Origin of the sequence: Streptomyces sp. NRRL F-5122 (assembly GCF_001507435.1) — a bacterium.
Classification (GTDB): domain Bacteria; phylum Actinomycetota; class Actinomycetes; order Streptomycetales; family Streptomycetaceae; genus Streptomyces; species Streptomyces lannensis.
This window is the reverse complement of sequence record NZ_LMWH01000059.1, coordinates 111,601-169,090: the sequence shown is the minus strand read 5'-3', so window position 1 is coordinate 169,090 and position 57,490 is coordinate 111,601. Positions and strand designations below refer to the sequence as shown.

The window sequence follows — 57,490 nt, the reverse complement described above, 5'->3', positions numbered from 1 at the left end:
GTGCGGCGGGGGGATTCGCCCGTCCGGGCGAGGGCCGGCCGGCGCCGGGGTACGGCGTCAGGCCGGCGCCGGGTCGCAGGTGGCTCCGGGCGGGCAGAACCAGTTCAGGGCGGTGGTGAGCAACTGCAGTTCGTCGTCCCGGCCGTCCGCGTCGGGGCCGTACACGGCGATGGCGTATATGTTGCCGTCCGCCGCTACGAAGCGCTCGTCGTAGACGTGCCAGGTGCCCACGGCGGGTTCGCCCTTGATGGTGTCGGCCAGGTACTCCAGCCGCGAGCCGGTGAACTCGCCGTCGTCGAGGTTCTGCAGGGAGATCTCCTTGAATCCGGTCGGCTTCGCGATCCCGGCGGACAGGTACAGCTCGAACGACGCGTCCGGCGACGACTCCGCCACCTGGTACACCTGAAGCCGGTGGGAGCGGTCCTCGCTGCGGTAGTTGACCACGCGTATGCCGTACGTGGACTTCACCGTCGAGCGTGTCCAGCCCTCGGGGACGGCGATCCGGAAGCCCTCGCCGTCGTCCCGCGACGCGTAGCCCGTCGGGAGTGCGCTCGGCGAGATGGAGGGCGACGCCGGGTCGTCGGTGGGCGAGGGTGCCTCGGAGCTCTCCGTCGCCCCGGTGGGCCCCGGTGTCGTGGAGGCGCTCGCGGCGGACCGCTCGTCCCCCTTGTCGTCCGCGGGGCCGATCACCAGGCTCAGCACGAGGCTCGCGGCGACCCCGACCACCGCCGCCCCGACCACCACGGACCACAGGACCCGGCGGTTGAGCCCACCGGGAGCGGCGGGCGCGGGCGGCTGCGGCGGCCAGTCCGGGTACGGCCGGTTCGCGTCGGCCGGCCACTCGGGGAAGGGCTGCGCCCCACTCCCGTCGGTCGCGTCCGGCGCCACCGGCTCGACGACCCCGCCGTCACCGGCCTGTGTCCGCGTCTGCCACCAGGCGACATCCGCCTCGGAAGGACCTGTCTGTGAAGGACCCGTCCCGCGGCCCTCGTCCGAGGCCGCCGCATCGGGCGCGACCGGTCCCGGCGTCGCCGTATCCGGGGCGTGCTGCGGGCGCGCCGGTGGCGGCGGCGTCGCCGGGGCCGGGTTCCGGACCGCGTCACCGTCCTCCCAGCGCTGGGTGTCCTCGTTCCAGTACCGCCGGCCCCCGCTCATCGTCTCCCTCTCACATTCCCAGCAGCCCGGCCACGGCCCCCGCGGACGCGAGCACGTTCAGCAGTGCCTGCGAGTCGCCGAGCACCTCCCGCAGCCGCTCGCGGCGCGAGGGGGCTGCCTGGCCCGTACGGGTGATCTCGTCCTCCGTCTGGGCGAGCGCCGAGTCGAGAGCGGCCGTCCGCTCGTCGCCGCGCACCCGGGTCAGGTCGGCGCGCAGCTCGCGCACCGCCTTCAGCAGTTCCTCGGTGGCTTCGTCACGCTGTCCGGCCGTCCCGTGGTGGCTGACGGCCTGTGCGTGGCTGCCGACAGCGAAGGTGCTGTGCGACACGTCTCCGATGCTGACGTTCGGCTCATCCGTGGCCATCGGTCTCGGGTCCCTTCTGCGGCGCGGGGCCGCCGGTCGTGGCGGAGGCGCTGGCGTGCTCACCGACCGCGAAGGTGCTGCCGTCCACCCGGCCGATGTGAACGCCGCCGTTGCTGATGTTCACGATGCGCTGCACGAACTCGCCGGTTCGGTAACCGGAATCGGCCAGTGCCGCCCGAACTCCGTGGGCGACACGGTCCTGGACACTCTTGAGATAGCGGTCGACGTCCATGTCCTGGAAGAGCGACCGGTCGGGCGTCGAGCCCAGCTCGCGTACCGACAGGGCCGGACCGTCGGGCAGTGCGTTCGCGTAGCCGCCGGTCAGCAGCCGCCATCCGTACACCACGGTCCTGCCGAGCGTGATCAGGGCGCGCGCCGGGGAGCCCGGCACTCGGGCGAGCGCCCAGGCGGCCCGCCCGAGCGGGTTGTTGTGACGGAAGCGGTGGGCCGTTCGGTCGGCGTCCTTGAAGTCCTCGCGCACGGGGCCGAGCACATGCGGGGCGATCTCCAGCATGAGCATGCGGCCCTGGGTGTGGACGCGCACGAACACGGTGACGACCAGCTCCTCCTCCCATCCGCCGACCCGGATGCGCAGGAAGTGCCGCCGTTTCTCGCCTCCCTCCTCGACCGCGCGCGCCCGGTGCTCCTCGAACGCCTGCGGGTGGTAGGGGGCGTCCTCGCGGCGGAGCAGTCCCTCGGCGGGCAGGAACACGCACTCGTCGATCTCCAGCTGGCGCAGCCGGTCGCGGACGCCGGGCCCGGCGTACTCGGCGGGCACACGCAACTGGGCGAGCAACGGGCGGACCTTCTCCAGCACGGCCCGGTTGCTGAGCGGCTGCTGCTTCTTCAACGGGTCGGGCACGAGCTCGACGGCGAGGACCCAGGTGTCGAAGGCCGTGCCCGCGCCGCAGAACGGCCGGGCCTCGTGATACATGACCAGCGGCGCGTGCTGTTCGAGCCGGATGCGCTGCCGCACCCGCTGCAGGCGCGCCCCCTGCTCCTGCTCCGCGGGGTCGCCCGCGGCGTCCGGAAAGCGCTGCGAGGACAGCTCGGCGGCCATGACGCGGGCGAACTGACGGCGTTGCCCGGCGATGCACAGGGCGACGAGCGCGAGAACGCCGAGGGCGAACCACGCCTGCCAGGGCTTGACGCTCTCGCTCGGCAGCACCAGGTCGGAGAGGCTCGGCATGCCGGAGGAGCCGCCGTAAGGGTCGTAGGACGACTCGTACGACGAGCCGTCGTCCGAGCCGGCGAACGCGGCCAGGACCGTGATGACGAGGTACCCGGCGAAGGTGAGGCGACCCCACCAGCGCAGGAAGAAGGCCGGCACCCGCCGGTACAGCGGAGGGTCCCCCGCCCGGCCCCTGATCCAGGACGCGATCGCCAGCATCAGGCTGGGCACGAGGAAGCCGAGCAGCAGACCGCCGGAGAGCGCGGAACCCACCAGCCACAGGCCGATGACCGCCCCCGCCCACGCGAGTTCCAGGCGCCGGGCCCGCAGGGCGTGGGCGAGCACCCGCGCCGCGTCGAAGCCGAGCGAGGGCGCCACGATCCGCTGTTCGTTGAGGTGCAGTTCCTCGATGACCCGGTCCCGGTAGACGGAATCCAGGTGGACACCCGCGCACAGCAGTCGCGTGGCCTCACTGGCGTGCGGTGGGCTCGGCGGCTGTGCCGGTGGTGCACCGAACTGCGTCGGCTGTGGTTGCTGCGGCACGTAGGCGGTGCTCACGCCACTCCCCCGATGACGGACCCCGACCCTCAAGAGACGTGGGTCACATGCAAGTTGATGAACCATCAGCATAGGGGGGCATCCGTGTCCGGGAAAGCGGAAGGTTCACGCCCGTGACGGGTGACGACTGCGGCGGGTGACCGGCCACGTCCATGGACGCCCGCAGTTCCTTTGACTAAGGTCAAAGGAACATGGAGCCAGTGTCCACCGAGCATGTGACGGCCTTCCGCCGGTTCAACCGCTACCTCACCCGTCGGATCGGCGTTCTCGACGACCACTACCTGGGGCAGGACCGGCCGCTGGGCCAGGCCCGGCTGCTGTACGAGATCGGGGACGGCGCCTCACTGCGCGAGCTGCGCGTGCGGCTCGGTCTTGACGCCGGGTATCTCAGCCGGATGACACGGGCGCTGGAGGCCCAGGGGCTGGTGCGGACGAGCGTCCATCACGAGGACAGCCGGCTGCGGCTCGCGGAACTGACGCCCGCCGGACGCGACGAGGTCGGGGAGCAGAACCGCCGCGCCGACGCCCTGGCCGAGCGCCTGCTGCGCGATCTCAGCGAGGACCAGCGCGGCGAACTGACCGCCGCGCTCGGCACCGCACGGCGCCTGCTGCGTCTCGCCGGCATCGTGATCGAACGTGTCCACGGCGCCTCCGCGGACGCGCGGGCCTGCCTCGACGCCTACGCCGCCGACATCGACGCCCGCTTTCCCGAGGGTTTCGACCCCACCGCCCTGGTCCGTCCGGAAGAGGTGTCCGGGGACGCCGGCGCCTTCCTGGTCGCCTACGAGGAGAACCGGCCCGTCGGGTGCGGGGCGCTGCGGACCCTGGAGCCCGGCGTCGGCGAGATCCGCCATGTGTGGGTCCACCCGGAGGCCCGCCGCCTGGGCCTCGCGCGCCGTCTGCTCGACGGCCTGGAGCGACAGGCGGTCGAACACGGCCTCGGCCTGGTGCGCCTGGACACGCATGCCGTCCTGACGGAGGCTCAGGCCATGTACCGGGCCTGCGGGTACACACAGATCCCGCGCTACGACGACAACGTGTACGCGGCCCACTGGTTCGAGAAGCGGCTGACGGACGGGGCCGTTCGCTGACCGCGGCACCCGGGGACGGTTCGCAGCGGTGTCCGCACAGCCGCAGCCGCAGGCCCCGTTCCGGACGCGACCGGAACGGGGCCTGTGCGGACCGAAGGCCCGGGGATCAGATGAGGCCGAGCGCGCGGACCGCCTCGCGCTCCTCCTCCAGCTCCTTGACGGAGGCGCCGATGCGGGCGCGGGAGAACTCGTTGACGTCCAGGCCCTGCACGATCTCGTACGCGCCGTCCTTCGTCGTGACCGGGAAGGAGGAGATCAGGCCCTCCGGGACGCCGTAGGAGCCGTCCGACGGGATGGCCATGGAGGTCCAGTTGCCCTGGGCGGTGCCGTTGACCCAGGTGTGGACGTGGTCGATGGCGGCGTTGGCGGCGGAGGCGGCCGAGGAGGCGCCGCGGGCCTCGATGATCGCCGCACCGCGCTTGGCGACGGTCGGGATGAAGTCCTCGGCGAGCCACTTCTCGTCCGACACGACCTCGGCGGCGTTCTTGCCGGCGACCGTGGCGTGGAAGATGTCCGGGTACTGGGTGGCGGAGTGGTTGCCCCAGATCGTCAGGCGCTTGATCTCGGAGACCGGGACGCCCGTCTTCTTCGACAGCTGGGTCAGCGCGCGGTTGTGGTCGAGGCGGGTCATCGCGGTGAAGCGCTCGGCCGGCACGTCCGGGGCGGCGGCCTGGGCGATCAGCGCGTTGGTGTTGGCCGGGTTGCCGACCACGAGGATCTTGACGTCGTCCGCGGCGTGGTCGTTGATGGCCTTGCCCTGCGGCTTGAAGATGCCGCCATTGGCCTCAAGGAGGTCACCGCGCTCCATGCCCTTGGTGCGCGGGCGGGCACCCACGAGGAGGGCGACGTTGGTGCCGTCGAAGGCGACGTTCGGGTCGTCGCTGATGTCGATGCCCTGCAGGAGCGGGAACGCGCAGTCGTCGAGCTCCATGGCCGTGCCCTCGGCGGCCTTGAGCGCCGGGGTGATCTCCAGCAGGCGCAGCTTGACCGGCACGTCCGCGCCGAGCAGCTGGCCGGAGGCGATGCGGAAGAGCAGTGCGTAGCCGATCTGGCCGGCCGCGCCGGTGACGGTGACGTTCACGGGAGTGCGGGTCATGGCGTTCTCCGTTTGACAGCTGGCGGTAGGGCTTCGTCGCCCGGGGTGCGGGATCCCGCCGCCGGCTCGTGACCGGCGCCCCGCCGCGATGATCGATCACGGGTACAGACGATCGATATCTTGGCGTCAAGAGAGATCCAGCCGTCAGGCTATCGCGCATCCGGGATCCCGTACGCCCGGGCCCCTGTGGCCCGCCCCACAGACGCGGCGGCCGCCGCGTGCCGGGAGAGGGGGACGCGAGGCGGCCGCCGTGCGGGGCGTCAGCCGGAAGGGGTATGGGGGCCTCCCGGACTGCCGGACTCCCGTGGGGGTACGTTCCGCCTGCCCCGCGACGCGGGGGTCATGCATGCCGTACGGCGATTGTTTTTCGGTGCGGGGCGCGCGGCAGGATCCCGCGCGCCCCGCACCTGGTGGCCACCCCCGCGGGCAGCGCCCTACTTCGTGCACCCCTCCTGCCCCGACGTGAGCGTCACGCACGCCTTGGCCGCGACCCCGTCCGCCACCGACACCATCGGGGTGTAGGCGTCCGTGTCCCCGGCGGCGGCCACCGAGCCGGTCTGCCGGGCGGCCCCGGCCGCCGACACCGTGACCGTGTCGCCCTGCGCCGCCCGGGTGACACGGGCCCAAGCGGCCCCGCAGGTCTTGCTGTAGCGGACCTCGACGAGGGTCGTGCCGACGGTGACGCTGGTGGAGGTCTTCGCCAGCGTGCCGCCGCAGCCCATGTTCTCCGGGTCCTTGCCGGTGCAGCCCGCACCGGCGCACTTGACACCGGCCGGCAGGTCGGGCGCGGGACTCGGCGCCGTGGCGGACGGCCTGGGCGCGCCCGCCGCCTTCGTGCCGTCGCCGCCGGTCAGGAAGAACGCCACCGCGATCACGGCGAGCGCCCCGACCACACCCGCGAGGAACATCAGCAACGGCCGCCTGCGGCGCGCCCCGTCGGACGTGTCACGGCCCGACGGCCGGCCCTCGTCCGGCGGGCCGCCGGCCGTCGCCTGCCGTTGAGCCGCGGATGCCCCCGCGGATCCCTCCGCGGACGTCACCGGTGGCTCGGGCGCGCGGGCGGCCCGCCCGTTCTGCGACCGCTCCCGGGAGCCCTCGCCGGAGGACCCGCCCCGCGGCGCTCCCACGGCGCCGTCGGCGTCCGGTGCCGTGGCGGACGTCGGCTGCGACGGCACCACCGGCGCCACACCGGCGGGTCCCGCGACACCCGATGTCGCCGTGGCACCGCGGCCCCCGGTGCCGGGAGGCGGCCCGAACTCCCCGAGCGCGGCACGCGCCTGGGAGATCCGGATGGCCTCCATGGTCATGTCGTGGCGCATCTCCGAGCGGCTCCAGGCGCGTTCGGCCAGCTCCCACACGGTGGTCAGATGCACGGGATTGGTGCCGGTCACCTCGGCCAGGGCGATGACCGCGCCCTTGGGTGCGAGCAATCTGCCGTTGAGGTAACGGTCCCAGGACGTCTTGCTGTAGCCCGTGCGGTCGGCCACGGCGGAAACGCTCAGCCCGCTGCGGTCCACGAGCCGCCGCAGCTGTCCCGCGAACTCACCGACCTGCGGGTCGAGTTCATCGGGCAGGGCCTTCCAACGAGGCATTGCTTCCCCCTCTTTCCCCCGGTACCTGCTGACGTTCCCCTTGCGTGCCGTGCGCTGTCGAGTCCCCCCTCCCCGCTGCCCATGGGGAGGCTCCCGGCCGTGATCCCGCCACCCGAAGTGGGGGCGCACGGGAGCATCCGGTCGCAGGCATGCACCGTCGCACACCCGTCGGTCCGCGGCCCAGTGTCCCACCGCCCGTTCGAACGGACCCCCGGTTCACCGCGCGGGACGCCCCGGACCGTCCCGGTTGGACACGTTAGCCACGGTCCGTCTGTGATTCGTCCGCCATCCCCGAACTTGTCAACACATCGACACAACGGGCACACAGCGGTGACCTCATCAGGCGCAGGGGGACCACGGTTCCCCCGAGCGTGACGGCGCCTGGCGGTGAGCGGCGCCGGCGGGGTGCGGGGCGCGGCAGTCGGGGCACGGTGTCCCACGGCGTGTGGCTCGGGCGCCCGGTCCGGCCGGGCGGCGAGCGGTCCGAGCCCGTCCGGTCCTTCAGGAGCCGCAGTGCTCGACGAACTGCCGCACCCCAAGCCGCAGATCGTCCGGCAGGGGACTGCCGGGCACCCGTCGCACGCCCCTCCGCATCGCCCCGCCCGCGAGCCTGTTCGGTCCGACGCACGGCGTCGGGGCCGCATCGGATCCGTTGCGACGGGCGGACACCGTAGCGGAATGGTCACTTCCGTGCCACGGCGGACTGTCGGGTGTTGAACACCCCGAGCGAGTACATGAGGGTGTTTCCCGGGCGGCCCGCCGCCCCGCGCGCCCGGCCTCCCACGGGGGAGAGGCCGGGCGCGCCCCTGCTTTCCGGCCGGACGGCCGAGGGCGCCCACGACGGCGGCGGGCGGACCCTCCGGTGAGGGTCCGCCCGCCGCCGTCGTGTCGCGTCCCCGGACGCCGTCAGGTGCGGACCGTGAAGTGCAGGGTGTCGTCGAGGAACGGTATCTCCAGCCACGGCCTCGGCTGCGCCATCAGCGCGAGCAGCACGATCGCCAGACCGAGGACGCCGTACGTGACCATGTCCGTGAAGCGGGAGCGCACCGCGAGCATGCCCACGTCGGGCAGCGCCCAGCGCATCGCGGCGCCGCCGAGCAGCGCCACGCCGATCAGGATCGTGCCGAGACGGAACACGTCCAGCGCGGTCAGCAGAAGCCCGAGTCCGACGGCGGACAGCACGACCAGGATCGGCCACTGCCGGGCGGGCGCGGGTGCGTCGCCGGGCGCGGCCCTGCCGCCGCCCTCGGGCCGCGCGGTGTCCCGGGTGACCCGGGGGAACCGCCTGGTCGCGCGCCGCGGCCTGCCCTCGGCGTCGGGCGCGCTGACGGCGTCCGTCACGACGGGCTCGGTGTCGTCCGGCCGCTGCTCCTGCACGGCGTCCTTCGCGACGGGCTCCCTCTCACCGGTCCGCCGCTCTCCCGTGGGGCCCTCGGGCCTGTTCTCAGCCGACACTGCGCTCCGCCGCCTCGACCACGTTGACGAGCAGCTGGGCGCGGGTCATCGGACCCACACCGCCGGGGTTCGGGGAGATCCACCCGGCCACCTCGGCCACCTCCGGGTGGACATCGCCGACGATCTTTCCTTCGGCGCTGCGCGAGACGCCGACGTCGAGGACGGCCGCTCCCGGCTTCACGTCCTCGGCCCGGATCAGGTGCGCGGAGCCCGCCGCCGCGACGATGATGTCGGCCCGCCTCAGATGGGCCGAGAGGTCGCGCGTGCCGGTGTGACACTGGGTGACCGTGGCGTTCTCGCTGCGCCGCGTCAGCAGCAGCGGCATCGGGCGGCCGATGGTCACGCCCCGGCCGACCACCACCACCTCGGCGCCCTTGATCTCCACGCCGTAGCGGCGCAGGAGGGTCAGCACGCCGTTCGGGGTGCAGGGCAGCGGCGCCGGCTCGTTCAGGACGAGGCGCCCGAGGTTCATCGGGTGGAGCCCGTCCGCGTCCTTCTCCGGGTCCATCAGCTCCAGGATCCGGTTCTCGTCGATGCCCTTGGGCAGCGGCAGCTGCACGATGTAGCCGGTGCAGGCCGGGTCCTCGTTCAGCTCGCGGACGACCGTCTCGATCTCCTCCTGGGAGGCCGTCGCGGGCAGTTCGCGCTGGATGGAGGCGATACCGACCTCCGCACAGTCGCGGTGCTTGCCGGCGACGTACTTGCGGCTGCCGGGATCGTCCCCGACCAGGACGGTGCCGAGGCCGGGCGTGACGCCCTTCTCCTTCAGCGCCGCCACGCGGGCGGTCAGCTCGGACTTGATCTCGGCTGCGGTGGCCTTGCCATCGAGAATCTGGGCGGTCATGGCTCCCATCCTCCCGGATGAACCGCCCGTGGTTCCAATCCGGACGGCTTCCCGCCCGACCCGTCCGACCTGTCCCAAGATCGGTGATGTTGCACTTGGACAACACCTGCGTAATGCCGCTGGACAAGGACTCCTCTCCCCCACGACGATGACTGGCGCAGTATCGCGGCCGTGTTGGGGGGCAAACCGCTCATCTGTTGACGATCCTCCGCGCCATTCCGCGTCGTCCCCGATCGTGCTACGGAGGAATCAGGCCATGAGTTTCGGCTCGCCCAACAACCCTTACGGTCAGCCGCAGAACCCGCAGAACCCGCAGTCCGGCTACGGGCAGCCCCAGCCGGGCTACGGTCAGCCCCAGCAGGGCCAGCCGGGCTACGGCTACCCCCAGCAGGGCCACCCGGGCATCCCCCCGCAGGGCTACCCGCAGCAGCCCGGCGGCTACCCGGGCTACCCACAGCAGCCGGGCTACGGCGCCCAGCCGCCGTACGCGAACTGGGGCCAGCGGTTCCTCGGCACCCTCGTCGACGGCCTGGTGTTCCTGGTGCCCTACCTGCTGGTGATCCTCGGCCGGGACACCCCGGCCCTCGCGGTGATCGGCGGCCTCGCCATCTTCGCCGTCGCCATCTGGCAGCTGATCATGGAGGGCCGCACCGGGCAGACGCTCGGCAAGAAGGCGCTCGGCATACGACTGGTGCGGGAGAGCGACGGTCAGCCGCTCGGCATCGGCATGGCGTTCGTCCGCCGCCTGGCCCACTTCCTCGACAGCCTGGCCTGCTACCTCGGCTGGCTGTGGCCTCTGTGGGACGCCAAGAAGCAGACGTTCGCCGACAAGGTGTGCTCCTCGATCGTGATCCGCTCGCAGTGAGCGGTGGTTGAACCGAAAAGGCCTGCGGCCCCTCGTCGAGGGGCCGCAGGCCTTTTCGGGCTCCGGCTCAGTGGAAGAAGTGGCGCGTCCCCGTGAAGTACATGGTCACGCCCGCCTTCTGGGCGGCCTCCACGACCTGTTCGTCGCGGATCGAACCACCCGGCTGGACAATGGCCTTGACGCCCGCGGCGATCAGGATCTCCGGCCCGTCGGGGAACGGGAAGAAGGCGTCCGAAGCGGCGTAGGAACCCTGGGCCCGCTCCTCCCCCGCCCGCTCGACGGCGAGCTTGCAGGAGTCCACCCGGTTGACCTGGCCCATGCCGACGCCGACCGAGGCCCCGTCCTTGGCCAGCAGGATGGCGTTGGACTTGACCGCGCGGCAGGCCTTCCAGGCGAAGGCGAGTTCGCGCAGCTCGTCGGGACCGAGCGCGTCACCCGAGGCGAGGGTCCAGTGAGCGGGGTCGTCGCCCTCGGCCTGCAGACGGTCGGTGACCTGCAGGAGCGCACCGCCGTCGATCTGCTTGATCTCGGCCGGGTTCTCCGGGCCGTCGGGCGCCCGCAGGACCCGGATGTTCTTCTTCTTGGTGAGGACCTCGAGCGCGCCCTCCTCGTAGTCCGGCGCGACGATGACCTCGGTGAAGATCTCGGCGACCTGCTCGGCCATCTCCTTGCTCACCGGACGGTTGACGGCGATGACGCCGCCGAACGCGGACAGCGGGTCGCAGGCGTGCGCCTTGCGGTGCGCCTCGGCGACGTCCGCACCGATCGCGATCCCGCACGGGTTGGCGTGCTTGATGATGGCGACGCAGGGCTCGGCGTGGTCGTACGCGGCACGGCGCGCGGCGTCCGTGTCCGTGTAGTTGTTGTACGACATCTCCTTGCCGTGCAGCTGCTCCGCCTCCGCGAGGCCGCCGCCGCTGCCGTCCACGTAGAGCGCCGCGGGCTGGTGCGGGTTCTCGCCGTAGCGCAGGGTGCTCTTGCGCTCGTAGGTGGCGCCCAGGAAGTCCGGGAAGGCCGAGTCGTCGACAGGCGCATAGGAGGACGCGAACCAGGAGGCGACGGCGACGTCGTAGGCCGCGGTGTGCTGGAAGGCCTCCGCGGCGAGCCGCTTGCGGGCCGTGAGGTCGAAGCCGCCGTCGCGGACGGCTGCGAGCACGTCGCCGTAGCGCTCCGGGCTGGTGACCACGGCCACGGACGGGTGATTCTTGGCGGCGGCGCGGACCATGGAGGGGCCGCCGATGTCGATCTGCTCCACGCACTCGTCGGGTGAGGCACCGGACGCGACGGTCTCGCGGAAGGGGTAGAGGTTGACCACGACGAGGTCGAAGGGCTCGACGCCCAGTTCGTCGAGCTGCGCGCGGTGGCTGTCGAGACGCAGGTCGGCGAGGATGCCCGCGTGAACCTTGGGGTGCAGGGTCTTGACCCGGCCGTCCAGGCACTCGGGGAAGCCGGTCAGCTCCTCGACCTTGGTGACGGGCAGGCCGGCGGCGGCGATCCTCGCAGCGGTGGACCCGGTGGAGACGAGCTCGACGCCTGCCTCGTGCAGCCCGCGGGCGAGGTCCTCGAGCCCGGTCTTGTCATAGACGCTGACGAGCGCGCGCCGGATGGGCCGCTTGGTGCTCTCGGCGGTCACTGGATAACTACCTTTCGTCCCTCGATGCGATAGCCGTTGCGGGCGAGCCGCCCCACGACCTCGACGAGCAGCCTTCGCTCGACTTCCTTGATGCGCTCGTGCAGAGCGCCCTCGTCGTCCTCGTCCCGGACCTCCACCACTCCCTGAGCGATGATCGGCCCGGTGTCGACGCCGTCGTCGACGAAGTGGACGGTGCACCCGGTGACCTTGGCGCCGTACGCGAGCGCGTCACGCACACCGTGGGCCCCGGGAAAACTGGGGAGCAGGGCGGGATGGGTGTTGACGAACCGTCCGCCGAACCGTGCGAGGAACTCCTTGCCCACGATCTTCATGAAGCCGGCGGAGACGACGAGGTCGGGCTCGTACTCGGCGACTGCCTCGGTGAGGGCGCTGTCCCACGCCTCCCGGCTGTCGTGGTCCTTGACCCGGCACACGAAGGTGGGCAGCCCGGCGCGCTCGGCGCGGGCCAGGCCCTCGATGCCGTCGCGGTCGGCGCCGACGGCCACCACCTCGGCGCCGTACACACGGACTCCGGTCTCGGCGATGGCGTCGAGGAGTGCCTGGAGGTTGGTGCCGGACCCGGAGACCAGGACGACCAGACGCTTGGCCGCGGACTCGGTGACGGTCTCGGCCACGGACTCGGCCACGACGGGGCCCTTTCTCGGGGAAGCAGTTGTGCGGTCGCTCGGCAGAGCGCTTGCATGTCGGCAGAGCGTTTGTATGGTCGTACGAATGCTTTGCGCCCCCGGATACGGGGAAGTCTACGAAGCGGACGACCGCCAGCAACGATACCGGCACTCCGGACGGCCCCCGCGGGACGGGGGCGTGGCCGGGAGGTAGCGTCTGGGGAGGAGCCGCCCGGTGAACGGGCGGTCGACGCGGGGAACGACGCACCTGCGTGGGACGTTGTCCGGGAACGGGTAGGCCCGCGGGGTACACCCCGCGGCGAGTTCCACGAACAAGCCGCACGCCGGAACCACCAAGGGGAAGACGCACACCTGATGCCGGATCGCAGTCTCCGACTCCCTCCGCTGCTGCTGCGCGAGCGGCGCCCTTCGCCCGTGCCGCCGCCGGAGGGCACGAAGACGCCCCAGAGCGGGGACGACTCCGCACACGGCGGATCGGCGAACGGCGGCCGGGACACGAAGACGCCCCCGGACGACAACCCCTTCGCACCGCCGCCGGAGGGCACCCCGGACCGGCCCTGGCAGCCGCGGCACCCGGCGCCCGGCCGGGATCAGGGGCAGGGGCAGGAGGGCTCCGGCGAGGGCGGACGCACTCCATGGGGCAGCCAGTGGAGCGACCGGCAGCCCGGCCCTTCGACGGGCGGGCGGTTCGGCGACCGCCCGGGAAGCCCCGGCGGACAGGGCGGGCCCGAGGGCCCCACCGGTTCCGGCCGGCCCGGTACGGGCATGCGCTGGGACCCCACGGACCCGGTGCAGCGCCGCGCTCGCTACGCGCTGCTGGCCGGCATGTGGGCCTTCTTCTTCGCCCTCTTCAGCTGGTCCTACGTCGCCCTGCTGCTGGGCGCGCTCGCGTTGTACTGGGGCTCGAGCGCGCTGCGCGCCAAGCCCCGCGACCCCGAGCCGAAGGCCGCCGCCTCCTCCACGGCCCGCCCGCAGACGACGGCCGCGATCAGCGGGCTGGTCACGGCGTCCCTGGCGATCGCGATGGTGGCGGCCACGTTCACGGCCCATCTGGTCTACCGCGACTACTACACGTGCCTGGACGACGCCCTGACGACCACGGCGAAGCACTCCTGCAACGATCTGCTGCCCAAGGACCTGCGGAACGTACTGGGGACACAGGGCTGAGCAGGGGCGGGGCCCACGCGCGGCCCCGCCCGCGACACACGGTCCGCCTCAGGCACCCGGTCCGGGCACCTCGGGAGGAGACGGTTTCGGGCGCTGCGACAGCAGCGGATCGTCCGCCGACAGCTCCTCGTACTGCTTGAGTTCGAGGTCCACCCACGCGGTGTTCGGCCCGAGGGCGGGGTCCTCCGCGGGCAGCGCCTCGTACGGCCTCAGATCGGGGTCCTCCCACGCGCCGTGCGGCGCGGGCCCGGGGTCCCCCCAGGCCCGGTGCGACCCGGGACCGGGGTGGTCCCACGACGCACGGGGCGTGGCGCCGCGGCGCCCCCACGCGACGTCCGCGTTCCGGCCCCTGTGGGTGTCCGCCGGTTCCGCAGCCGTCGGGGACGGGACCGCGGCCGCCCCCTTGCGCGGCTCCTTCGGCTTCTTCCGCTTCTTGCGCGCCTCGGAGCCCCGCAGCCGCCATGCCCGCACCCCCAGAGCCACCGGCACGCCCAGCCCCACCGTCCAGCCGGCCGCCGCACCGCCCACCTGCCATCCGACCGGTCCGAAGCGCGCCAGGGCGGCGACCCCGAGCGGCCCGCCCGCCGCCTCCGCGAGACCTCCGAGCAGCAGCCCGCACAGCACCCCGGCCACCACGACCGCTCCCACGGCACGCCCCACCGGCCACACCGCCGCACGCCCGCGCTCCCGCCCCTCGCACGCGGCCCGTGCCACGAACCAGCCCACCGTCGCCCCCGCCACGACCGGCACCGCCGCAACCGCCCACCACAAAGGCCCGCCCCCCGCCCTGGGCACGGCCGCCAGCAGCGGAAACGGCGGCAGCAGGGCGGGCGGCCGTGTCGACGACAGCGGCCCCGTCACATGCCCCACGCCCAGCACGAATCCGGGCCCCAACCCGTACGCCGCACCCCACACGGCCGCGTTCGGCACCAGGGCCATCGCGAGGAGCAGCACCCCCCAGCGACCCGACCATCCGTCCGCGAGCTGGTGGAACGTCGACTGCGCCGCCTCGCCGTGCCACAGCAGTGACACCCCCACGAGCAGCGCGCCCCCGCCCACGAGCACGGCCGTTCCGGCCATGGCCGCCCGGAGGGAGTCCCCCAGCCGCACCCGTCCCTCGGCATCGACGGCTCCGGCGGTCACCACCTGCCGTACGACCGAGGGCAGCCGGTCCAAGGCCCGGCGCACGCTTCGCGGCAGACGTCCGCACGGACGCCCGTACGCCGTCCACACTCCGGCTCCCGCCGCGACGACCACGGTCAGCGGCAGATGCATCGTGGACCAGGCCCACGCCGGGCGCAGTGTTCCGTCCGTGGCGTACAGCGCGGCCACCGCAGACACCGCGAGATAGCCCGTCACCACCCCCGCCCATGACGTGCGCACGTCGACGAGCGGCGCCCCGGCCTCCGCGGCCTCCTCGCCCTCGCCGTCCGTCACATCGCGTGCGGCCCGGTGCAGCAGCCACACCGGCACCGCGGCCAGCAGCAGCGGAGTGACACCGACGGGCGCGGGCAGGCCGGAGAGTGTCTCGGTTCGGACGAGCACGACGCCGTGCGCCAGCAGCCACAGTGCCGCCGCCACGCGCAGGGCACCGCCGGGCCCGTTGTCGGGATACGGGGAACTGATCCACAGCACCATCACCAGCAGGGCGAAGGAGCCGAGCCCCAGCACGGCCGCGACGGCGCCTGCGGCGAAGGCCTCGCCCAGATGGGGCCAGCGGTCCCGCAACCGGGTGCGCAGGGGCGACAACGGGAATCGGCGATCGGTCCATTGGGTCACCCCGCCATGCTGCCAACGACACGCGCTTTACCGGCGTAACGGGCAAAGCGTCGCTGTGTCGCCCAATATACGTTTATGTACTTTTACGCACGGAGGGCAGCCCAGTGATGCAGAGCACCGCCTCCCAGCTGCCTCACCCCAAGGAATGCCGACGCCTCCGCAGGAGCCAGTCGCTGACGCAGACTCAAGTGGCGGTCACACTGGGCGTCTCCCTCGAAGAAGTACGCGACTGGGAGAACGGTCTGACGGAACCGCACGGCCGGCGGAGGCGGGCGTACGCGCGGCTGCTCGCCGAATGGGCGGCGCACGAGAGGACCGAGGGCAGTGCGCGGGACTGGACCACCACCCGTCCGCTGACTCCGCATCAGGCGTTCGACGGCCTGTACCGGTTCTGCGCCCCGGCCCTGGTGCGGCAGGCGTATCTGCTCACCGGCCGCACCGCCCTCGCCCGCGAGGCGGTCGAACGCGCCTTCCAACTGGCCTGGCAGCGCTGGCCCGAGGTCGCCCTGGACCGCGATCCGCCCAGCTGGGTGCGCGCGGCGGCACACGACTGGGCACTCTCCCCCTGGCACCGCTTCCGGCTGCGCCACCGCCGCTGCGATGCGCCCGCGGACCCCGCCGACCGGGCCCTGCTGGACGCCCTTCTGACGCTGTCCCCGATCCATCGGCGCACCCTGGTGCTCCACGACGGTGCCGGACTCGGCCTTGCGGAGACCGCGGCCGAGACGGAGGCCAGCACCGCGGCCGCGGCCGCCCGGCTGCAGCGGGCCCGCGAGACGCTGTCCGACCTCGTGCCGGACCAGGCGGCACCCGAGGTACTGCCGGACAGGATGGCCGACTTGGCGATGTCCGTCCGGCTCCGCGCCGCCCGGCCGCCCGCGGTCCGCTCCGTCGGTGAGCGCAAAGCCCGTCGCGGGAACCGGATGGCCGTGGTCTTCACGGCCGCCCTGGTGGGTGCCACCGCCCTGACCCTGAACATGGCGACGGACCACTACGAGCGACCGGTGCCCGAGGGAACGGCGGTCATCGACCTCCCGCCCCAGGTCGCCATGGGCCCGCTGTCCGCCCAGCAACAGCGACTGCGGCTCCTGCTGAAGAAGCAGGCCCACAAGGGGCCGGCGCGCCTCGTCCCACAGGCGCGCTGACGCCGGCCCCGCACACGCCGGTGGGCCCGCCCCCCGAGGGAGACGGGCCCACCGGCGTTCAGCCGGGAAGGACTCAGCCGGCGAGGATCTCGCGCGCCAGCTTGGCCGTCTCGGTCGGGGTCTTGCCGACCTTGACGCCCGCGGCCTCCAGCGCCTCCTTCTTCGCCTGGGCGGTGCCCGACGAACCGGAGACGATGGCGCCCGCGTGACCCATGGTCTTGCCCTCGGGCGCGGTGAAGCCCGCGACGTAGCCGACGACCGGCTTGGTCACGTTCTCCTTGATGAAGGCCGCGGCCCGCTCCTCGGCGTCGCCGCCGATCTCGCCGATCATGACGATCAGGTCGGTGTCGGGGTCGTCCTGGAAGGCCTTGAGGGCGTCGATGTGCGTGGTGCCGATGATCGGGTCACCGCCGATGCCGACGCAGGTCGAGAAGCCGATGTCACGCAGCTCGTACATCATCTGGTACGTCAGCGTGCCGGACTTCGACACCAGGCCGATGCGGCCCGGCTTGGTGATGTCGGCCGGGATGATGCCGGCGTTCGACTGGCCGGGGGTGATCAGGCCGGGGCAGTTCGGGCCGATGATGCGGGTCTTGTTGCCCTTCTTGCCGGCGTACGCCCAGAAGGAGGCCGAGTCGTGCACCGCGATGCCCTCGGTGATGACCACCGCGAGCGGGATCTCGGCGTCGATGGCCTCGATGACCGCGTCCTTGGTGAACTTCTCCGGGACAAAGATGACCGTGACGTCGGCGCCGGTCTTCTCGACGGCGTCCTTGACGGAGCCGAAGACCGGGATCTCCGTGCCGTCGAAGTCCACGACCTGGCCCGCCTTGCGCGGGTTCACGCCACCGACGATGTTCGTGCCGGAGGCCAGCATGCGCTTGGTGTGCTTCTGGCCCTCGGAGCCGGTCATGCCCTGGACGATGACCTTGGATTCCTTGGTGAGGAAGATAGCCATGGTTGTCTGTGACCTCGTCCCTTACTTCGCGGCCGCAGCCAGCTCGGCGGCCTTGTCGGCCGCGCCGTCCATGGTGTCCACACGCTGTACGAGCGGGTGGTTGCGGTCGTCCAGGATCTGGCGACCGAGCTCGGCGTTGTTGCCGTCGAGACGCACGACGAGCGGCTTGTTGACCTCTTCGCCCTTGGACTCGAGGAGCTCCAGGGCCTGCACGATGCCGTTGGCCACCGCGTCGCAGGCGGTGATGCCGCCGAAGACGTTGACGAACACGGACTTGACGTCCGGGTCGCCGAGGATGATCTCCAGGCCGTTCGCCATGACCTCGGCGGAGGCGCCACCGCCGATGTCGAGGAAGTTGGCCGGCTTGACGCCCTTGTGGGCCTCACCCGCGTAGGCGACGACGTCCAGGGTCGACATGACCAGACCGGCGCCGTTGCCGATGATGCCGACCTCGCCGTCGAGCTTGACGTAGTTGAGGTTCTTCTCCTTGGCCGCGGCCTCGAGCGGGTTGGCCGCCGCCTTGTCGTGGAGCTCCTCGAACTCGGGGTGACGGAACTCCGCGTTGTCGTCCAGGGAGACCTTGCCGTCCAGGGCGATGACGTCACCGGAGGCGACCTTGGCCAGCGGGTTGACCTCGACGAGGAGGGCGTCCGACTTGACGAAGGTGTCCCACAGCGTGACCAGGACGTGGGCCACCTTGTCGGCGACCTCGGCCGGGAACTTGGCCGCGGCCACGATCTCCTGGGCCTTGGCCTCGTCCACGCCGTCGATGGCGTCGATCGCGATCTTGGCGACGGCGTCGGGGCGGGTCGCCGCGACCTCCTCGATCTCCATGCCGCCCTCGACGGATGCGATGGAGAGGAAGGTGCGGTTGGCGCGGTCGAGGAGGAAGGAGACGTAGTACTCCTCGACGATCTCGGGAGCCGTCTCGGCGATCATGACCTTGTGGACCGTGTGGCCCTTGATGTCCATGCCGAGGATGTCCGTGGCGCGGGCGACGGCCTCGTCCGGGGTGGCCGCCAGCTTCACGCCGCCGGCCTTTCCGCGGCCACCGACCTTCACCTGCGCCTTGACGACCGACTTGCCGCCCAGCCGCTCGGTGATCTCGCGCGCCGCCTCAGGCGTGTCGATGACTTCACCGGCCAGCACCGGTACACCGTGCTTGGCGAAGAGGTCCCTCGCCTGGTACTCGAACAGGTCCACGCGCTTCCGTCCCTATCAGTGATCTCGCGGTTCGTTGGATGCGTGGGCGTGCCGCGAAGGGCAACGTGACGTCCGCTCTGGGTCACAAGGGAGGCGCACACGGTGTCCGAGCGCGCGGCATGTCCGTCTCGCAGGTTATCGCCGCTTGAGGTGGGGCCCTAAATCGCAGATCACACCTGAGCGGTGATACCGGTCACACGTGCGGCAGAGCGGGCGCGGGCCCCGGGGAAGCGGCGGAGCGGCAGGGTCCCACCGGGTTGGGGTTGGCCCGGTGGGACCCCTTGTGCCGCCCCTCAGGGCGCCGGGACGGATGGACCCCACCCCAATGGGGCCATCCGTCCCGGCCCGCGGGGCTCTCGGTCGGGCCGGTCGACGGCTTTCGGCCGCCCGGTCCTCGACCCCCACGGAGTCCGGTGGATGCCGTACGGAGCGCGCCGCCGCGCTCCGTACGGCATCGCTGGGTCAGACGGAGTACGTCTCGCCGTGCTCCGGCTGCGGGTGCTGCGGGACGAAGGCCTCGGCGACGCCCCGGACACCGGTCACGGCGTGCTCGCCCAGTACGGCGCCGGAGACACGGACGTTCCCGGCGAGGCCACCGGCGAACGGCGGGACCTGGCCCGCGACCCCCCGTGCGAGAGGGCCTGCCGCGCCCGCGACACCGCCGGCGAACGGCGGCACCTCGTCCGCCACGCCGTGCACGAGGTTCGCGGCGCTGCCCGCCACGCCGTGCGCGACGGGCCGCACGGTGTCGTGCACCATCCGCACGGCCGGCCGCACCGCGCCGCCCACGCCGTCCACGAACGGCGGCACCTCCTCGCCCACGCCGTACGCCGATGCGGTGGCGCCTTCGGCGACATCCCCGGCGAACGGCGGGACCTGGCCCGTGACACCCGCCGCGAAGGGGGGCACCTCGTCCACCACGCCGTGCACCGACCGCGCGGCGTCCCCGACGGCCCGCTCGGCGACGGGCACGGTCCCGTGGACGGCCGTACCGGCGACCGGCGGCAGGACGGAGTCCGCGGTGTCGCCGGTCACCTCCCCGGTCACGCCGTGCACGACCGGCCGCACATCGGCGCCGGCCCCGTACCCGAGCGCGGACGCGTCACCGACGGCATGCCGCGCGAGCGGCCGGACGTCCGCAACAACGCCGTCGGCCAGGCCGGTCGTGTGCCCCACGGCGTGCCCGGCCGCCGGCAGCACACCGCCGAGGACCGTGCCCGCGACCGGGGGAAGCGCCGAGGCGGCCGTCTCGGCGGCCACCGGCCCGACCGTGCCGGGCACGCCGGTGACCGTGCCGGCGGCCTGCTGCCTCAGTCCCGTGACGACTCCGGTGACATGGCCGGGAACGGCGGAGACACTCGTGCCCGCGGCGGCCCCCGCCGCGTCCGCCACGACGGTGGACTCGGCGACTGCCTGTCGCGTGGCGCCGACAACGCCCTCCGCGGTACGCCCCGCGCCTGCCACGGTGCTCTGCACCCTTGTGCGCACCGGACCTCCGACGCCTCGCGCCTGGGCGCGCGCGGCGTTCTGCACACCCTGGAGCTTGGTCTGCGCGGCGGCGAGTGCCTGCTCCACCTCGGGGGCGAAGGCGGAGAGGGGGCCGAACAGGTAGTCGATCTCGTCCCGCGGCGCGGTCGAGTCGGACACGGCGACGGTGGCCGCGACCGTGGCGTGGTCCGCCGCAGCGGCGGCCCGGGGCGCGACGGTGTGCGCGAGGCCCCGTGCCTGCGCGAGGCCCTGGGCCTGCGAGAGGTGCGACACCGCCGCGCCCGCGCCGGAACGCCGGGCCGCCCGGCCCGCGTCGGCCGTCGCCTTCCCCACCCGGGCCTCGGCCCGGGCCGGGGTGTGTGCGGCACCGGAGACGATGGAGTGGGCCGTTGTGGCCGTGTGCCGGGCGGTCGAGGCGGCGCCGTCCACTGCCGTGCCGTGCGTGACGCCGGAAACCGTGTTGTGCACACCGGCGACGGCGCCGTCCAGGGTGTCGGTGACCGCGCCGACCGTGTCCACGGCGTTGATGCCCACGTCGGGGGTGGACGCGGAGGCGGCGGGCAGCTCGTCCGCGTCGGCGACGGCGGAGCCGAGCGCCCATGCGCCGGTGACTCCGGCGGCTATGACGATGGAACGTCGGATGTTCTTGTTCATACGTGCGTCAGTTCCTTCGGGAATCCGGGAGTTCGGGACGTACCGGTTCCGAGTCCTGCGCCGGTGTCGGTGGGGGTCGACGGATCCATGGGGGTCGTCGGGGACCTGCGGCCATGGAGGTGTTCCGGCTGTGGCGGCTCGGGATCCGGTGGCTTCCGTCCGGGACCGGAGGGTCCGGACGGAGGGCAGACCGGTTCCGTCCCCGCGCATCGGGGCGCGCGGGGCGGAGGTGCTGACCTAGCCCGGGAACTCGGGGATGTCCCGGTGCCGGTCCCGGGTCCCGTCCACGGTGACGACCGCGGTGCCGCCCCGCATCAACGGCAGCGGCGCCCGGTCGCCGAACGCCACGGCGTGCGCGTCGCCGTGCCGCGGCACACCGCCGTCGGCGGCCGGCTGGTCGCCGTACGAGCCCGGATCACCGCCCGGGGCCTGTTGCGCGGGCATCTGCGAGGGCCGGGCGGAGTGGTGGGCGTGGTGCGCGGGCGGCGCCACCGGGGCCTGGACGGCCACCGCCGGGAATCCGTGCGCTTCGCTCTTCCGCTGTTCGACCGCGCTCGGGTGCCCGCTCCCGTCCGGCTGCTGCGGGGCCGACGGGGCGGGCCGGGTGTGCACCGGCGGCGTCGGCAGTCCGGGAAGACCCGGCAGCCGGGGAAGTTCGGGCAGTTGCGGGAGCGAGGGCAGCGACGGCTGCACCGGTGTGTCCGGCAGCCCTTCGGTCACCGTCCCGACAAGACCCCCGACGGGCCGAGCGACCGTGTCGCCGACCGGCTGCAGAAGCTTGCCGACGACGGGCCGCACCACATGACGGAGGGTCTGGTCGACCGCGGGAACCGTCCGGAGCACCGAGGCGACCGGGTCGGCCGGCGCAGCGGGTACGGACGGACGGGTCACCGGTGCGGTGTGCGTTGGGGCGGCGGGCGTTCCGGATACGCCGGTGGTGTGCCTGACGGCGGGCGGCGGGACCGGCGCGCCGTGTGATGTGTGCCCCGCCGGTGAGGCCGTACGGGTCCGGTGAGCGGCCGGCCCGGTCGCACCGGAGTTCTTCACCGCTCGTCCGACCGTCCCGCTGACACTCTTCCCGATACCTCGCACCGCCCCCTCGATCGGGTGCACGGCGTCGGCCGGGGCACCGGCCGCGACCCGAGCCGCGGATGCCTGCGGCGTACCGTCGGCCGCCTGGGCGTGCCCGGCGCAGAGGAGCCCCAGCGCCAGCAACCCGCCCGCCACCAGCACCAGATGGAGCGCACGCCGCCCGGCCGCCGTACGCATCGTGCGCAGTGCGGCACCGGCGAAGGGAAGTGCGGCCGGCAGGGTCACGACGGGGAGGGCCTCCGTGCGGCGGAACGAGGCGATACGGAGCGGACGGCGCATCGCCGAGGGTGAAGCGCCGTCGATCCTTGCACGGGACTCCTGCGGTTGCGCAAGTCCCCTGTTACCGATGGGTAGTCATATCCGTTTTTTCACCTTCACCAAGAGGGCCCGCTTTGTGAACTGCCCGTTGTGTCCCGCCTGTCGCCGGATCGTCATATCGACTCCGGTATCGGAAGGGGCCGTTTCTCGATGGCCGCCGCCATCACCTCCGGGAACAGGTCGGGCGTGCAGGCGAACGCCGGTGCGCCCAGCGCCGCGAGCGCCGCCGCGTGCTCGCGGTCGTAGGCGGGCGCCCCCTCGTCGGAGAGCGCGAGCAGTGCCACGAACTGCACCCCCGACGCCTTCATCGCCGCCACCCGCTTCAGCATCTCGTCCCGGATCCCCCCTTCGTACAGGTCGCTGATGAGGACCACGACTGTGTCGGCGGGCCGCGCGATCCGGGACTGGCAGTACGCCAGCGCCCTGTTGATGTCCGTGCCGCCGCCGAGCTGCGTCCCGAAGAGGACGTCGACCGGGTCGTCGAGCTGGTCCGTGAGATCGGCGACGGCCGTGTCGAAGACGACCAGCCGGGTGGCGATGGAGCGCATCGACGCAAGGACCGCCCCGAAGACGGACGCGTAGACCACCGAGGCCGCCATCGACCCCGACTGGTCGATGCAGAGGACGACCTCCTTCTTCACGGAACGGGACGCCCTCCCGTACCCGATCAGCCGCTCCGGCACGACCGTGCGGTACTCCGGGAGGTAGTGCTTGAGGTTGGCCGCGATCGTGCGGTTCCAGTCGATGTCGTGGTGCCGGGGCCGGGTGACTCGCGCGCTGCGGTCGAGCGCGCCCGTGAGCGCGGCACGGGTGCGGGTGGCGAGCCGCTCCTCAAGATCCTCGACGACCTTGCGGACCACCGCCCGGGCGGTCTCCCTGGTGGTTTCCGGCATCGCCTTGTTCAGCGACAGGAGTGTGCCCACCAGGTGCACGTCCGGCTCGACCGCCTCGAGCATCTCCGGCTCCAGGAGCAGAGCGGACAGACCGAGCCGGTCGATGGCGTCCCGCTGCATGACCTGGACGACCGAGGAGGGGAAGTAGGTCCGGATGTCCCCGAGCCAGCGCGCGACCGACGGCGCGGAGGCCCCGAGTCCCGCCGAACGGTCGTGTCCCTGGCGGGGCTTGTCCCCCTTTCCGTACAGCGCGGTCAGGGCGCCGTCCATCGCCGCGTCCCGCCCCGCGAGCCCGTGCCCGGTGCCGTCCGCCGCGTCGCCGCCGAGCACCAGCCGCCAGCGCCGCAGCCGTTCGTCGGCTTCCGCCGTCCTGTTCCGCACGGTCGAGGTCTCCTCCCGGACGGTCGTGTGCGTGCTCATCGGACCACCCCCACAAGGTCGGCGGCGCCGCTGCCGTCGGCCTCGTCCGCTCCGAGCAGCAGACGCAGCACCGGGAGCACGGCGTCCGCCCGCCCGGCGTCCCGCTCGACGGCGAACCCCGGGGGGCCCGAGCCGGTGGCCGCCGCACCGCCCCGCACCCCCGGACCCCGCCGCACCAACTCGCCCAGCGTGCGCCGCACTCCCGGCTCATAGGCCGAGAACGTGCGCCTCAGCAGCGGCAGTACGTCGGTGAACGCGTCCGCCGGCACCCCGGTCAGCCATGCGTCCACCAGGCCGAGCAGCCGCTCGTCGTGCACCAGCAGCATCCCGCCGCCGGAACCGCCGCCGACGAACCCCTCGATCCACGCGGCGGCGTCCGCCGGTGCCGTCCCCGGCGACAGCACGAGTCCCATCAGCCGAGCCGCCTCCTCCTGCGCCAGCTCCCCGTCGTCCAGCAGCAGCCGCACGGCCCGCCCGCGGATCACCCCGGGCACGCTGTCCCGCCCGGAGAGCACCCGTAGGACGGAACACCACCGCCCGAGCAGACCACCCCGCGCGCCCGCGGCCCCTTCCTCCAGCAGCCCCACCGACCCGTGCACCGCGTCGATATGACGCCGCATCTCCTCGGCCGCCTCCGCGTCCAGCGCGGCGCAGGCGGGCGGCAGCCCGACGAACACCCGCTCCGCCAGGCCCGTCGCGACCTCGGCCAGCGCCCGGGTGTCCGTGCCGCGCACGTCCCCGTAGCGCAGCGCACGGACCAGCGCGGGCAGGGCCTGGGCCAGATGTCCGACGTCGGCGTCGAGTGCCGCGCGGTCGGCGAGGACCCGCATGACCACGGGCAGCGCGTCGGACAGCTCCGCCCGCAGGCACCGCTCGGCGAGCGCCGTGACCTCGGCGAGGGCCTGCGCGGCGACCGCTTCCGCCTCGGCCTTCGCGGTCGCGGCGGCGAGCACGGTCGTCCCCCAGACGCCGGCCTCGGCGACCCGCACGGCCAGCTCCGGATCCCAGCGCAGCCGCCAGGTCTCCCGGAACGTCCCGGTGCTGCCGCGCGAGACCGCGGGCTCTCCCCACCCGATCGCCAGGAGCCGCAGCCGGTGGAGGAGCCGGCTGCGCCCCGCGTCGGTCTCCCTGCGCAGATCGAGCTCCAGCTCCCGCTCCTGCGGCTCGGGTTTGAGCCTGAGCCGCTTCTGGAGCAGGGCGAGGTCCCGCTGCAACGGCACCGCGGGGGCCGAGGCGGGCACTTCCCCGAGGACGTCCCCGACCACGAGCCGGTCGTGCACCAGTGCCAGCGGCACATCCGATCCCTCGCACATCACCGCCCGCACCGCGTCGGTCGTCTCGGACAGCCCCGGCAGCGGCCGTCCGCGCAGCGCGGCAAGCGTCCCGGCGAGCCGCACCGCCTCGATGACATGCGCGGACGACACGATCCGGCCCTCCTCGCGGAGCAGCCCGGCCACCCTCGTCAGCCACCGCTCCACGGGCCGGTCGGAGGCGGCGAACAGATGCCCGTACCAGCCGGGCGAGTCGATCCCCGCGCCGTAGCCACTGGCCCGGGACAGCCTCCGATGGGTCCAGGGCACCCAGGTCATGTCCGTCCTCACCTTGGGCAGTCCCTTCAACAGGGCCCGGTCGGCGGCGACGGATGTCCTCCGGCGCAGCGCGGGCACGTGCCAGGCCCCGCACACCACGGCCACGTCCCGGCCGAACTCGCGCCGGGCGGCGCGCACCTGCAGCCGCATGTACGCCTCCCGCACGAGGTCCCGCTCGTGCGCCCCGGTGCCGTACGCCTCCCGCAGGGCGCCCATCGCCTCCTCGAGCACGGCGAACGGGGCGAGGGCGTCGGCCGTCCCCACGCCCCGGTGCTCGACGACGTCCTCCCACCACCGCTCCGGATCGTCGTATCCGGCGGTTCTCGCCAGTACGGCGGCCGGGTCGACGCGCACCGTGTCCTCCGGTCCGCCGTCCGCGCCGGGCCCGGTCGGCCCCGGTCCGTCCCCGCGTCCATCCGCGGACGGCTCCGACTCCGCCTCACCGGTCTCGCCCTGCCGGGACGCCGGGTCTTCCCCCTGCCATGCCAGCGTGTGCGCGGCGGGCAGGTCGATGAACCGGGCCGGAACGCCGTGTTCCAGAGCCCAGCGGATCGCCACCCACTCCGGGGAGAACTCGGCCAGCGGCCAGAACGCGGACCGTCCTGGCTCGTCCACGGCATGAGCGAGCAGCGCCACCGGCGGCCGCATCTCCTCGTCGGCCGCGAGCGGGACGAGCGGGTCCGCCTCGGGCGGCCCCTCGATCAGCACGATGCGCGGCCGCGCCGAGTCCAGCGCGGCCCGCACGGCGCGCGCGGAGCCCGGTCCGTGATGCCGCACCCCGAGCAGCAGCGGCCCCTCGTCTACCGTCGCGCCCGGCGACCCGTCAACGCCCGTCACACCGTCCCCCTCGCCTCCGGCCCCATCCCGGATCCCCGCGTCCGTGCACCCCCGCGCCGGCACACCCGTCCACGGCTGCCGTGCCGCCCGCGCCACTCGAAAAGCCCCGCGGGACCTCGCCCGCCGGGCGCGTCATGCGGACACCTCCCGGCATGCGCGATAGAAGTCCGTCCAGCCGTCACGCTCACGGACCACGGCCTCCAGGTACTCCTGCCAGATGACGTGGTCGGTCGCGGGGTCGCGGACGACCGCTCCGAGGATGCCCGCGGCGATGTCGCCCGCCCGCAGCGCGCCGTCGCCGAAGTGGGCGGCCAGCGCGAGCCCGCCCGTGACGACGGAGATCGCCTCGGCGGTGGACAGCGTGCCGCTGGGGGACTTCAGCTTCGTCCGTCCGTCCGCGGTGACACCGCCGCGCAGTTCCCGGAAGACCGTGACGACGCGCCGGATCTCGTCGATGCCGTCGGGCGGGGCCGGCAGGTCGAGCGAGCGCCCGATCTGCTCGACGCGGCGGGAGACGATGTCGACCTCCGCCTCGGCGCTCTCGGGCAGCGGCAGCACCACGGTGTTGAAACGGCGGCGCAGCGCGCTGGACAGCTCATTGACCCCGCGGTCGCGGTCGTTGGCCGTCGCGATCAGGTTGAAGCCGCGGACGGCGAGCACCTCCTGCCCCAACTCCGGTATCGGCAGGGTCTTCTCGGACAGGATGGTGATGAGCGTGTCCTGCACGTCGGCCGGGATGCGGGTCAGTTCCTCGACCCGGGCAACGGTCCCCTCGCGCATGGCCCGCATGACGGGGCCGGGCACCAGCGCGTCCGGGCTCGGGCCGTGCGCGAGCAGTTGTGCGTAGTTCCAGCCGTAGCGGATCGCCTCCTCCGGGGTCCCGGCCGTGCCCTGCACGAGCAGCGTCGAGTCGCCGCTGACGGCCGCCGCGAGATGCTCGGACATCCAGGTCTTGGCCGTGCCGGGCACACCGAGCAGAAGCAGGGCGCGGTCGGTGGCGAGCGTGGTGACGGCCACCTCGACGATGCGGCGCGGGCCGACGTACTTCGGTGTGATCACCGTGCCGTCCGGCAGTGTGCCGCCCAGCAGATAGGTGGCCACGGCCCACGGCGACAGCCGCCAGCGGGCCGGGCGCGGCCGGTCGTCCTGCGCGGCCAGCGCGGCGAGTTCGGCCGCGAAGGCGTCCTCGGCGTGCGGCCGCAGCACCTCGGACCCCGCCTGCCCGGGTCCCTCCGCCCGCCCTCGCGCCCTCTCCTCCCCCGGCGTGTGCACGGGCGCGGGCACCCGCCCGTCCGGGGCTGCCGCCCCGCCCTCGCTCCCGGGCCCCGGCCCGCTCGGGCACGGTTCGACGGACATCGGATCGACGGACACACGCATGGCCGTATCCCCCTCCAGCTCGGCCGGTTCGGATCTGCCACCAACCGTGCACCAGACCACTGACAATCCGCGGTGACCTGCGCAAAGACCCTTGCGACCGGCGATTGTCAGTGCCGGGACCTACCTTCGACGACATGACTCAGCAGGGGGTGCGCTGGACCGCGGACCAGGTGCTGGCACTGGCACCTGACGCCGCGTCACGCAAGGCGGGAAGCGAACTCGGTGCGGCCGGCCCGTGGTCGCAGGCGGGCAGTTCCGACGAGGGGACGGTCTGGGGACTGTGCAAGGGCAGTGGCAGTACGCCGTATCGGACGGTCGTCGACATCGCGGAGGCGAACGGCCCGGCGTACTCGTGCAGTTGTCCTGGCCGCAAGTCCCCGTGCAAGCACGCCCTGGGGCTGCTGCTGCTCTGGGCCGGCGGGGACGGCACGGTGTCGCGGGGGCAGGCGCCGGACTGGGCGGAGCAGTGGATGGAGGGGCGCAGGCAGCACGCACAGATAAAGGGGACAGCGGCCGGACACGGCGGGGGCACGACCGGCGATCCGGAGGCGGCCCGGCGCCGGGCGGAGCGGCGGGCCGAGCGGATCACGGCCGGGGCGGAGGAGCTGGAGCAGCGGCTGGCCGACCTGCTGCGCGGCGGTCTGGCCTCGGCCGAGCAGGCGGGGTACGGGCTGTGGGAGGAGACGGCCGCCCGGATGGTGGACGCACAGGCCCCGGGACTGGCCGCCCGGGTGCGGGAGTTGGGGTCGCTCCCCGCGTCGGGAGCGGGCTGGCCGGCCCGGCTCCTGGAGGAGTGCGCACTGCTGCATCTGCTGGACCGGGGCTGGCTGCGCCGTGAGCGGCTGCCGGCCGGGCTGGCGGCGACGGTCCGTTCACGGGTCGGCCTGCCGGGCTCGCCGGAGGGTCCGCCGGTCCGGGACAGCTGGCTGGTCCTGGCGCAGTACGACACTTCGGACGGCCGGCTCACCACACGCAGGATCTGGCTGTACGGATCGGAGACCGGGCGCACCGTACTGCTCCTCTCGTTCGCGGCCGCCGGACGCGCTCCGGAGCCGTCGCTGCCGGTGGGCCTGGCCTTCGAGGCGGAGGTCTCCCGGTATCCGGGCGACGGGCAGCCCCGGGTGGCGCTGGGCGAGCGGTTCACCCCGCCCGAGCCGGTCGCGGTGCGACCGCCGGGCCTGACCACCCTCCGGGCGGCGGCCCGGTACGGGGAGGCACTGCGCACGGACCCCTGGCTGGAGTCGCTCCCGGTGACGCTGAACCGGGTGATACCGACACCGGCCGGGGACGCCTGGCAGCTGGCGGACGCGGACGGCGGCACGGCGCTCCCGATCACCCCCTCGTCGGCCGCCCGTCCGGGCCTGTGGCGCCTGGTCGCCCTCTCGGGCGGCGGCCCGGTCACGGTCTTCGGCGAGTGCGGTCACCTCGGCTTCACCCCGCTCACCGCCTGGCCCGAGGCAGCGGGAGACGCGGTCCCGCTGTGCTGACGGCACCGGAACCACCGCCCACCGACCGAAGGACCGAAATGACTGCGACTCCCGCCCCGCCGGACACGGCTCCCGATGTGCCCTGGGAGGAGCTCGTGACCGTGGCCCTGCTGGGCACCGGCCGGCGTACCCCGTCGTGGCTGCCGCCCGGTCGCGAGGCGCCGACGGCGCTGCTGGACCTGGCCGCCGTGGAGACGGTGCGTCGCAGAGCGGGGCTGCGCCCCGCCCCGGCGGAGGCGCGGCTCGTGCCCGCGGCACCGGACCCTCGCCCACCGCTGCCACCCGCGGCGGTCCGCAGACTGGCCCTGCTCCTGTCGGAGCGCCCCGGCGCGGTCGGTGGCCGCAGGGGGGCGGCCCCCGACCTCATGGAGCTGCTGCCGCAGTGGCTGTCCCTGGCCAACGCACGGGGCTTCGCGCCACCGCCGCAAGCACTGCCCGCGCTCCTGGACGCGGCCCGCGGGCGTACGGACCTGCGGCCGGCGGCGCTGGCCTTCGCCGGACCGCGCGCCCTGTGGCTGGCCCGGCTGAACCCGGACTGGCGTTTCGCGCTGCGATCCACGCCCGGTGGCGGTGCCGAACTGCCGCCGTCCGAGGACAGGGACCGCATCCGGGCCCTGTGGCAGGAGGGCCTGTTCGCGGAGCGGGTCGCACTGCTCGCCGCGCTCCGTACACGACAGCCGTCCGCCGCCCGCGAACTGCTCGCCTCCACCTGGGCGGCCGAGCGGGCCGAGGACCGTCTGATGTTCCTCGACTCACTGCGCGCAGGGCTCGAAGCCGCGGACGAGCCGTTCCTGGAGCAGGCGCTCTCCGACCGGAGCCGCAATGTACGGGCGATGGCGGCCGAGTTGCTCTCGGCGCTTCCGGGCTCGGCCCTGGCCGGCCGCATGGCGGCGCGGGCGGCGGCCTGCGTGGCGATCGACCGCACGCGTCCGGAAGCCGTGATCGTGGTCGAGGCACCGCACCAGTGCGATCCGGGCATGGAGCGCGACGGAGTGGTGCCGAATCCCCCGGCGGGCCGCGGCGAACGGTCGTGGTGGCTGGGCCAGCTGGTGGAGGCCGCACCGCTCGGTGCGTGGCCGGTCCGGCTCGGGCAGCGTACGCCGGAGGAGATCGTCGTGCTGCCGGTGGCGGACGACTGGCGGGACGAGCTGCACGCGGCGTGGTGCCGTGCGGCCGTGCGGCAGCGCGACCCCGGCTGGTCCCGGGCCCTGCTCGGCCGCCCCTCGGCCCCGGAGGCCGGGGGTCCGGGTGCGGTGTCCCTGGCCGAGCGGGCGAAGCTGCTGTCGATCCTGGACGCGGCCGACCGGGCGGACTGGGTCGCGGGGTTCATCGCCACACACGGTCTGTCCGAGGCCTTCCAGCTTCTCGGGGTGTGCGCGGTCCCCTGGGCAGCGCCCCTCGGGCGGGCGGTCGTGGACGCGCTCGACATCGCCCGGGACGCGGGGAGTTATCCATGGAGCTTCAGCGGGGTGATGGGCCTCGCGGAGCGCTGCCTCGACCCCGCGGAGGCGAGCCGGCTCGACGCGCTGACGGCGATACCGGACGAGACGGAGGACACGTCGCCCGGGGCCGGCGGCTACTGGGCAGAGGCGTTCCAGCGCCTGACCACGACACTGCGGCTGCGCGCCACGATGCGGCAGGAACTGGGCGAGCCCTGAGCCGGGGCACACGGCCGCGCCGCGACGTCCTGAAGGGCGCCGCCCGCCCATCGGTGAACGGCACCCTCGTCGCGCTGGTCGCCGGTGTTACGCCCCGGCCGGCTGGCGCACGTTCGCCCGTACCCAGTCCACGATCGATGCCGTGGTCGCACCAGGAGTGAAGATCTCCGCGACGCCCTTCTCCTTCAGCGGGGGGATGTCCGCCTCGGGGATGATCCCGCCGCCGAAGACCAGGATGTCCTCCGCGTCGCGCTCCTTGAGCAGCTCGATCACCGCGGCGAACAACGTGTTGTGCGCGCCGGACAGGATCGACAGGCCGATAGCGTCGGCGTCCTCCTGGATCGCCGTGTCCACGATCTGCTCGGGCGTCTGGTGGAGGCCGGTGTAGATGACCTCCATACCCGCGTCGCGCAGTGCCCGCGCGATCACCTTGGCCCCACGATCGTGGCCGTCGAGCCCCGGCTTGGCCACCACCACGCGGATCGGACCGGCTGCCACACCCATCACTGCCTCCATGAAGCGACTACTCCACCCTGTACCGATGTACCGCACCGCCGCCACGTCACCGCACCGGCGGACATACGGACCGCACGTTCGGCGTATTTTCCCGCCGGCGGTGAACACACACCGCTCCGCCCGCGCGACCCCGGCGGACCGGGCCCTCGCGCACCTCACGCCACAGGTGTCCCGCTCCGCACCGACCCGGGAAGTGAACGAACGTTATCGCCAGCATCCCGCAACCGGCAGTTTCGCGGTGCAGACCGAGGGGGAAATCACACAGTGGGACACATTCGCCGCGCAGGGTCTCCCCTCTCGGCGGCACAGGGGCCGGTGACATCGGCGGCCCGGGTGCCGTGGACCGAGGTGATCGTGCGCACGGAGAGCCGCTGAGGGCGGCCGCACCATCGCATCGCCGGCGGGGCGCCGTGGTGGTGAGGTCTTCCGGCGAAATTGCACAGGGCACGATGCGGGGACCCCACACCCGTACGAGGAGGACGGGAACCGCGACCGAGGACGGGCGTCGCGTCACAGCGACGAGAAGACGTCCGTCGCATCAGGGCCGCACCTGCCGCGTCCGCGGCACGGCCGAACCCGCGGTCCTTGCCCCGCAGGCCATCGCCTGACGGCTTTCCACGAGGGCTCACGGGGGACAGAGGCGTCCTTGCGTGTGCCGACGGGAGGTCGGCCATGATGGTCACCAGGGCAGTGCAGCCCCTGCAGCCGCTGCTTCCGCTGTGCCAGCGTCTGTTCCCGAGCCGACTGGCCGGACTCTCCATAGCCCTCCTGAAGGCGACCGCGCTGGAGCTCGCGATCCTCGCCGGGCATGTGCTCCTTTATCCCTCGGGCATCATTCAGGAGCGCCGTTCGGCGCCCCTCCCGATCTCGCCGGACGCCGCCACACTGCCGACCGAGGCCAAACCTCCGGTCATCCTGCTCCACGGGTTCATCGACAACCGCTCGGTCTTCGTCCTGCTGCGCCGCAATCTCACCCAGCACGGACGGCAGCACATCGAGTCCCTCAACTACTCACCGCTGACCTGCGACATCCGCACCGCCGCCCAGCTTCTCGGCCGTTATATCGAAGAACTGTGCGAGCGTACGGGGCAGGAGCGGGTGGACGTCGTCGGGCACAGCCTGGGTGGGCTGATAGCGCGGTACTACGTCCAGCGCCTCGGCGGCGACCTGCGCGTCCGCACCCTCGTCACACTGGGCACCCCGCACTCGGGGACCCGTGTCGCGCCGCTCGCGAACGCGCACCCGATCGTGCGGCAGATGCGTCCCGGCTCGGAGCTCATCCAGGAACTGCGCGAGCCCGCGCCCGGCTGCCGTACACACTTCGTGAGCTTCTGGAGCGATCTGGACCCCCTGATGGATCCACTGGAGACGGCCTGCGTCGACCACCCCGATCTGCTGGCGCAGAACGTACGGGTCAGCGGCATCGGCCATCTCGCCCTGCCGGTGCACCCCACCGTCGCCGCCGGGATACGGCAGGCACTCGACCTCGTCGAGCCCGGAGCGGCCGCCACCCACACCGGTGGTCTGACGGTGGCCTGACCCATCGGCCCCTCGGCACGCGACCACGGACGGCACAACCGTTGGCCACCACTTGCGGAGGACAGCCCGACGCGACCCCCGCCCCAGCCCCGGATCGCCCGTCCGGCGACGCGCAGACACCCTATCGACCTCGAACATTCATCGAACGCAAAACCAAAGCCTCGCCGCGGGCCGCCGAATCACGGCTGAATGCCCGTTTCCTGCACGAGGGAAACCAACGGAAGATTGTCGCGCCCGCATACCGCCGGGTACAGTCACCGCACTGCTCTGCCAGCCCCTGTTGTCGAGGCGAAAGAGAAGTTGGTGAACGACCGTCACCCGTCGGGGACCGCTACTTCCCCGACTCCGGCCCCCGATGCCGTCGCGGCGCACTATGCGTCGTACGGAGGACACGGTGGCCAGTACGGCGAGTTCACCACGTACACGGACACCTTCGGCGCCGGCGGCACCACGACGGCGAACTTCGCGGCCGACCCCCTCTTCGGGGACCTGCCGGGCCACGGCTCGACCGGCGCGTACGACGCCACGCAGTGGTCCGCGGCCGGCCATGCGACATACGGCGACAACACCCACCCGTCGCCGAACTACGACGCCTACGCCGCCCAGCACCAGGCCGCCTTCGACACCGGCGCCCATGACACGACCGCCTGGGCGACCGGTTATCAGCAGCTCGCAGGTATCCCCGCGCAGGGCACCTCCCCCGACGCCACGGGCCAGTGGGACGCACAGGCCTGGGCCGAGGCCGGCCAGTCGGCGGACGCGGCCCAGCAGTGGGAATGGGGCACGCAGGCCTTCGACACGGGCTCCTACGACGCCACCCAGTGGAACTCGGCCGAAGCCGTCGAGCACGGGGTCCACGACCAGTACGCCGACGCGGCGGACCCGGCCACGGCGACCTTCGAGCAGGCGATCCAGCACCCCTTCGACCAGGCCGAGTCCTTCGACGGGACGGAGACCTTCGACCAGCAGGCCACCGCCGGCTTCGACGCGGCGGAAGCCTTCGATCAGCCGCCGTACGACCACATCGCCTACGAAGAAGGCGAGTCGGGAGACGGCGAGGCGTCGGGCGACACCCCGTCGCCGCTCGAGGACGAGGAAGACATCGCCCCCGCCTCCCGTGTCGCGGCCCGCGCCTCGAACCGCGCCCGGCGCCGCGCCCCTGCGAAGCGATCCGCACTGCTGACCGTCGCCGTGCCGTCGGTGTGCGTCATGGGGGTAGCCGGTATCGCCGCCGCGTCCGTCGGCGTGAACGGGGAGGACGGCAAGACGACAAGCGCCTCGGCCGCCACCCCCGTGAAGCCGTCCGCCGCGAACAACAAGCTGGACTCCCAGCTCGAGAGCGTCTCCGCGGGTGCGAACGACTTCGCGGACCGGGCGAGCCGCACGCAGGAGCGCATCGACCTCAAGGCGGAGCAGGCTGCCGAGCAGCGGAAGGCCGCGGCGGAGGCGGCGCTCAAGGAGCGGATGCGACCGAAGTTCGTCCTGCCGGTTCTGCAGAAGGGCCTGAGCGCCTACTTCGGACAGGCCGGCATCAACTGGATGTCCGTGCACACCGGGATCGACTTCCCGGTCTCCTACGGCACCACGGTGATGGCCGCGACGGACGGCACGGTCCGCACACAGTGGAACAGTGCCTACGGCAACATGATGATCCTGACCGCGAAGGACGGTACGGAGACGTGGTACTGCCACCTCTCCACCTACCGGGTCTCCTCCGGAACGACGGTGAAGGCCGGCCAACCGATCGCGTACTCCGGCAACTCGGGCAACTCCACCGGCCCGCACCTACACTTCGAAGTGCGCCCCGGCGGCGGTGCGGCAATAGACCCGCTGCCCTGGCTGCGCAGTCACGGGCTCGACCCGACCTGATCAACTCCCCGGCTGGGCCCCGCCGTTCGGCGGGCCCAGCCGCATGGGCTACAGCTTCTCCACCGGCGCGTACCGCAGCAGCAGCCGCTTCGGCTTGGTGTCGCCGAAGTCGATCGTCGCCTCCGCGTTCCCACCCGTGCCCTTGACGCCGACGACCGTCCCCAGTCCGAACTGGTCGTGCGTGACGCGGTCGCCCACCGCCAGGGAGATCACCGGTTTCTCCGCCGCACCGCCCCGGCGGGTGGCGAACCCCGACGCGCCGACGGCCGAGGAGCGCGAGCGCGAGGACGACAGCGAGGCCGCGACGCCCGAGAGCGGACCGGAGGACACCGGGGCCGAGGAGGTGCCGGTGCGCTTCCACTCCACATGCTGGTCCGGGATCTCCTCCAGGAAGCGTGAGGGCGGATTGTACGAGGGCTGGCCCCAGGCGCTGCGCAGGGCCGACCGCGTGAGGTACAGCCGCTCCCGCGCCCGTGTGATGCCGACGTACGCCAGGCGCCGCTCCTCCTCCAGCTCCTTGGTCTGGCCGAGCGCGCGCATGTGCGGGAAGACGCCGTCCTCCATACCGGTCAGGAACACCACCGGGAACTCGAGGCCCTTCGCGGTGTGGAGGGTCATCAGCGTGATGACGCCGTCACCGTCCTCCTCGTCCGGGATCTGGTCGGAGTCGGCGACGAGAGCGACCTGTTCGAGGAAGTCGGCGAGCGTACCCCCCGCAGCGGCCGCCCCCGGTGCCGATGCCTCCTCGCCGCGCTCCTGCTCGAACTCCAGGGCCACGGCGGCGAGTTCCTGGAGGTTCTCGATACGGGTCTCGTCCTGGGGGTCGGTCGAGGCCTGCAACTCGGCCAGATAGCCGGTGCGCTCCAGCACGGCCTCCAGGACCGTGGCCGGTCCGGCGCCGGACTCCACGATGGTCCGCAGGTCCTCCATCAGTGCGTTGAACCGCTTGACCGCGTTCGTCGAGCGGGCCGCCATGCCGTATGCCTCGTCCACGCGACGCAGCGCCTGCGGGAAGCTGACCTTCTCCCGCTGCGCGAGGGCGTCGATCATCGCCTCGGCGCGCTCGCCGATGCCCCGCTTCGGGACGTTCAGGATCCGCCGCAGCGGCACGGAGTCCTCGGGGTTCGCCAGCACCCGCAGATACGCGAGGACGTCCCGGACCTCCTTGCGCTCGTAGAAGCGGACGCCGCCGACCACCTTGTAGGGCAGGCCGACGCGGATGAAGATCTCTTCGAAGACACGGGACTGGGCGTTCGTGCGGTAGAAGACGGCGACGTCGCCGGCCTTCGCCTCACCCGAGTCCGTCAGTCGGTCTATCTCCTCGGCGACGAACTGGGCCTCGTCGTGCTCGGTGTCGGCGACATAGCCGATGATCCGTGCGCCCGCGCCCGCGTTGGTCCACAGGTTCTTGGGACGGCGCGACTCGTTGCGCTCGATGACCGCGTTGGCCGCGCTCAGGATCGTCTGCGTGGAGCGGTAGTTCTGCTCCAGGAGGATCGTGGTGGCATCCGGGTAGTCCTCCTCGAACTGGAGGATGTTGCGGATGGTGGCGCCGCGGAAGGCGTAGATCGACTGGTCGGCGTCACCGACGACGCACAGCTCGGCCGGGGGCAGGTCGTGCTCGGACGGCGGCACGTCCACGGGATGCCCGGCGGTGCCGACGAGTTCCCGTACAAGGGCGTACTGGGCGTGGTTGGTGTCCTGGTACTCGTCGACGAGGACGTGGCGGAAGCGGCGGCGGTAGTGCTCGGCGACGTCGGGGAAGGCGCGCAGCAGGTTGACCGTCGTCATGATCAGGTCATCGAAGTCGAGCGCGTTCGCCTCGCGGAGGCGGGACTGGTAGAGCGTGTAGGCCTGGGCGAGGGTCTTCTCGAAGCCGTCGGCGGCCTGGGCGGCGAAGTCCTCCTCGTCGACCAGCTCGTTCTTCAGGTTGGAGATCTTGGCGCTGAAGGACTTCGGCGGGAACCGCTTGGGGTCGAGGTCCAGATCGCGGCAGACGAGCGCCATCAGCCGCTTGCTGTCGGCGGCGTCGTAGATCGAGAAGGAGGACGTGAAGCCCAGCTTCTTGCTCTCCCGCCGCAGGATGCGGACGCACGCGCTGTGGAAGGTCATCACCCACATCGCGTTCGCACGCGGGCCGACGAGCTGCTCGACGCGCTCCTTCATCTCGCCCGCGGCCTTGTTGGTGAAGGTGATCGCCAGGATCTGGCCGGGATGCACGCCCCGCTCGGCCAGCAGATGGGCGATGCGGTGGGTGAGCACGCGGGTCTTGCCGGAGCCGGCGCCGGCCACGATGAGCAGGGGGGAGCCGGCGTGCACGACGGCCGCGCGCTGGTTCTCGTTCAGGCCCTGGAGCAGCGCCTGGGGGTCGATGACGGGGCGGGGAGCGCCGTCGCGGTAGTAGGAGTCACGATCCGCGGGCACGTCGAAGCGCCCGCCGAACAGATCGTCCGGAACCGGCTCCGGAGCGTGGTCGTCCTCGGGCGGCGGGGGCTCCTCCTCAGGGGCCGGTGTGGCCTTGAGGTCCGCCAGGAAGCTGTCGTCAAAGAGGCTGCTCATCGCTCTCCGAGTCTAGGCCGCCCCACCGACAGTCGGCCGCCACCCCGAGAACTCCGCCGCCGGGAGCGGGCCGGACCGCCCGCGGTCTTCCGGTGCCGACCGCACTCGCACCGCCACCTTCCGGGACCGTTCGATCGCTGACAGAAATCGATCGCAGGGCGGTGCACGATCCCGTGATCCGGTATCGCCTCCCGACGGAACCAGGCGGAGTCCGTCACTCCGCACGACTTCACAGGAAAACACCCAACCCGTCGCAGATCCCGCCGCATTCCCCCAGGGCGGCCCGGCACATGGTCAAGGTCACGAAAATGTATCGGGCATATCGCACATCAACCTTCACACGGGCCACACGAGTTGGCTAGCGTTCCGAGCGGGTCGCACGACCCCCACCGGCGAAGATCGCCGGGCCGTGCGGCCTCCGCCGAGTCCGGTACGCCCCCGCGGCACCCGGAGCCGGGGACCCACCCGACCTTGGGGTGAATCGGCCAACGGCCCTGCGGGGCCGGGGCCGTAGGGCATGCCTTCCGGAACCACCCGCCCGAACCCGACAGCTAACTCGGTAGGCGGAGTACGGAAGGAGACGCCTCCCATGGCGCCGCACCGCAAGGCGCGTCCCTCGGGCACGCGCATCGCAGGCATACGGACCCCCGTTCTCGCGACGGCCGCCCTCACCTCCGTGGCCCTGCTGTCCCAGACCGCCAACGCCGCCCCCTCCCCCGACCGCAAGCCGAGCGTCGAGGAGGTCGAGAAGAAGGTCGACGACCTCTACCGCCAGGCGGAGTCGGCCACCGACAAGTACAACGCGGCCAAGGAGAAGTCGACCGAGCAGCGCAAGCGCGTCGACACGCTCCTCGACGACGTGGCCCAGCGCACCCAGAAGCTCAATGAGGCACGTGAGCAGCTGGGGTCGTACGCCGCCGCGCAGTACCGCACCGGGGCGGCGGCCCCCGACACGGCCACCTTCCTGCTGGCCGACACCCCTCAGGACTACTTCGACCAGACCCAGCTGATGAACCGGCTCACCGGTCGCCAGAAGGAGACGGTCGACGACTACTTCACCGACCGGTCCGCGACGATGAAGAAGCGGCAGGAGGCCACCGAGAGCCTTCAGACGCTCACCGAGTCGCAGGAAGCGCTGAAGTCGAGCAAGACGGAGATCCAGAAGAAGCTCGGCACCGCGCGGGAGCTGCTCTCCAGACTCACCGCGGAGGAGAAGGCACGCCTCGCCGCGATCGAGAAGAAGAAGCAGGAGGAGGCACGGCGCCAGGCGGAGGAGCTGGCCCGGCAGCAGGAGGCGGCCCGGCAGAAGCAGGCCGCGCAGGAGTCGTCCTCCTCCACCACCACGGGCGGCTCGTCCGGCTCCTCCACCACGGCCCCCACGAACGGGACGAAGGCGGAGAAGGCCCTCGCGTACGCCCGGGCCCAGGTGGGCAAGCCGTACGTGTGGGGCGCGACCGGCCCCGATTCGTACGACTGCTCCGGACTGACCCAGGCCGCCTGGAAGGCCGCAGGGGTGTCGCTCCCGCGCACCACGTACGACCAGGTCGACGCCGGCACGACGGTGCCGCTCGCCGACGCCCAGCCGGGTGACCTGATCTTCTTCTACGACGACATCAGCCACGTCGGCATCTACATCGGCGACGGCATGATGATCCATGCGCCGAAGCCGGGCGCCTACGTCCGCGAGGAGTCCATCTACTACGACGGCTCCTCCATCATCCACAGCGTGGTGCGCCCCGCCTGAGGCCGGGCCTCCCGCTCGTCGTGCGGTACGCGCGCGTGGGGTTGTTTTCGGCATCCCCGCGCGCGTGCCCCGTACGCAACGCGGGTGCGCATCTTTAGCATCGGGCGCATGTCAGGCACCTCCGCGCTCCGCACCTGGTGGTCGCAGCGTCCACCCGCCACCGGGGCCGCCGTGATGGCGACCGGCATCCTGTCGGTCGGACTGCTCCTGGCCGGCCACCGGGTCCTCTCCCGTATCGCCCTGGCCCTCACGGCCGCCGCCTGGCTGGGACTGGTCGCCGACGCCGCCGTACGGGCGCCGGGGTGGCGCGGGCGCGGGGCGGACGCGGCGCTCCCCCCGGCCGCCCTCACCCCGGTCGCGGCGACCGCCGCGCTGGGCACGGCGGCGGCCGTGCAGGGCGGGCAGTCGCTCGCGAAGGCCCTGCTCGCCCTGTCCGTCCTGCTGTGGGCGGTCCTGCTCGTGGTGGTCGCACGCCGCTGGAAGCGCCGTATGGCCGGGACGGTCTTCCTAGGATGCGTGGCGACGGAGGGGATCGCGCTGCTCGGTGCGGTGCTGGCGGTGTCCGCCGGTGTGGCGTGGCTCGCACACACGGCGCTCGTGTTCTTCTGGCTCGGGCTGGTGTTCTACGTGGTCGGACTGCGGTGCTTCGACCTGCGCCAGGTGACGAGGGGGGCGGGGGACCACTGGATCCTGGGCGGCGGACTCGCCATCGCCGCGGTGGCCGGGGCGCGGCTCGTTCTCGCCTCCCACCGGATGTACCTCTGGAACAACGACGACCGTGCCGCCCTGCGGGGCGTGACCATCGCGCTGCTCGTCCTCGCCCTTGTGTGCTACTGCCTGCTGGCGGTGGCCGAGGTGCTCCGCCCCCGGCTCGGCTACGACGTACGGCGCTGGGCGACCGTCTTCCCGATGGCCATGACGGCGGTGGCGTCCCTGTCCGTCGCCACCGCCCTCGGGGTGCCGTGGCTGCGCGACCTGGGCCGGGTGCTGCTGTGGATCGCGGTGGCCGCCTGGTGCGTGGTCCTCGCCGGCGCCGTCCTGTCGGCGTCGGGCGGCGTCAGGTCCAGAGCACCGCGATGAAGATGTTCGCGACGGTCAGCGCGCCGACGAGGGCGAAGAGCGGCTTCTCGACCCTCTCCTCGTCCCGCTTCACATAGACCAGGCCGAGGATCACGATCAGCAGGGCCAGCTTCACACCGATCTTGATCGTGTCGACGGAGTGGTGGTCCGCCTCGTTGAGACCGACCAGCACGACACCGGTGACCAGCATGGTCAGCGCGCCGTGCAGCATCCCGGGCACAAAACGGGCCGTGCCCCGGCCCATCGCCTTCATCTGGGTGAGGAAGCCGCCGAGGAGCGCGGCGATACCGATGATGTGCAGGCCGACGAAGAGATGGATGAGTACGTCCATGGGTCCGGAGCCTAACCAGGGGTGCCCGGTCTCCCGGTCACCGGCCCCGCGTCGAGGACGGCGCCCCTGCCCGCACGGCCACCGCATATATGCGCTCCATAGCACTCCGCCGCCCGCCCGCGTCCCGAAACCACCGCATCGGTCATCGCACAGCGTGAAGTCGGCGCTCCCGGAACGGGATCACGGCCACATACGGTCACCGGTAGTCCGGTCGCGACAGTTCCGCACATTGCATCACGGAGCGGTCACGGCGAGGTTTAGCGTCCTGCACCAGGTGGCCGGCTCCCCACCACCGCCCGGGCCAGGGGCGGCCGTCGGACACCACCGCCGAGAAGGTCCGGCGGCGGCGCGCTCCCCCTGTGCGGGCCGCCGCCGGACGCGCGACACCGCCCGGGACGACCGGCGGTCGTACGAAAGGACGGGACGGCCAGGTGGCAGCGCACCGCAAGCCCAGACAGCGTGCGATCGGCGGCAACACGGTCCGCACCGCCGCCACGATCGCCCTCGCGGGAGCGGCTACCGCGACCGGTCTCGAGGGCACGGGGCACGCCGAACCGCAACTCTCCCCCGCTCAGGTCAAGGCCGAAGTCGACAAGCTGTACGAGCAGGCGGAGGTCGCCACCGAGAAGTACAACGGGGCGAAGGAGGAGGCGGCCGAGGCCCAGGCACGGCTCAACTCCCTGCGCGACGAGGCGGCCCGCCGCACGGACCGGCTCAACACGGCGCGCGAGGCACTCGGTTCGGCCGCGGCGGCGCAGTACCGCGGCGGCGGCATCGACCCCTCGGTGCAGCTCCTGCTCTCCTCGGACCCCGGCCGTTACCTCGACGACGCCGCTTTCGCCGAGCGGGCCGACAACCGGCAGGCCGCGGCCGTGAGCCGTGTGCGGGGCCAGCTGCACGAGATCGAGCGGCTGCGCGGCGCGGCCCGGGTGGAGCTGGCCTCCCTGAAGTCACGGCAGACGGAGCTGCGCCGGCAGAAGCAGACGATCACCGACAGGCTGGGCGAGGCGCGCCGGCTGCTGTCCCGTCTGACAGCCGGCCAGCGGGCACAGCTCACAGGGGACGGGGGCACCGGACGGGCGTCGCGCTCCGCACTACGGGGCCTGGCACCGATGTCGGCCGCCGCCGCGGCCGCTCAGGCCCCCAACACACGGGCGGCGGCCGCGCTGTCGTACGCGTACGGCAAGCTGGGCAGCCCGTATGTCTGGGGTGCCACCGGCCCCAACGCCTTCGACTGCTCGGGCCTGGTGCAGGCCGCCTACCGCTCGGCGGGCGTCTCGCTACCGCGGACCACCTACGCCCAGATCGGGGCGGGACACCGGGTCTCGCGCTCCGAACTGCTCCCCGGCGACCTGGTGTTCTTCTACTCCGGCGTCAGCCACGTGGGGATCTACGTGGGCAACGGTCAGATGATCCACGCGCCCAACCCCTCGGCGCCGGTACGGCTGGCGCCGATCGACCAGATGCCGTTCGCGGGGGCCACCCGGGTGGTGTGAGCGGCCTCCGGACCCCCGAAGCCCCCGTGTACGTCCGATGAGGGCCCGTCAGACCAGCCGGCGTGCCGTCGCCCAGCGCGTCAGCTCGTGCCGGTTGGACAGCTGGAGCTTACGCAGGACCGCCGAGACATGGGACTCGACCGTCTTCACCGAGATGAACAGCTGCTTGGCGATCTCCTTGTACGCGTAGCCGCGGGCGATGAGGCGCAGCACCTCGCGCTCGCGCTGGGTGAGCCGGTCGAGGTCCTCGTCGACGGGCGGGGCGTCCGTCGAGGCGAAGGCGTCGAGGACGAAGCCGGCCAGGCGCGGCGAGAACACCGCGTCGCCTTCCTGCACACGGAAGACGGAGTCGACCAGATCGGAGCCGGTGATCGTCTTGGTGACGTATCCGCGGGCGCCGCCACGGATGACACCGATCACGTCCTCCGCCGCGTCCGAGACGGACAGCGCGAGAAAGCGGACCGGCCGCTCCGCGTCGGCCATCAGCGGTGCACACCGGCGCAGCACCTCGACGCCACCGCCGCCGGGCAGATGGACGTCGAGGAGCACCACCTCGGGCCGGGTGGCGGTGATGACACTCACCGCCTGGTCGACGTCCGCGGCCTCGCCGACGACCTCGACCCCGGTCCGCTCGGTCTGCCCGATCTCGGCCTGGACACCCGTGCGGAACATCCGGTGGTCGTCGACGAGCACGACCCGCACACGCCGCTCCTCGGCGCCGCCCCCGCTCGTGCGCTCCGGCTCCACCGGGCCGGCCGGCTCGTTCGCGTCGCTCATGACGTCCTCTCCGCCCTCTCCATCTCCAGCTCGACCTCCGTACCGCCGCCCGGCACGGAGCGCAGTCGTGCCGTCCCGCCGTTGCGCTCCATGCGGCCGATGATCGATTCTCTGACACCCATGCGGTCGGTGGGAATCGTGTCGAGGTCGAAACCGGGACCGCGGTCGCGCACGGACACGAAGACGGTCCTCTCCTCGACCTCGGCGTAGACCTGGACGGCACCGCCCTCGCCACCGTACTTGGCGGCGTTCACCATCGCTTCGCGCGCGGCCTGCATCTGCGCCGCGATCCGATCGTCGAGGGGGCAGTCGCCGACGACGACGACCTCGATGGGTACGCCGTGCTTGTCCTCCACCTCCGCCGCGTTGCGCCGGACCGCCTCCGCGAGGGTGTCGGGCTCCTCGTCCTCGTCCTTGCCGGTGCCCTCCGGCTTGTAGAGCCAGGCGCGCAGGTCGCGCTCCTGGGCGCGGGCGAGGCGGCGTACCTCGCCGGCGTTCTCCGCGTTGCGCTGGATCAGGGTCAGCGTGTGCAGGACCGAGTCGTGGACATGGGCGGCGACCTCCGCGCGCTCCTGGGCGCGGATGCGCATCAGTCGCTCCTCGGACAGGTCCTGGGTGATCCGGACGAGATAGGGGCCCGCGAGCAGCGTGACGCCGACGAGGACCGCGAGCGCCGCCTGGAGGACCGAACCGAGGTGGGCCGCCGAGCCCTGGAGCACGAAGATGCCGGAGACGCCCGCGGTCACCAGCAGGACCCCGGCCGCGGCGCGCAGCAGCGTAAGTGTGCGCCGGCGGCTGCCGACCTCCATCCAGCGCGCCCGCCGCGCGTTGTCCGCCTGGCGCCAGACCAGGGCGACACCCGCGGCGACTAGGACGGCCGGGATGAGGTAGGCCTTGGCCCCGCCGCCGAGGTTCACGCTGCCGACGAAGGTCAGCGCCACGACGACCATGAGCAGCAGGGCGACGATCTGGCCCCGGTCGGGCTTGCGGGCGACCAGTCTGCGCCGGCCGTCGGGCGAGGTCTCGGTGCCGACCAGGGACGGGGAGCGCCGGTCGTCGACGCCGCCGACACCGAGCGGGACGAAGAACCAGAACGCGGCGTACAACAACGCGCCGAGTCCGTCCGCCGTCATCAGGCCGACGAACACCAGACGCACCCAGATCACGGGCAGCCCCAAGTGCCCGGCGAGCCCCCGCGCCACGCCCCCGAGCCAGCGTCCGTCGCTGCTGCGGTAGAGCTTGCGCGGCGGCCGCGGGTCGTCGGGGAGCACTGCTGCGGCGTCCGGCATGCCATCGATGGTCACACGACCGGCCCATCGGTACATCAGGGTCGGCCCCTTAGACACCCCTGAACTTCACCTTCCCCGGGCGCCGGGCACGCCCCGGTGATCCGGCGGCGCCCCCCCACGGACGTCCCGTCCGCCGATCCGGGGGTCGCCTCCCCCGACGGCTGTCGGGCAGATTTCAGGGTTCGGCCAGGGTCGTACGGACTGCCGCCGGGCCGCCGCGCCGGAGACCATGGACGTATGACGGATCAGCACCACGCGGCAGCGGGACGGAGGCCGGGCACGGAGCACGGCCCCGCCGCGGAAGAGGAACCGCGCGCGCCCGAGGGCCCGGACCCCGTCCGGGACGTCGGGCGCTTCCGGCGTGACCGGCGGCACAAGATGCTCGGAGGCGTCTGCGCAGGTCTCGGCCGGCAGTGCGACATGGACCCGGTGATCTTCCGGATCGTGCTCGCGGTGCTCTCCGCGACCGGGGGCCTCGGTCTGATCTTCTACGGCTTCGTATGGCTCCTCGTCCCCTACGACGACGAGGAGGAGAACGAGATCCGCAAGCTGCTGACCGGCCGCGTCGACGGACAGGGCCTGGCCGCGATCCTCTTCGCCCTGGTGGGCTGCGGGGTTTTCCTGTCGATGCTCAGGAACGGCGGGGTACTGACGTTCGCCGCCATCCTGTCGCTGCTCCTGGCCGGCGCGGGGTTCTGGTCGCGACAGCGCGGCGCCCCCGATCCCGACCCGCTCGCCGCGCAGGCGGTGGCCGACGCGCCGCCGGAGGCGACGGCGCCCCCCGTGCCCGACGCCCGTCCCTCCTGGTGGCGCGATCCCATCGTCAAGGACGGCACCCATGTGGGCGGTACCGGCTATCTGTGGGGACCCAGCGACACTCCGGTCCACGCGGCCGCGGCCGTCGGCGCCGACCGCCCGTCGTACGGGCAGCGGGCACGGGCCATGGCTCCGCCCAGATCACGGGGGCCGCGCTGGATCGGCGGCTGGACGTTCTTGTTCGCCCTGCTCGCGGGCGCTCTCGGCACCGGCCTGAGCTGGGACGACCGGACGCTCGGCACCAGTCTGCAGACGGGCCTGGCCAGTGCGCTCCTGACACTGGGGGCGGGCATCGCGCTCAGCTCGTTCCTGGGCCGTACGGGGGCCGGTTCCCTCTTCCTCGCCGTCCTCACGGCGGGGCTGCTCGCCGCCTCGGTGGCCCTGCCGAAGGACATCACCACGCACTGGACCCGCACGACCTGGGCACCGACCTCGGCGGCGGCCGTCCGGGAGACCTACGATCTGGGCACCGGTGTCGGCACCTTGGACCTCAGCCGTCTGGACCTCGCCCCGGGCCGGACGGTGACGACCCATGCCGAGGTGGGAGCGGGCCGGCTCGAGGTGGTGGTCCCGAAGGACGTCACGGTCGAGCTGAGGATCGACGCCGGTCTCGGAGACGTCCAGTTGCCCGGTGACTCCCAGAAGGACGTGGATGTGCAGCCCGACCGGCATGAACAGCTGACGCTCTCCCCCGCGCCGGGCACGAGGAGCAGGGGCACGCTGAACCTCGGACTCGAGGTCGGCGTGGGACAGGTGGAGGTGACCCGTGCTGCGTCATGAGTTCCAGCCCGGCCGACTGATCGCCGGCGCCGTCCTGACCGCCGCGGGTGTCGTCTACCTGGGCGCCGCGAACGGGGCCTGGGCAACGCCGTGGTTCGCGATCATCCCGATGGTCTGCGGCGGCCTCTGCCTCGCGGCCGTGACAGGCCTCGCGGCCCGGGCGATCCGCAGGGGACGCTCGGGCCGCACAAAACCGCTCACCGGACGTGGCGGCGCCGCGGCGCCGTAGACCGGGAGCGTTCGTCGAGGCCCTAGCGGTACTCGCCCGAGCGCCGCCGGCGCCGGGCGCGGATGGCGGCGTCCAGGGAGAGCACCGGGGCGCCGGCGAGGACCAGCGGGAGCCAGGCCATCAGGTAGGCCAGGTCGTTGCCGTAGTAGTACGGAGTGGACGCCCAGCTCACGGTCAGCCAGAGGCTCAGCGAGATGAGCGCACCGCCGAAGGCGGCGAGCCGGCTCAGCAGACCGATGAGCATGCCGATGCCGACGGCGAGTTCACCGAAGGCGATGGCGTAGCCGAAGCCCACGGGGTTCTTCAGCGCCATGTCGACCAGGGCCGGGATCGCCGACGAGTCACGCACGCTGCGCATCAGGTCACCTATCGAACCGGAGCCGGAGGCGTGCATGAAGGCGCTGTTGGTGAGCTTGTCGACACCCGCGTAGATGAAGGTGATCCCGAGGAAGATGCGCAAGGGGAGCAGTGCGTACCGCGTGGCGGTGTCCCGCCAGTCACGGCTGTCGTTGAGATAAGAGGTGTGGGAGTCCGTACGAATACCGTGAGCCATCCTGTGCGCCGCCTCTCGCCCGCCATGCCGTTGACCCCTCAACAGACCATACGTACGAAAGTCGGCTCCCGCTCAACCGCTACGCGTCTTTTTCGCCCCGTTGACGGGTACGCGTCGAAGCCCCGATGCCCGGGGCGCGGGTCTCCCGGCGGCGGGCGGGGTCATTCCGTCACATCGACGGCCACCCGGTTGGTCTCCACTCCCGCGGCGGTCACCACCTGTACCTCCACCCTTCCCGGCTCGACGTCCGCGGGTACGGGGACCGTGAGGAGCGAGTCCGTCGGATTGCTGAAGCCGCCGACGACCGGGACCAGCGGGACGTGGACGTGGACCGCTCCTATACGGACCACCATCCGGGACAGACGATCCGCCGACTGGGCGCCGGGCGGCACGAAACCGGCACCGCGGATCTCGATGTCGTCTCCGGTGCGGATCGGGGCGTCCAGATCGCCCGCCTCCCGCGCCCGGACCACGGAGAGAACCACCGGACGGCCGCCCTCCGCGAACTTCCCGGCGAAGTAGGTGGCCGCCGAGACCAGGACCAGCAGGGCGAGGCCCCAGGGCAGGTCGGGGAGCTGGTCGGGGCGTCGGGCCAGCCGCACCGCAGCGAAGACCAGGGCGACCGCGTTGATCACGACGTACTGCGTGTCCGCGAAGCTGCCGCGCCCCGAATCGTCCGTCAGCAGGTCGGCCGCCCTCGGCCGGTCGGCACGCACCTTCTGCAGGCGCTGGCCGAGGACCCGCAGCCCGACCACCCGACGCGCCAGGACCGCGATGCCGCACACGACCGCGACCACGGTCACCGCACCCGCTCCGCGCGCGAGGTCGAGACCGGCGATCAGCGCGTCCCGCCTGTCGTGCGCGGAGGCCATCGCCAGCTCGCCGGCCAGCATCAGCACCGCGTACACCACGAACAGCACCCAACTCGCCGCCACCGCGCGGGAGGTCGACAGCCGGTTGTCCTCTCCGACGACGGGGGCGAGCGCGCCGCCGCGCGCCTGGTGCAGATACCCGGCGGCGGTCAGCGCGGCACCCACCAGCAAGGCCGCGATCAGCCCCGCCGTCCGCGCTGCGGTCCACCCCGCGCCGATCGCCGTCAGTGCCTGGGCCAGCAGCAGGAAGCCCGTCACGGCCCACACCCAGGTCGCCGTACGCCGCCACAACCGGCCCAGCCAGGCCTCACCGTCGGCCCGGCTGCGTTCGGCGACGAGGTCCGCGGACTGGGTCAGTTCGTCGGACACCCACTGGCGGGAGGCGGACGCGGAGTGCGCGACGGCCGAGGGCAGTCCTCGCCCGGACGCGAACTCCTCGCGCTTCGCCAGGAACTCGGCGACCGCGCGCCGGTGCCCCTCGCGCACGCCGTGCGGGCAGTCCCCGCAGGTGCAGCCACCCTCGTGGGCGTCCCGGCCGCTGCCGCGTCCCGCGCCCTGCCTAGCCTCCTGCACCGCCACGCCCGCTGCCGCCTTCCCCGCGCCGGATCACCAAGTCGCACCCGTGACAACTGACGTGCGACGACAGCGAATTGTGCCGTACGGAACACGCCCCGCGTCCGCCAGGTCCGGTCAGCCCGGGTGAAAGAACGAATTTCCGGGTTGACCGGGGTCGAAAACGCCGTCGACCCGGCTGCGAGTATTCCGCAGGACCCCGACCGTCCGGCACGACGGGGGCCGGTCGCCGGCGTCCACCCGGTGCGGATCGCGCCGGGACGCGAGCGCCGGCGCGGCTCCGGAACCCGCACGGGCCGGGCGGGTTCCGGCCGGCGCGGCCGTCAGCTGAGCAGATCCGGTTCGCTCCGGCTGATGTCCTGCCACAGCGGCTGGTAGTTGATCCAGGCCACCAGATCACCGCCGAGCTGCTCCCGGGTCGCCACCGCCTGCCGGTGCTCGATCAGCACGGGCCGTCCGGCCGCCTTCGCGGTCAGCTGTACCTGGCACGAGCGCTCCATCGACATGAACCACCAGGCGGCCGCGTCCACCGAGTCCCCCACGGTCAGCAGCCCGTGGTTGCGCAGGACGAGCGCCTTGCGGGTGTCCAGGGCGGTCGCGATCCGGCGGCCCTCCTCGGCGTCCACGGCGACGCCCGTGTAGGCGTCGTACACCGCGTGGTCCTCGTAGAAGGCACAGGACTCCTGGGTGATGGGGTCCAGGAGATCACCGAGCGCGGCGAGGGCCCGTCCGTGCACGGAATGGCAGTGCGCGACCGCGACGACGTCCGGGCGGGCGGCGTGGACCTGGGCGTGCACCGTGAACGCCGCCTGGTTCACGTGGTACCGGCCCTCGATCACCTGCCCGTCCTGGTTGGCGAGCACCAGATCGCTCACGGTGACGTGCCGGAAGGGCATGCCGAACGGGTTCACCCAGAAGCAGTCGGTGAACTCGGGATCCCGTGCGGTGATGTGCCCGGAGACGCCGTCCTCGAAGCCGAGTCGCCCGAAGAGCCGCAGCGCTCCGGCCAGCCGCTCCTTGCGGTGCTGCCGCTCGTCGTCCGACGACTCGTGCATCGGCGGCATGGCGAACTGCAACCGGTCGGTGGGCAGGGGCAGCGGGGGGGTGGGCCCGTGCATGTGTCCTCCAGCACTGGGTTCCTGTACGCAGCGGAAGTTACCGTCGGTCGTCGCAGGAGAACAGAGTCGTTCGGTGAAGAGAGTGCGCAACCGTTACGCGCGGTGGGGGCACGGCCCGCGCCGAGCGCCGGGTGGAGGGCGAATCGTTCCTCATACCGGACAGAAGCTGTCGGGTATGCGCGGCAGAGTCGGTCCCATGAGCACCGAGAGCCCAACGCCCCCCGTGAACTGGTCCGTTTTCGTCACCGCTGCGCCGACCCTCGCCAGGACCGTCGAGGACCGGTTCGGCGCGTTCACCCATCACGTCCTCGCGACCCTGCGCAAGGACGGCTCGCCGCGCACCACCGGTCTCGAGGTCCGCTTCCTGGACGGCGAACTGTGGCTCGGCATGATGCCGGACTCGCTCAAGGCGCTCGACCTGCGCCGCGACCCGCGTTTCGCGCTCCAGGCCAACCCGGGGCCGGGCACCGGGATGGGCGGCGGCGATGTACGCATCGGCGGCCGGGCGATCGAGGTGACGGACCCGGGGACGAAGGCCGGGTATGTGAAAGAGGCGGAACCGCCGGAGCCGTTCCACCTCTTCCGCACCGAACTGACGGAGGTCGTGAGGACCCACGTCGAGGACGACACCTGTCTGGTCGTCGAGATCTGGAAGCCCGGAGAGCCGGTGCGCACTCTCAGGCGGACCTGACCCGGGAGGTCTCCCGGGTCACTCCCACTCGATGGTCCCCGGCGGCTTCGAGGTCACGTCGAGGACGACGCGGTTGACGTCGCGGACCTCGTTGGTGATCCGGGTGGAGATCTTCCCGAGCACGTCGTACGGAAGCCGCGACCAGTCGGCGGTCATGGCGTCCTCGGACGAGACCGGCCGTAGCACGATCGGGTGACCGTAGGTCCGGCCGTCACCCTGGACGCCGACACTGCGCACATCGGCGAGCAGAACCACCGGGCACTGCCAGATCTCGCGGTCGAGGCCGGCCGCCGTCAGCTCCTCGCGCGCGATGGCGTCGGCCTCGCGCAGCAGGTCGAGACGCTCCTTGGTCACCTCGCCCACGATGCGGATCCCGAGGCCGGGGCCCGGGAAGGGCTGGCGCTGGACGATCTCCTCCGGCAGGCCGAGCTCCTGGCCGACCATGCGGACCTCGTCCTTGAACAGCTTGCGCAGCGGCTCGATCAGCTGGAACTCGAGGTCCTCGGGGAGGCCGCCCACGTTGTGGTGGGACTTGATGTTGGCCGTCCCGGTGCCGCCGCCGGACTCGACCACGTCCGGGTACAGCGTGCCCTGGACGAGGAACTCGACCGGCTCCCCGCTCTCGCCGGCCTCGGCGATGATCTCCGCCTGGGCCTGCTCGAAGACGCGGATGAACTCCCGGCCGATGATCTTGCGCTTCTCCTCGGGGTCGGAGACGCCCTTGAGCGCGGTGAGGAACCGATCCTCGGCGTCGACGACCTTCAGCTGGACGCCGGTGGCGGCCACGAAGTCCTTCTCGACCTGCTCGGTCTCACCCTTGCGCATCAGGCCGTGGTCGACGTAGACGCAGGTCAGCTGGGAGCCGATGGCCTTCTGCACCAGGGCGGCGGCGACGGCGGAGTCCACGCCGCCGGAGAGCCCGCAGATGGCCCGCTTGGTGCCGACCTGCTCGCGGATCGCCTCGACCTGCTCCTCGATCACGTTGCCCGTGGTCCAGGTGGGGGTCAGGCCCGCGCCGCGGTAGAGGAAGTGCTCCAGCACCTGCTGGCCGTGCGTGGAGTGCATGACCTCGGGGTGGTACTGGACGCCGTACAGCTTCTTGTCGTCGTTCTCGAAGGCGGCGACCGGCACGACGTCCGTGGACGCCGAGACCGTGAAGCCCTCGGGGGCGGCGGAACAGGCGTCCCCGTGGGACATCCACACGGACTGCTCTGCCGGAGTGCCCTCGAAGAGGGTCGAGGAGGGACGCGACACGGCCAGAGCCGTACGGCCGTACTCGCGCGCTCCGGTGTTGTCCACCGTGCCGCCGAGGGCCTGGGCCATCAGCTGGAAGCCGTAGCACATGCCGAAGACGGGGACACCCGCCTCGAAGAGAGCGCGGTCGACGGTCGGGGCGCCCTCCTCGTAGACGGACGAGGGACCGCCGGAGAGGATGATCGCCGCCGGGTTCTTCGCGAGCATCTCCTCGACCGGCATGGTGCTCGGGACGATCTCGCTGTAGACCCGGGCCTCACGGACGCGACGGGCGATGAGCTGGGCGTACTGCGCGCCGAAGTCGACGACCAGGACGGTGTCGGGGGCGGCGGCAGCGGAGGTCGCTGATGACACGTGTTGCCTTCCGGCGGCTTGACAGGGGGCTGTGCCACCGATTCTAACGGGGTGGGCGCGGGTGACCCCCGTCTCACGATACGAGCCTGTTTGGACCCCGGCGCCGCCCCGGGCATACTGGGCGCATGCTCGCGCACACGATCTTCGTCTTTACCTATGGCAACCGGCCCGCCGGCTGCCATGGTCGTGCTGCTTGAGCCACTGACAAGCGACTTCCGAGGCGCCCCGGGCCGTTACGGTCCGGGGCGCCTGGCGTTTGCGGACCGTGCCGATCCGGGACACCTCATCCCGACCCCCCGTGAGGAGCCCCCGCCATGACCGCTACCGCCAGCGAGCAGACGACCGCCGAGAAGACCGGCGCCCACACCCCCGAGGCCGCCGACGTGATCAACGGCGCCCGCGAGCGCATCGACACGCTCGACGACCGCATCATCGGCCTCATCCAGGAGCGCGTGGCCGTCTCCGCCGTCGTCCAGGAGGCCCGTATCTCCTCGGGCGGCCGGCGTGTGAACCTCTCCCGCGAGATGGAGATCCTCGGCCGCTACCGGGAGGCTCTCGGCAAGCCCGGCACGTCCCTCGCCATGACCCTTCTGGAGCTGTGCCGGGGCCGTATCTGAAGGCTCGGGCGGATCCGCCTGCGACGAACGTCCGCTGCACTCACGTTCGTATGCCCTCTCACCCGTACGGCGCGTGACCGCCACCCCACGAAGTTCGTTGTGCCCGGTGTCCGTGTCAGCCAGGGGCGGGCCCGAGAGAACCACGCGTGGCTCCGCTGGGGTGATGAGACGTACGGATCGTGCCGTGCGTCGTGGGACCTCGCCCCAGGGATGTGACCGGACGGCAGGGGACAGCAGCCCGGTCACCCAGAGAACGGTCGGCTCCGGGGACGCCCGGGGCCGACCGGCGGAATCCCGTCGAGGTCGGTCGAAGCGGTTGCGGAGGCCGTGTTCCGACCAGCATCGAGCCCGCCGGCCGACCGGCGCACACAGACAAGCGGCGCAACCCCCCGGCGCCGCTCATGGCACCGACGCCGCCCTGACGTCGGTGCTGACGAACGAAGGGCCCCGCGGTCCTCCCCGCGTCGTTGACGACGAACAGGGGACCCCCTCGCCGCGGGGCCCTTCGTCTGCCGCCGGACGGCGTCTGCACCCCGCGTCCGCCTCGACCCTGACCGGGTTTCGGCCATTCGCCGTCGATGTGACCCAGGCCACATAAAAACTGTGTGAACCCCGTGCAACCGTTCACATGCCCCACGGGTCACACCTACCGAATCAAGGGCCACGACCCGCGCCCCACACGCGGAGGCCTCCCCCCAGTTTGCGCCGTGTCTCTCACGGCACACCTGACTTCTCGAGGTCTTCATGAAGCTTCGTCGCGTTCTGGTCGCCGCGGCGGCGACCACCGCCATAGCACCACTCGCGCTCGTGTCGGCGCCGGCCGTGTTCGCGGACGACGCGCCCAGCACGGACACGAACACCAGCGTCGTCACGACCGCCCCGGAGACGACGCCCGAATCGACTCCTCCCACCACGGAGCCCGAGTCGACCCCGCCGACCTCGGCGCCGGCGACCTCCGACACGGCGACCACGCCGGGGACGGCGGCGCCCGCCTCGCAGACGGCCGACAACCCGACCGGCTCGACCCCGACGCAGTCGGCACCCGTCTCCACCCCGCCGGCCTCCGCCACGCCCTCGACCGAGCCGTCCGAGCCCGCCGACCTCTGCACCGACGAGGACGGCAACGACACCACCCAGCTCAGCGCCGATCTGCGCAGCGGTCTGTCGGGCCTGCCCGAGACGATCGTCGCGGGCAGCGGCTGGAAGGCGTTCTCGTTCAACGTCTCCAACCACGGCGACAACGAGATCAAGGACATCAAGCCGCTCATCGGTGTCGCCGCGGAAGGCTGGGACGGGAAGGACTACTCCGGCAAGATCGCCGTCGAGGTCTTCGACTCGGCGAGCGGCACGTGGCACACGGTCGCGGACGCCGCGGGCGAGGGTGGCACGTTCCCCGCGTTCTCGCTCGGCGCCGGTCAGTCGACCTCGTTCAAGCTGCGGCTGAGCGTCAGCGGCAAGGTGCCGGACGCCATCGGCGTGACCGGCGGCTTCGCCCAGTACTCGGACGCCGAGGGCTGCTGGATGGCCGATGACCCGAAGGGCTGGATCTACTTCTTCGACATCCTCGCCGCGGGCTCCGACGCCGGTCACCCGAACGAAGCCAAGCCGCAGACCGGCGGCTCCCTCACCGAGGTGAGCGAGGTCGACGCCACGGGCAGCCTCGCCGAGACCGGCTCCAGCTCCGCCCTGCCCATGATCGCCCTGGTCGGCGGTATCGCGGTCGTCGCCGGTGGCGGTGCCGTGTTCGCGGTGCGGCGCCGGAAGACGGGTGGTCAGGCCGCGTAAGGCCTGAAGGACCGCCGCACAGACTGCGTCAGGCGTCCCGAGCGCCTCGCACACAAGAAGAAGGACCTGGGCTCGGAGGGGGGCTCAGGTCCTTCTTCTTCGGTTCCGCTACTTCTTCGGCGGCACCGCCGGCATTCCGAGGAACGGCAGTCGCAGCGCCCCGAACGCCTCCACCGGCACCGCCGGATGCAGGGGTTCCACCGGCTTGAGGCGTTCGTACCCCGCGCCCTGTGCCGGACGCGGGTCGAGCTCCCCCTTGTTCGGCCAGTACGACATCGCCCGCTCGGCCTGGGCCGTGATCGTCAGCGAGGGGTTGACGCCCAGGTTCGCGGACACCGCGGCCCCGTCGACCACCGAGATGCCGGGGTGGCCGAACAGCCGGTGGTACGGATCGATCACTCCCTCCTCGTGCGAGGCGCCGATCGGGCAGCCGCCGAGGAAGTGGGCGGTCAGCGGGGTGCCCATGAGCTCACCCACGTTGCTGCCGGGAAAGCCGTTGATCTCCTCGGCGATCGCGGACGCCGCCGTCGAGGCGGTCCTGATCTGCTTGGGGTTCGGGGCGCCGTGCCCCTGCCGGGCGGTCAGCAGTCCCTTGCCGGGACCCTTCGGCTTCAGATAGGTCGTCAGGGAGTTGTCCAGCGACTGCATCACCAGGCCGATGATGGTCCGCTCCGACCAGCGGCGGTTGGACAGGGACCGGACCAGCAGCCACGGGTGGCGCGCCACGTTGGCGAGCCAGGCCAGGGCGCGCGAGGAGCCGTCCGCGTAGGGGACCTGGAGGATCGACAGTCCGCCCATCGCGTTCGACCCCTTGCCGTAGCGGACCGGCTCGATGTGCGTGTCCCCGTCCGGGTGGATCGAGGACGTGATCGCCACACCCTGCGTGAAGTCGGCCTTGGCCCCGCCGTGCGCCTTGCGGTAACGGCGGTCGTCCGTCTGGGCGCCGACCAGCGCCTCGGAGTTGGTGCGGGTCAGCTCGCCCAGCCGGTCCGAGATCCGGGGCAGCTGGCCGTTGGTCTTCATGCGGTGCAGCAAGGTCTGCGTCCCGTAGGTACCCGCCGCGACGACGACCTGCCGCGCCTTGAACAGCCGCCCCTCGCCCTTGCGTTTGTCGTCCGTCGGCAGGGTCGCGACGGCGTATCCGCCCTGCGAGTCGTCCGTGACCGACACGACCGTCGTCATGGGGTGGACGACCGCACCGGCCTTCTCGGCCAGGTAGAGGTAGTTCTCGTTCAGGGTGTTCTTCGCGCCGTGGCGGCAGCCCGTCATGCACTCGCCGCATTCGGTGCAGGCCCGGCGGGCGGGTCCGGCGCCGCCGAAGTACGGGTCCGGGACCTCCTCGCCGGGCGTGACCGTGACCGTGCCGTCCGCGTCCTCGCCGTCGCCGAAGAAGACGCCGACCGGCGCCATGTGGAAGGTGTCGCCCACGCCCATCCGCTCGGCGGCCGCCTTGAGATGGACGTCCGACGGCGTGAGGGTCGGGTTGAGCCGCACGCCCAGCATGCGCCGCGCCTGGTCGTAGTACGGCTTCAACTCCTCCTGCCAGTCGGTGATCCCCTTCCACTGCGGGTCGTCGAAGAAGGCCTTGGGCGGGACGTAGAGGGTGTTGGCGTAGTTGAGGGAGCCGCCGCCGACCCCGGCGCCCGCGAGCACCATCACATTGCCCAGCAGGTGGATGCGCTGGATGCCGTACATACCCAGGGCCGGCGCCCACAGGTAGTTCCTGAGATCCCAGGAGTTCTTCGGCAGCGACTCACGCGTGAAGCGGCGGCCTGCCTCCAGGACACCCACCCGATAGCCCTTCTCGGTCAGACGCAGCGCGGTGACCGAACCGCCGAAGCCTGAGCCGACGACGACGACGTCGTAGTCGTAGGCGTCGTCGCCCTGATCGCGGACGGAGTTCTCCTGTGACACGTGCTCTCCTCGTCGAGAGTTGGTGCTGTCTAGCGGAGGCGGAACGCCTTCATCACCCGAAGGCTGCGGCTCATGAACGCCGCGTACTTCTCGTCGTCCATGCCGAGCGACGGCGCCATCGGCAGCAGCCGCTGATGGGCCACGGTCTGGGCCTCGGTGTACTTGAGAATGCCCTCGGAGCCGTGGCGCCGGCCGAGCCCCGAGTCCTTCATGCCGCCCATCGGTGACTGGACGCTGCCGTACGCGGGCGCATAGCCCTCGTTGACGTTGACCGTGCCGGTGCGCAGCCGGGCGGCGACCGCGCGGCCGCGTCGCCCGTCCTTCGTCCACACGGAGGAGTTCAGGCCGTACGCCGTGGAGTTGGCGCGCTCGACCGCCTCGTCCTCCGTCCTGAAACGGTAGATCGACACGACCGGGCCGAAGGTCTCCTCCGCGCAGACCGACATGGGCGCCTCGACCCCGTCGAGGATGGTGGGCTCGTAGAAGTAGGGACCGATGTCCGGGCGGGCGACCCCGCCGGCCAGCACCTTCGCGCCCTTGGCCTGGGCTTCCTCGACATGCCGGGTCACGGTCTGCAACTGCCGCTCGCCGACCAGCGAACCCATGTCCGCGCCGTACGCGAGGGACGTGCCGAGCCGCAGCGCCCTGGTGCGGGCCGCGAAACGCTCCAGGAAGGCGTCCGCGATCGATTCGTGGACGTACAACCGCTCGATGGAGATGCAGAGTTGGCCGGCCGAGGAGAAGCAGGCGCGCACGGCGCCTGCGGCAGCCTTCTCGATGTCGGCGTCCTCGAGGACCAGCATGGCGTTCTTGCCGCCGAGTTCGAGCGAGACTCCGACGAGACGGGCGGCGGCGCCCTGGGCGACCTCACGGCCGGTGCGGGTGGAACCGGTGAAGGAGACGTAGTCGGCGTGCCGGACGACCTCCGGGCCGACGACCGGGCCGTCGCCGATGACGATCTGGAACACCTCGGCGGGCAGCCCCGCCTCGATCAGCAGGTCCCGTGCCCACAACGCGGTCAGGCAGGTCTCCGTGTCGGGCTTCATCACAACGGCGTTGCCCGCGACGAAGGCCGGGAGCGCGTCGCCGACCGACAGTTCCAGGGGGTAGTTCCAGGGTGCGATCTGGCCGACGACGCCCCGCGGATGGCGCAGTTCGGTGACGCGGGTCAGGGTGGGCACGGCGCCCGTGTGCCGCTTGGGACCCAGGTACGAGGGCGCCTTGCGGCCGTAGTGGCGGGACGCGACGGCGACGGCCTGCACCTCCTCGTGGGCGTGCAGGCGCGCCTTGCCGGTCTCCAGCTGGATCAGGTCCAGGACCTCGGCCTGGCGCTCCAGCACCAGGTCGTGGAAGCGCAGCAGGACGGCGGCGCGCTGCCGCACGGGCGTCGCCGCCCACGTCGGCTGGGCCTTGCGGGCCTGCGCGAACGCCTCGGCCACGTCCTCGGGCGTGGACTCGGGCAGGTCCGCCAGCTTCTCACCGGTGAACGGCGTGTGGTTGGCGGTGCGGCCGGAGCCGACCACTCCCTTGGTGAGCTGGGCCACCAGCTCGGGCGTGACCACGTCGACGGCGGTGCGGGCGCCGGCGGGGGACGGCGCGAGGGGATTGGTGCCGGCCGTGCCCGAACCGGTCTTGTCGGTGGCCTTCTCCGGGGCCTGCGAGTCCGTCATGACGCGCAGGGTATGACGGGTCGGAGGGTTTGGGTACCCGTCGGTAACGGGCTTTCACGGGGTGTCCACACCGCGCCAGTGACCGCTGGCAGCAAATGCGCTGATCAGGGCGTTGTCAGGAGATCACCGCGCCGGTGGCGACTTTCGGGCGGGCCCTGGCCCGGGGCCCCCCGTCCGCGGCGAGAACGCCGGACGCACTTCGCTACAACCTGTCGACGCCCAGGTTCGCGATCGCCGTGCGCGCCACCTCACGTCCGCGCTCCGTGAAGTCGCCGTCGCCGGGGTAGCCGACGGTGAGCTTGTACATGTCGCCGGCCGAGTTCTTGTAGTAGAAGATCTTCAGCTCGCGCGGAAGCGGATTCCGGCTGTCGTTCGTCGTATAGGCAACCGTGTTCTGCGCGGCCGGCCGGCCTCGGTAGCGGATCACCTCCGGGTGCGTCTTCTTCGGACCCGATGCCATCTGCAGTTCGTAGGCGCCGCTGTCCTTGAACTCGCCGTTCTCCGCGTACATCTCGGCCGCCGAGGAGT

45 protein-coding genes and 1 riboswitch (1 of these 46 cut by a window edge) are annotated in these 57,490 nt (G+C 72.3%); of the genes, 16 read left to right on the top strand and 29 right to left on the bottom strand.

Translation table 11 applies throughout. The features are described from left to right. Positions 1–57: 57 nt before the first annotated feature. Genes ADL25_RS47975 through ADL25_RS09805 form a run of 3 tightly spaced genes read right to left on the bottom strand, consistent with a single transcriptional unit; the run spans position 58 to position 3,248 of the window. Positions 58–1,155 carry a hypothetical protein gene (locus ADL25_RS47975; protein WP_107116560.1) on the bottom strand — a complete coding sequence of 366 codons (1,098 nt, stop codon included), beginning with the start codon at positions 1,153–1,155 and terminating at the stop codon, positions 58–60. A 10-nt stretch (positions 1,156–1,165) separates the two neighbouring features. Further along, a complete protein-coding gene (locus ADL25_RS09810; protein WP_059127269.1) occupies positions 1,166–1,519 on the bottom strand; it encodes a hypothetical protein in 354 nt (117 codons plus the stop codon). Beyond that, entirely contained in the window at positions 1,506–3,248 is a 1,743-nt protein-coding gene (locus ADL25_RS09805) for a hypothetical protein (RefSeq protein ID WP_059127268.1), read from the bottom strand. The genes ADL25_RS09810 and ADL25_RS09805 overlap by 14 nt, the downstream gene beginning before the upstream one ends. A 191-nt stretch (positions 3,249–3,439) precedes the next feature. On the opposite strand from ADL25_RS09805, the gene ADL25_RS09800 reads away from it, so the two are divergent. Further along, positions 3,440–4,339: a bifunctional helix-turn-helix transcriptional regulator/GNAT family N-acetyltransferase gene (locus tag ADL25_RS09800; RefSeq protein WP_059127267.1), complete on the top strand. Its 900-nt coding sequence runs from the start codon at positions 3,440–3,442 to the stop codon at positions 4,337–4,339. Positions 4,340–4,445: 106 nt separating this feature from the next. Here ADL25_RS09800 and ADL25_RS09795 read toward each other — a convergent pair whose 3' ends face one another. The 4 genes from ADL25_RS09795 to ADL25_RS09780 all read right to left on the bottom strand — a co-directional run bounded on the left by ADL25_RS09795 (position 4,446) and on the right by ADL25_RS09780 (position 9,326). Beyond that, positions 4,446–5,435, bottom strand: a complete 990-nt coding sequence (locus ADL25_RS09795) for a malate dehydrogenase (protein ID WP_059127266.1) — start codon at positions 5,433–5,435, stop codon at positions 4,446–4,448. Between the two features lie 434 nt (positions 5,436–5,869). Continuing rightward, a complete protein-coding gene (locus ADL25_RS09790) occupies positions 5,870–7,027 on the bottom strand; it encodes an XRE family transcriptional regulator (RefSeq protein WP_059127265.1) in 1,158 nt (385 codons plus the stop codon). Positions 7,028–7,933: 906 nt separating this feature from the next. Next, a complete protein-coding gene (locus tag ADL25_RS09785; protein WP_059127280.1) occupies positions 7,934–8,404 on the bottom strand; it encodes a DUF3017 domain-containing protein in 471 nt (156 codons plus the stop codon). Positions 8,405–8,471: 67 nt separating this feature from the next. Beyond that, complete coding sequence (locus ADL25_RS09780) at positions 8,472–9,326, bottom strand: bifunctional methylenetetrahydrofolate dehydrogenase/methenyltetrahydrofolate cyclohydrolase (protein ID WP_059127264.1); 855 nt, start codon at positions 9,324–9,326, stop codon at positions 8,472–8,474. A gap of 256 nt (positions 9,327–9,582) precedes the next feature. On the opposite strand from ADL25_RS09780, the gene ADL25_RS09775 reads away from it, so the two are divergent. Further along, positions 9,583–10,191 carry an RDD family protein gene (locus ADL25_RS09775; RefSeq protein ID WP_059127263.1) on the top strand — a complete coding sequence of 203 codons (609 nt, stop codon included), beginning with the start codon at positions 9,583–9,585 and terminating at the stop codon, positions 10,189–10,191. A gap of 67 nt (positions 10,192–10,258) precedes the next feature. Here ADL25_RS09775 and purH read toward each other — a convergent pair whose 3' ends face one another. After that, the gene (gene purH / locus ADL25_RS09770) at positions 10,259–11,824 is read right to left on the bottom strand and encodes a bifunctional phosphoribosylaminoimidazolecarboxamide formyltransferase/IMP cyclohydrolase (protein ID WP_059127262.1); all 1,566 of its coding nucleotides are present in this window, start codon (positions 11,822–11,824) and stop codon (positions 10,259–10,261) included. After that, the gene (purN, locus tag ADL25_RS09765; protein ID WP_059127261.1) at positions 11,821–12,471 is read right to left on the bottom strand and encodes a phosphoribosylglycinamide formyltransferase; all 651 of its coding nucleotides are present in this window, start codon (positions 12,469–12,471) and stop codon (positions 11,821–11,823) included. The genes purH and purN overlap by 4 nt, the downstream gene beginning before the upstream one ends. Positions 12,472–12,825: 354 nt before the next feature. On the opposite strand from purN, the gene ADL25_RS09760 reads away from it, so the two are divergent. Next, positions 12,826–13,638 (top strand): hypothetical protein, encoded by an 813-nt coding sequence (locus tag ADL25_RS09760; RefSeq protein ID WP_059127260.1) that lies wholly within the window; start codon positions 12,826–12,828, stop codon positions 13,636–13,638. A gap of 48 nt (positions 13,639–13,686) precedes the next feature. Here the strand turns inward: ADL25_RS09760 and ADL25_RS09755 are convergent, their stop codons facing one another. Further along, entirely contained in the window at positions 13,687–15,417 is a 1,731-nt protein-coding gene (locus ADL25_RS09755; protein ID WP_181923140.1) for a DUF6350 family protein, read from the bottom strand. Positions 15,418–15,524: 107 nt separating this feature from the next. Between ADL25_RS09755 and ADL25_RS09750 the strand changes: the two genes are divergently transcribed. After that, positions 15,525–16,562 carry a sigma factor-like helix-turn-helix DNA-binding protein gene (locus tag ADL25_RS09750; protein WP_324614041.1) on the top strand — a complete coding sequence of 346 codons (1,038 nt, stop codon included), beginning with the start codon at positions 15,525–15,527 and terminating at the stop codon, positions 16,560–16,562. A 73-nt stretch (positions 16,563–16,635) separates the two neighbouring features. Here the strand turns inward: ADL25_RS09750 and sucD are convergent, their stop codons facing one another. The 7 genes from sucD to ADL25_RS09715 form a co-directional block, all read right to left on the bottom strand. Continuing rightward, complete coding sequence (sucD, locus tag ADL25_RS09745) at positions 16,636–17,520, bottom strand: succinate--CoA ligase subunit alpha (protein WP_059127258.1); 885 nt, start codon at positions 17,518–17,520, stop codon at positions 16,636–16,638. Between the two features lie 21 nt (positions 17,521–17,541). After that, entirely contained in the window at positions 17,542–18,723 is a 1,182-nt protein-coding gene (gene sucC, locus ADL25_RS09740) for an ADP-forming succinate--CoA ligase subunit beta (protein WP_059127257.1), read from the bottom strand. 462 nt (positions 18,724–19,185) lie between these two features. After that, positions 19,186–20,865, bottom strand: a complete 1,680-nt coding sequence (locus tag ADL25_RS09735; RefSeq protein ID WP_059127256.1) for a hypothetical protein — start codon at positions 20,863–20,865, stop codon at positions 19,186–19,188. Between the two features lie 237 nt (positions 20,866–21,102). Next, positions 21,103–22,236 carry a hypothetical protein gene (locus ADL25_RS09730; RefSeq protein ID WP_059127255.1) on the bottom strand — a complete coding sequence of 378 codons (1,134 nt, stop codon included), beginning with the start codon at positions 22,234–22,236 and terminating at the stop codon, positions 21,103–21,105. 152 nt (positions 22,237–22,388) lie between these two features. Then, positions 22,389–23,588 carry a VWA domain-containing protein gene (locus ADL25_RS09725; RefSeq protein ID WP_059127254.1) on the bottom strand — a complete coding sequence of 400 codons (1,200 nt, stop codon included), beginning with the start codon at positions 23,586–23,588 and terminating at the stop codon, positions 22,389–22,391. After that, entirely contained in the window at positions 23,585–26,014 is a 2,430-nt protein-coding gene (locus ADL25_RS09720) for a DUF5682 family protein (protein WP_059127253.1), read from the bottom strand. The genes ADL25_RS09725 and ADL25_RS09720 overlap by 4 nt, the downstream gene beginning before the upstream one ends. 132 nt (positions 26,015–26,146) lie before the next feature. After that, positions 26,147–27,391, bottom strand: coding sequence for an ATP-binding protein (locus tag ADL25_RS09715; protein ID WP_107116559.1), 1,245 nt, complete (start codon positions 27,389–27,391; stop codon positions 26,147–26,149). 134 nt (positions 27,392–27,525) lie between these two features. Here ADL25_RS09715 and ADL25_RS09710 point away from each other — a divergent pair, with 134 nt between their 5' ends. Next, the gene (locus ADL25_RS09710; protein WP_059127251.1) at positions 27,526–28,878 is read left to right on the top strand and encodes an SWIM zinc finger family protein; all 1,353 of its coding nucleotides are present in this window, start codon (positions 27,526–27,528) and stop codon (positions 28,876–28,878) included. 38 nt (positions 28,879–28,916) lie between these two features. Continuing rightward, positions 28,917–30,536 carry a DUF5691 domain-containing protein gene (locus ADL25_RS09705; RefSeq protein WP_059127250.1) on the top strand — a complete coding sequence of 540 codons (1,620 nt, stop codon included), beginning with the start codon at positions 28,917–28,919 and terminating at the stop codon, positions 30,534–30,536. Between the two features lie 87 nt (positions 30,537–30,623). Here the strand turns inward: ADL25_RS09705 and ADL25_RS09700 are convergent, their stop codons facing one another. Next, on the bottom strand, positions 30,624–31,040 hold the full coding sequence (locus tag ADL25_RS09700; RefSeq protein ID WP_059127249.1) for a cobalamin B12-binding domain-containing protein: 417 nt from the start codon (positions 31,038–31,040) through the stop codon (positions 30,624–30,626). Between the two features lie 684 nt (positions 31,041–31,724). Between ADL25_RS09700 and ADL25_RS09695 the strand changes: the two genes are divergently transcribed. Further along, entirely contained in the window at positions 31,725–32,591 is an 867-nt protein-coding gene (locus ADL25_RS09695) for an esterase/lipase family protein (RefSeq protein ID WP_059127248.1), read from the top strand. A gap of 303 nt (positions 32,592–32,894) precedes the next feature. Beyond that, positions 32,895–34,460, top strand: coding sequence for a M23 family metallopeptidase (locus ADL25_RS09690; protein ID WP_059127247.1), 1,566 nt, complete (start codon positions 32,895–32,897; stop codon positions 34,458–34,460). A gap of 48 nt (positions 34,461–34,508) precedes the next feature. Here the strand turns inward: ADL25_RS09690 and pcrA are convergent, their stop codons facing one another. Continuing rightward, positions 34,509–37,019 carry a DNA helicase PcrA gene (pcrA, locus tag ADL25_RS09685; protein WP_059127246.1) on the bottom strand — a complete coding sequence of 837 codons (2,511 nt, stop codon included), beginning with the start codon at positions 37,017–37,019 and terminating at the stop codon, positions 34,509–34,511. A 409-nt stretch (positions 37,020–37,428) separates the two neighbouring features. Further along, positions 37,429–37,600: riboswitch (cyclic di-AMP (ydaO/yuaA leader) on the top strand. 8 nt (positions 37,601–37,608) lie between these two features. Between pcrA and ADL25_RS09680 the strand changes: the two genes are divergently transcribed. Continuing rightward, entirely contained in the window at positions 37,609–38,763 is a 1,155-nt protein-coding gene (locus ADL25_RS09680) for a C40 family peptidase (RefSeq protein WP_059127245.1), read from the top strand. Between the two features lie 108 nt (positions 38,764–38,871). After that, a complete protein-coding gene (locus ADL25_RS09675) occupies positions 38,872–39,843 on the top strand; it encodes a tellurite resistance/C4-dicarboxylate transporter family protein (RefSeq protein WP_059127244.1) in 972 nt (323 codons plus the stop codon). Here the strand turns inward: ADL25_RS09675 and ADL25_RS09670 are convergent. Beyond that, entirely contained in the window at positions 39,821–40,174 is a 354-nt protein-coding gene (locus tag ADL25_RS09670; protein WP_059127243.1) for a hypothetical protein, read from the bottom strand. The two genes, ADL25_RS09675 and ADL25_RS09670, sit on opposite strands and share 23 nt — an antisense overlap. 431 nt (positions 40,175–40,605) lie before the next feature. On the opposite strand from ADL25_RS09670, the gene ADL25_RS09665 reads away from it, so the two are divergent. Further along, positions 40,606–41,670: a C40 family peptidase gene (locus ADL25_RS09665; protein ID WP_059127242.1), complete on the top strand. Its 1,065-nt coding sequence runs from the start codon at positions 40,606–40,608 to the stop codon at positions 41,668–41,670. A gap of 48 nt (positions 41,671–41,718) precedes the next feature. Here the strand turns inward: ADL25_RS09665 and ADL25_RS09660 are convergent, their stop codons facing one another. Continuing rightward, on the bottom strand, positions 41,719–42,447 hold the full coding sequence (locus ADL25_RS09660) for a LuxR C-terminal-related transcriptional regulator (RefSeq protein WP_059127241.1): 729 nt from the start codon (positions 42,445–42,447) through the stop codon (positions 41,719–41,721). Further along, on the bottom strand, positions 42,444–43,772 hold the full coding sequence (locus ADL25_RS09655) for an ATP-binding protein (RefSeq protein WP_059127240.1): 1,329 nt from the start codon (positions 43,770–43,772) through the stop codon (positions 42,444–42,446). The genes ADL25_RS09660 and ADL25_RS09655 overlap by 4 nt, the downstream gene beginning before the upstream one ends. Before the next feature lie 201 nt (positions 43,773–43,973). Here ADL25_RS09655 and ADL25_RS09650 point away from each other — a divergent pair, with 201 nt between their 5' ends. Next, positions 43,974–45,332 carry a PspC domain-containing protein gene (locus ADL25_RS09650; protein ID WP_059127239.1) on the top strand — a complete coding sequence of 453 codons (1,359 nt, stop codon included), beginning with the start codon at positions 43,974–43,976 and terminating at the stop codon, positions 45,330–45,332. Continuing rightward, positions 45,319–45,561: a hypothetical protein gene (locus ADL25_RS09645; protein WP_059127238.1), complete on the top strand. Its 243-nt coding sequence runs from the start codon at positions 45,319–45,321 to the stop codon at positions 45,559–45,561. The genes ADL25_RS09650 and ADL25_RS09645 overlap by 14 nt, the downstream gene beginning before the upstream one ends. 22 nt (positions 45,562–45,583) lie before the next feature. Here the strand turns inward: ADL25_RS09645 and ADL25_RS09640 are convergent, their stop codons facing one another. From ADL25_RS09640 to ADL25_RS09630, 3 genes are all read right to left on the bottom strand, one after another. Next, positions 45,584–46,114 carry a DoxX family protein gene (locus ADL25_RS09640; protein WP_059127237.1) on the bottom strand — a complete coding sequence of 177 codons (531 nt, stop codon included), beginning with the start codon at positions 46,112–46,114 and terminating at the stop codon, positions 45,584–45,586. Between the two features lie 161 nt (positions 46,115–46,275). Continuing rightward, positions 46,276–47,565 (bottom strand): hypothetical protein, encoded by a 1,290-nt coding sequence (locus ADL25_RS09635; protein WP_059127236.1) that lies wholly within the window; start codon positions 47,563–47,565, stop codon positions 46,276–46,278. A gap of 317 nt (positions 47,566–47,882) precedes the next feature. Next, on the bottom strand, positions 47,883–48,677 hold the full coding sequence (locus ADL25_RS09630) for a class II aldolase/adducin family protein (protein WP_059127235.1): 795 nt from the start codon (positions 48,675–48,677) through the stop codon (positions 47,883–47,885). A 196-nt stretch (positions 48,678–48,873) separates the two neighbouring features. Here ADL25_RS09630 and ADL25_RS09625 point away from each other — a divergent pair, with 196 nt between their 5' ends. After that, positions 48,874–49,368 carry a pyridoxamine 5'-phosphate oxidase family protein gene (locus ADL25_RS09625; protein WP_059127234.1) on the top strand — a complete coding sequence of 165 codons (495 nt, stop codon included), beginning with the start codon at positions 48,874–48,876 and terminating at the stop codon, positions 49,366–49,368. Between the two features lie 18 nt (positions 49,369–49,386). Here the strand turns inward: ADL25_RS09625 and guaA are convergent, their stop codons facing one another. Further along, positions 49,387–50,976 carry a glutamine-hydrolyzing GMP synthase gene (guaA, locus tag ADL25_RS09620; RefSeq protein WP_059127233.1) on the bottom strand — a complete coding sequence of 530 codons (1,590 nt, stop codon included), beginning with the start codon at positions 50,974–50,976 and terminating at the stop codon, positions 49,387–49,389. Between the two features lie 314 nt (positions 50,977–51,290). Here guaA and ADL25_RS09615 point away from each other — a divergent pair, with 314 nt between their 5' ends. Together ADL25_RS09615 and ADL25_RS09610 are read left to right on the top strand one after the other, a co-directional pair. Continuing rightward, entirely contained in the window at positions 51,291–51,593 is a 303-nt protein-coding gene (locus ADL25_RS09615) for a chorismate mutase (protein WP_059127232.1), read from the top strand. Positions 51,594–52,337: 744 nt separating this feature from the next. Next, positions 52,338–53,378, top strand: a complete 1,041-nt coding sequence (locus ADL25_RS09610) for an LAETG motif-containing sortase-dependent surface protein (protein WP_059127231.1) — start codon at positions 52,338–52,340, stop codon at positions 53,376–53,378. 108 nt (positions 53,379–53,486) lie between these two features. Here ADL25_RS09610 and ADL25_RS09605 read toward each other — a convergent pair whose 3' ends face one another. The 3 genes from ADL25_RS09605 to ADL25_RS09595 form a co-directional block, all read right to left on the bottom strand. After that, positions 53,487–55,292 (bottom strand): GMC family oxidoreductase, encoded by a 1,806-nt coding sequence (locus tag ADL25_RS09605; RefSeq protein ID WP_059127230.1) that lies wholly within the window; start codon positions 55,290–55,292, stop codon positions 53,487–53,489. Between the two features lie 29 nt (positions 55,293–55,321). Beyond that, positions 55,322–56,962: a succinic semialdehyde dehydrogenase gene (locus ADL25_RS09600; protein ID WP_059127229.1), complete on the bottom strand. Its 1,641-nt coding sequence runs from the start codon at positions 56,960–56,962 to the stop codon at positions 55,322–55,324. Between the two features lie 202 nt (positions 56,963–57,164). Then, positions 57,165–57,490: the end of a serine/threonine-protein kinase gene (locus tag ADL25_RS09595; protein WP_079050265.1), read on the bottom strand. 1,324 nt of this gene lie beyond the right edge of the window; only the last 326 of its 1,650 coding nucleotides appear in the window; the start codon falls outside the window, past its right edge — the gene reads right to left on this strand; it ends in the stop codon at positions 57,165–57,167.

What these genes read in the sequence shown, in the direction of transcription:
- ADL25_RS47975 (WP_107116560.1), bottom strand. Translation starts at nt 1,155, where the DNA reads ATGAGCGGGGGCCGGCGGTACTGGAACGAGGACACCCAGCGCTGGGAG.
- ADL25_RS09810 (WP_059127269.1), bottom strand. Translation starts at nt 1,519, where the DNA reads ATGGCCACGGATGAGCCGAACGTCAGCATCGGAGACGTGTCGCACAGC.
- ADL25_RS09800 (WP_059127267.1), top strand. Translation starts at nt 3,440, where the DNA reads ATGGAGCCAGTGTCCACCGAGCATGTGACGGCCTTCCGCCGGTTCAAC.
- ADL25_RS09795 (WP_059127266.1), bottom strand. Translation starts at nt 5,435, where the DNA reads ATGACCCGCACTCCCGTGAACGTCACCGTCACCGGCGCGGCCGGCCAG.
- ADL25_RS09790 (WP_059127265.1), bottom strand. Translation starts at nt 7,027, where the DNA reads ATGCCTCGTTGGAAGGCCCTGCCCGATGAACTCGACCCGCAGGTCGGT.
- ADL25_RS09780 (WP_059127264.1), bottom strand. Translation starts at nt 9,326, where the DNA reads ATGACCGCCCAGATTCTCGATGGCAAGGCCACCGCAGCCGAGATCAAG.
- ADL25_RS09775 (WP_059127263.1), top strand. Translation starts at nt 9,583, where the DNA reads ATGAGTTTCGGCTCGCCCAACAACCCTTACGGTCAGCCGCAGAACCCG.
- ADL25_RS09760 (WP_059127260.1), top strand. Translation starts at nt 12,826, where the DNA reads ATGCCGGATCGCAGTCTCCGACTCCCTCCGCTGCTGCTGCGCGAGCGG.
- ADL25_RS09750 (WP_324614041.1), top strand. Translation starts at nt 15,525, where the DNA reads ATGCAGAGCACCGCCTCCCAGCTGCCTCACCCCAAGGAATGCCGACGC.
- sucD (WP_059127258.1), bottom strand. Translation starts at nt 17,520, where the DNA reads ATGGCTATCTTCCTCACCAAGGAATCCAAGGTCATCGTCCAGGGCATG.
- ADL25_RS09735 (WP_059127256.1), bottom strand. Translation starts at nt 20,865, where the DNA reads ATGAACAAGAACATCCGACGTTCCATCGTCATAGCCGCCGGAGTCACC.
- ADL25_RS09730 (WP_059127255.1), bottom strand. Translation starts at nt 22,236, where the DNA reads ATGCGCCGTCCGCTCCGTATCGCCTCGTTCCGCCGCACGGAGGCCCTC.
- ADL25_RS09725 (WP_059127254.1), bottom strand. Translation starts at nt 23,588, where the DNA reads ATGAGCACGCACACGACCGTCCGGGAGGAGACCTCGACCGTGCGGAAC.
- ADL25_RS09715 (WP_107116559.1), bottom strand. Translation starts at nt 27,391, where the DNA reads ATGCGTGTGTCCGTCGATCCGATGTCCGTCGAACCGTGCCCGAGCGGG.
- ADL25_RS09710 (WP_059127251.1), top strand. Translation starts at nt 27,526, where the DNA reads ATGACTCAGCAGGGGGTGCGCTGGACCGCGGACCAGGTGCTGGCACTG.
- ADL25_RS09705 (WP_059127250.1), top strand. Translation starts at nt 28,917, where the DNA reads ATGACTGCGACTCCCGCCCCGCCGGACACGGCTCCCGATGTGCCCTGG.
- ADL25_RS09700 (WP_059127249.1), bottom strand. Translation starts at nt 31,040, where the DNA reads ATGGGTGTGGCAGCCGGTCCGATCCGCGTGGTGGTGGCCAAGCCGGGG.
- ADL25_RS09695 (WP_059127248.1), top strand. Translation starts at nt 31,725, where the DNA reads ATGATGGTCACCAGGGCAGTGCAGCCCCTGCAGCCGCTGCTTCCGCTG.
- pcrA (WP_059127246.1), bottom strand. Translation starts at nt 37,019, where the DNA reads ATGAGCAGCCTCTTTGACGACAGCTTCCTGGCGGACCTCAAGGCCACA.
- ADL25_RS09680 (WP_059127245.1), top strand. Translation starts at nt 37,609, where the DNA reads ATGGCGCCGCACCGCAAGGCGCGTCCCTCGGGCACGCGCATCGCAGGC.
- ADL25_RS09675 (WP_059127244.1), top strand. Translation starts at nt 38,872, where the DNA reads ATGTCAGGCACCTCCGCGCTCCGCACCTGGTGGTCGCAGCGTCCACCC.
- ADL25_RS09670 (WP_059127243.1), bottom strand. Translation starts at nt 40,174, where the DNA reads ATGGACGTACTCATCCATCTCTTCGTCGGCCTGCACATCATCGGTATC.
- ADL25_RS09660 (WP_059127241.1), bottom strand. Translation starts at nt 42,447, where the DNA reads ATGAGCGACGCGAACGAGCCGGCCGGCCCGGTGGAGCCGGAGCGCACG.
- ADL25_RS09655 (WP_059127240.1), bottom strand. Translation starts at nt 43,772, where the DNA reads ATGTACCGATGGGCCGGTCGTGTGACCATCGATGGCATGCCGGACGCC.
- ADL25_RS09650 (WP_059127239.1), top strand. Translation starts at nt 43,974, where the DNA reads ATGACGGATCAGCACCACGCGGCAGCGGGACGGAGGCCGGGCACGGAG.
- ADL25_RS09640 (WP_059127237.1), bottom strand. Translation starts at nt 46,114, where the DNA reads ATGGCTCACGGTATTCGTACGGACTCCCACACCTCTTATCTCAACGAC.
- ADL25_RS09630 (WP_059127235.1), bottom strand. Translation starts at nt 48,677, where the DNA reads ATGCACGGGCCCACCCCCCCGCTGCCCCTGCCCACCGACCGGTTGCAG.
- ADL25_RS09625 (WP_059127234.1), top strand. Translation starts at nt 48,874, where the DNA reads ATGAGCACCGAGAGCCCAACGCCCCCCGTGAACTGGTCCGTTTTCGTC.
- ADL25_RS09615 (WP_059127232.1), top strand. Translation starts at nt 51,291, where the DNA reads ATGACCGCTACCGCCAGCGAGCAGACGACCGCCGAGAAGACCGGCGCC.
- ADL25_RS09610 (WP_059127231.1), top strand. Translation starts at nt 52,338, where the DNA reads ATGAAGCTTCGTCGCGTTCTGGTCGCCGCGGCGGCGACCACCGCCATA.
- ADL25_RS09600 (WP_059127229.1), bottom strand. Translation starts at nt 56,962, where the DNA reads ATGACGGACTCGCAGGCCCCGGAGAAGGCCACCGACAAGACCGGTTCG.